General features: G+C 35.8%; 37 protein-coding genes, 2 pseudogenes and 1 riboswitch. Of the genes and pseudogenes, 14 read left to right on the forward strand and 25 right to left on the reverse strand.

Going from position 1 to position 50,355, the window contains the following annotated elements:
• The 5 genes and pseudogenes from AST99_RS08115 to AST99_RS18855 all read right to left on the reverse strand — a co-directional run.
• A partial coding sequence (locus AST99_RS08115; RefSeq protein WP_198151434.1) for an ATP-grasp domain-containing protein occupies positions 1-543 on the reverse strand: 543 nt, incomplete at its 3' end.
• Positions 524-1,669: an HTTM domain-containing protein gene (locus AST99_RS08120; RefSeq protein WP_057781304.1), complete on the reverse strand. Its 1,146-nt coding sequence runs from the start codon at positions 1,667-1,669 to the stop codon at positions 524-526. The genes AST99_RS08120 and AST99_RS08115, both read right to left, overlap by 20 nt.
• The gene (locus AST99_RS08125) at positions 1,648-1,992 is read right to left on the reverse strand and encodes a hypothetical protein (RefSeq protein ID WP_057781307.1); all 345 of its coding nucleotides are present in this window, start codon (positions 1,990-1,992) and stop codon (positions 1,648-1,650) included. Before AST99_RS08125 ends, AST99_RS08120 begins: the two co-directional genes overlap by 22 nt.
• 415 nt (positions 1,993-2,407) lie before the next feature.
• On the reverse strand, positions 2,408-2,779 hold the full coding sequence (locus AST99_RS18850) for a LexA family protein (protein ID WP_232301601.1): 372 nt from the start codon (positions 2,777-2,779) through the stop codon (positions 2,408-2,410).
• 39 nt (positions 2,780-2,818) lie between these two features.
• Positions 2,819-3,007, reverse strand: a pseudogene (locus tag AST99_RS18855) (helix-turn-helix transcriptional regulator); the annotation flags it as partial.
• Positions 3,008-3,166: 159 nt separating this feature from the next.
• On the opposite strand from AST99_RS18855, the gene AST99_RS08135 reads away from it, so the two are divergent.
• Together AST99_RS08135 and AST99_RS08140 are read left to right on the forward strand one after the other, a co-directional pair.
• The gene (locus AST99_RS08135; protein ID WP_057781310.1) at positions 3,167-4,429 is read left to right on the forward strand and encodes a putative DNA modification/repair radical SAM protein; all 1,263 of its coding nucleotides are present in this window, start codon (positions 3,167-3,169) and stop codon (positions 4,427-4,429) included.
• Between the two features lie 6 nt (positions 4,430-4,435).
• The gene (locus tag AST99_RS08140) at positions 4,436-5,200 is read left to right on the forward strand and encodes a TIGR03915 family putative DNA repair protein (protein ID WP_057781313.1); all 765 of its coding nucleotides are present in this window, start codon (positions 4,436-4,438) and stop codon (positions 5,198-5,200) included.
• A 395-nt stretch (positions 5,201-5,595) separates the two neighbouring features.
• Here AST99_RS08140 and AST99_RS08145 read toward each other — a convergent pair whose 3' ends face one another.
• A complete protein-coding gene (locus AST99_RS08145; RefSeq protein ID WP_057781316.1) occupies positions 5,596-6,195 on the reverse strand; it encodes a DUF6642 family protein in 600 nt (199 codons plus the stop codon).
• Between the two features lie 50 nt (positions 6,196-6,245).
• Entirely contained in the window at positions 6,246-6,824 is a 579-nt protein-coding gene (locus AST99_RS08150; RefSeq protein WP_083495639.1) for a tyrosine-protein phosphatase, read from the reverse strand.
• An 880-nt stretch (positions 6,825-7,704) separates the two neighbouring features.
• Here AST99_RS08150 and AST99_RS08155 point away from each other — a divergent pair.
• The 3 genes from AST99_RS08155 to AST99_RS08165 are packed head-to-tail and all read left to right on the forward strand — an operon-like array spanning position 7,705 to position 12,382.
• On the forward strand, positions 7,705-8,334 hold the full coding sequence (locus tag AST99_RS08155) for a DUF2064 domain-containing protein (RefSeq protein WP_057781322.1): 630 nt from the start codon (positions 7,705-7,707) through the stop codon (positions 8,332-8,334).
• Between the two features lie 55 nt (positions 8,335-8,389).
• Positions 8,390-11,410 (forward strand): TonB-dependent receptor, encoded by a 3,021-nt coding sequence (locus AST99_RS08160; protein WP_083495643.1) that lies wholly within the window; start codon positions 8,390-8,392, stop codon positions 11,408-11,410.
• Positions 11,411-11,443: 33 nt separating this feature from the next.
• Complete coding sequence (locus tag AST99_RS08165; protein WP_057781324.1) at positions 11,444-12,382, forward strand: nucleoside hydrolase; 939 nt, start codon at positions 11,444-11,446, stop codon at positions 12,380-12,382.
• An 8-nt stretch (positions 12,383-12,390) separates the two neighbouring features.
• Here AST99_RS08165 and AST99_RS18575 read toward each other — a convergent pair whose 3' ends face one another.
• The 4 genes from AST99_RS18575 to AST99_RS08180 form a co-directional block, all read right to left on the reverse strand.
• Positions 12,391-12,471 (reverse strand): GTP-binding protein, encoded by an 81-nt coding sequence (locus tag AST99_RS18575; protein WP_198151438.1) that lies wholly within the window; start codon positions 12,469-12,471, stop codon positions 12,391-12,393.
• A 56-nt stretch (positions 12,472-12,527) separates the two neighbouring features.
• Positions 12,528-13,430 carry a GTP-binding protein gene (locus tag AST99_RS08170; RefSeq protein WP_057781327.1) on the reverse strand — a complete coding sequence of 301 codons (903 nt, stop codon included), beginning with the start codon at positions 13,428-13,430 and terminating at the stop codon, positions 12,528-12,530.
• A gap of 160 nt (positions 13,431-13,590) precedes the next feature.
• Positions 13,591-14,256, reverse strand: coding sequence for a GTP cyclohydrolase I FolE (gene folE, locus AST99_RS08175; RefSeq protein WP_057781330.1), 666 nt, complete (start codon positions 14,254-14,256; stop codon positions 13,591-13,593).
• Positions 14,246-14,656: a MerC domain-containing protein gene (locus tag AST99_RS08180; protein ID WP_057781333.1), complete on the reverse strand. Its 411-nt coding sequence runs from the start codon at positions 14,654-14,656 to the stop codon at positions 14,246-14,248. The genes folE and AST99_RS08180 overlap by 11 nt, the downstream gene beginning before the upstream one ends.
• A 120-nt stretch (positions 14,657-14,776) precedes the next feature.
• On the opposite strand from AST99_RS08180, the gene AST99_RS08185 reads away from it, so the two are divergent.
• Entirely contained in the window at positions 14,777-15,190 is a 414-nt protein-coding gene (locus tag AST99_RS08185; protein ID WP_057781335.1) for a Fur family transcriptional regulator, read from the forward strand.
• Between the two features lie 189 nt (positions 15,191-15,379).
• Positions 15,380-17,731 (forward strand): TonB-dependent receptor, encoded by a 2,352-nt coding sequence (locus AST99_RS08190; RefSeq protein WP_057781339.1) that lies wholly within the window; start codon positions 15,380-15,382, stop codon positions 17,729-17,731.
• 138 nt (positions 17,732-17,869) lie between these two features.
• Here the strand turns inward: AST99_RS08190 and AST99_RS08195 are convergent, their stop codons facing one another.
• The 9 genes from AST99_RS08195 to AST99_RS08235 form a co-directional block, all read right to left on the reverse strand.
• Complete coding sequence (locus tag AST99_RS08195) at positions 17,870-19,360, reverse strand: acyl-CoA dehydrogenase family protein (protein ID WP_057781341.1); 1,491 nt, start codon at positions 19,358-19,360, stop codon at positions 17,870-17,872.
• Positions 19,361-20,124: 764 nt separating this feature from the next.
• Positions 20,125-21,810 (reverse strand): gamma-glutamyltransferase, encoded by a 1,686-nt coding sequence (gene ggt / locus AST99_RS08200; RefSeq protein WP_057781344.1) that lies wholly within the window; start codon positions 21,808-21,810, stop codon positions 20,125-20,127.
• Between the two features lie 27 nt (positions 21,811-21,837).
• Positions 21,838-23,154, reverse strand: coding sequence for a M14 family metallopeptidase (locus tag AST99_RS08205; protein ID WP_057781346.1), 1,317 nt, complete (start codon positions 23,152-23,154; stop codon positions 21,838-21,840).
• Complete coding sequence (locus AST99_RS08210) at positions 23,144-24,460, reverse strand: amidohydrolase family protein (RefSeq protein ID WP_069727825.1); 1,317 nt, start codon at positions 24,458-24,460, stop codon at positions 23,144-23,146. The genes AST99_RS08205 and AST99_RS08210 overlap by 11 nt, the downstream gene beginning before the upstream one ends.
• Before the next feature lie 16 nt (positions 24,461-24,476).
• Positions 24,477-27,488 carry an amidohydrolase family protein gene (locus AST99_RS08215; RefSeq protein WP_057781350.1) on the reverse strand — a complete coding sequence of 1,004 codons (3,012 nt, stop codon included), beginning with the start codon at positions 27,486-27,488 and terminating at the stop codon, positions 24,477-24,479.
• A gap of 144 nt (positions 27,489-27,632) precedes the next feature.
• Positions 27,633-28,607, reverse strand: coding sequence for an N-formylglutamate amidohydrolase (locus AST99_RS08220; protein WP_157486334.1), 975 nt, complete (start codon positions 28,605-28,607; stop codon positions 27,633-27,635).
• A 10-nt stretch (positions 28,608-28,617) separates the two neighbouring features.
• Positions 28,618-30,015 (reverse strand): SusD/RagB family nutrient-binding outer membrane lipoprotein, encoded by a 1,398-nt coding sequence (locus tag AST99_RS08225; RefSeq protein ID WP_057781354.1) that lies wholly within the window; start codon positions 30,013-30,015, stop codon positions 28,618-28,620.
• A gap of 12 nt (positions 30,016-30,027) precedes the next feature.
• On the reverse strand, positions 30,028-33,513 hold the full coding sequence (locus AST99_RS08230) for a SusC/RagA family TonB-linked outer membrane protein (protein ID WP_083495641.1): 3,486 nt from the start codon (positions 33,511-33,513) through the stop codon (positions 30,028-30,030).
• A gap of 91 nt (positions 33,514-33,604) precedes the next feature.
• Positions 33,605-34,726 (reverse strand): FecR family protein, encoded by a 1,122-nt coding sequence (locus tag AST99_RS08235; protein WP_198151436.1) that lies wholly within the window; start codon positions 34,724-34,726, stop codon positions 33,605-33,607.
• 154 nt (positions 34,727-34,880) lie between these two features.
• On the opposite strand from AST99_RS08235, the gene AST99_RS08240 reads away from it, so the two are divergent.
• Positions 34,881-35,480, forward strand: coding sequence for an RNA polymerase sigma factor (locus AST99_RS08240; RefSeq protein ID WP_057781360.1), 600 nt, complete (start codon positions 34,881-34,883; stop codon positions 35,478-35,480).
• An 874-nt stretch (positions 35,481-36,354) separates the two neighbouring features.
• The gene (locus AST99_RS08245; RefSeq protein WP_057781363.1) at positions 36,355-37,257 is read left to right on the forward strand and encodes an alpha/beta hydrolase; all 903 of its coding nucleotides are present in this window, start codon (positions 36,355-36,357) and stop codon (positions 37,255-37,257) included.
• Between the two features lie 297 nt (positions 37,258-37,554).
• On the opposite strand, the gene AST99_RS08250 is transcribed toward AST99_RS08245, so the two are convergent.
• The 3 genes from AST99_RS08250 to AST99_RS08260 form a co-directional block, all read right to left on the reverse strand.
• Positions 37,555-39,006, reverse strand: a complete 1,452-nt coding sequence (locus tag AST99_RS08250; RefSeq protein ID WP_057781365.1) for an aryl-sulfate sulfotransferase — start codon at positions 39,004-39,006, stop codon at positions 37,555-37,557.
• 213 nt (positions 39,007-39,219) lie between these two features.
• Entirely contained in the window at positions 39,220-40,461 is a 1,242-nt protein-coding gene (locus AST99_RS08255) for a DUF3999 family protein (RefSeq protein WP_057781367.1), read from the reverse strand.
• Positions 40,445-43,129, reverse strand: coding sequence for a DUF2339 domain-containing protein (locus tag AST99_RS08260; RefSeq protein WP_232301600.1), 2,685 nt, complete (start codon positions 43,127-43,129; stop codon positions 40,445-40,447). Before AST99_RS08260 ends, AST99_RS08255 begins: the two co-directional genes overlap by 17 nt.
• Before the next feature lie 195 nt (positions 43,130-43,324).
• On the opposite strand from AST99_RS08260, the gene AST99_RS08265 reads away from it, so the two are divergent.
• The gene (locus tag AST99_RS08265) at positions 43,325-43,792 is read left to right on the forward strand and encodes a TlpA family protein disulfide reductase (protein ID WP_057781370.1); all 468 of its coding nucleotides are present in this window, start codon (positions 43,325-43,327) and stop codon (positions 43,790-43,792) included.
• Here the strand turns inward: AST99_RS08265 and AST99_RS08270 are convergent.
• Positions 43,773-45,083, reverse strand: a complete 1,311-nt coding sequence (locus AST99_RS08270) for an MFS transporter (RefSeq protein ID WP_057781372.1) — start codon at positions 45,081-45,083, stop codon at positions 43,773-43,775. The genes AST99_RS08265 and AST99_RS08270 overlap by 20 nt on opposite strands.
• Before the next feature lie 246 nt (positions 45,084-45,329).
• Between AST99_RS08270 and AST99_RS08275 the strand changes: the two genes are divergently transcribed.
• From AST99_RS08275 to AST99_RS08285, 3 genes are all read left to right on the forward strand, one after another.
• Positions 45,330-45,767 carry a DUF6789 family protein gene (locus tag AST99_RS08275; protein WP_057781373.1) on the forward strand — a complete coding sequence of 146 codons (438 nt, stop codon included), beginning with the start codon at positions 45,330-45,332 and terminating at the stop codon, positions 45,765-45,767.
• An 83-nt stretch (positions 45,768-45,850) separates the two neighbouring features.
• A complete protein-coding gene (locus AST99_RS08280) occupies positions 45,851-46,585 on the forward strand; it encodes a flavodoxin family protein (protein ID WP_057781374.1) in 735 nt (244 codons plus the stop codon).
• A 213-nt stretch (positions 46,586-46,798) separates the two neighbouring features.
• Positions 46,799-46,896: riboswitch (SAM-I-IV-variant riboswitch) on the forward strand.
• Positions 46,897-46,941: 45 nt separating this feature from the next.
• The gene (locus AST99_RS08285; protein WP_057781375.1) at positions 46,942-48,252 is read left to right on the forward strand and encodes a Na+/H+ antiporter NhaC family protein; all 1,311 of its coding nucleotides are present in this window, start codon (positions 46,942-46,944) and stop codon (positions 48,250-48,252) included.
• A gap of 9 nt (positions 48,253-48,261) precedes the next feature.
• Here the strand turns inward: AST99_RS08285 and AST99_RS08290 are convergent, their stop codons facing one another.
• Complete coding sequence (locus AST99_RS08290; RefSeq protein WP_083495642.1) at positions 48,262-49,602, reverse strand: GAF domain-containing sensor histidine kinase; 1,341 nt, start codon at positions 49,600-49,602, stop codon at positions 48,262-48,264.
• Positions 49,603-49,759: 157 nt separating this feature from the next.
• Between AST99_RS08290 and AST99_RS08295 the strand changes: the two are divergent.
• A pseudogene (locus tag AST99_RS08295) lies at positions 49,760-50,355 on the forward strand (sugar phosphate isomerase/epimerase); the annotation flags it as partial.

The raw sequence follows: 50,355 nt of genomic DNA on the forward strand, positions 1-50,355 counted from the left end.
AAAAGCCGCCATATCTTTAAATATATGAATATGCTTACCGCCTCCAAATCCGACTGTGGGTTTACTTATTATAGGAAAATGTAAAGCCTTTACAGTATCTAATTCTGATAAATTAGAGACCAAACACGATTTAGGATGCGGAATATTAAACGCCTGTAAATGTTCCGACAATAAGGCTTTATTGTTAGCGGTATCAAAAGTTGAGAGGTCTGTAACCAACATTAATTTTTCAGATGCTTTTAATAGATGTTTGTTCGCGATAAGTTTGCGAATGCCAGGTTCTGAAACGGGCATTATAAAATCTATGTCGTAAGTATCTACCTCGCTATCAATAATAGTCATCCAAGCCTCTGCAGTTTTAGGTTTGGACACATATGAAAAGTGATGCACATGCCTAGAAAACCGTGTTGGCGTATATTCTAAAGTCGACATGACATAAATCTTGTACCGTTTTGTTGCTGCCAAGCAATTAATAACAGATAATGTTAAGAGGTTTTCTCCATCTGGAATTAATACTGATGTCTTACCCTGTGTATTCCTCATATTTTTTTCGTTTTAATAGGTTGCATAACAAGGGGATAAAAAACAACAGTCCCGCCCACGTTATCACAACCTGTGTGAATTGCATAATTTCATTATTAAAAAGTAGGCGCACGGTGTAACTGGTAAAAAAATCTAACCCAAACAGAAGAATGTAGAAGTTACTACTGTATTTTAAATATGTCCGAAGGCCGCTCCAATTGTATGTAACGGTTTCGGGCGTGCGTATTTCTAACCAATGCGTGTCTAATTTGGGGGTGATGGAGCTATAAATAATGTGTGTATTAAAATTGAGACGAACCATGAGTTTTTTTAAGCCTTTAAATCTGTGTTCATCTATAGCCACCAAAAGTTTGTCTTTCGGCCAATCTAAAAAGATGAGTAATCCTAAGACAATGTCTTCATAAAAATGTCCGAAACGATGAAGGGTTAGCGTATACAGTAACGTATGAAAAATAAGAATGGCCCATACAGCAATGCGTTGTGTACTCTTATTTAATATAAGAACGGCTATGGTTAATTCAATACACATAGAACTCCAAGATAAAAGCTTGGCAAACATAAAATCTGGCAGCCAAGAAGCTATGGTAATATAAGTCTGATTTTCCCGCGCATACCGTAACCAATTATCCATAAATTGTCCCGACCACCAATCTGCTTGAGGCGCTTTATTAATCACCGCACCAATATAAATTAGTGCAAATTGAATATAGAGTAACCAAGGATCGTGCTTGCTATCTGACAAGCCGGCTAAAAAGAAAAAACAGCCTAAAATAAACAGATGATTTCTAAATACAGGTTTAGAAGACAGTAAAACCAATATAACGGTTAGTCCCAACAGCAAAGCCATAGTTCTTACCCTTACATTAAATAATAACAAGATGCCAGCCGTAATAAATAGGTTTTGGGTTACGACTTTATACACTTTGGGAATGTGTTGAAAATGCTCGAATACTGTTAAGAATGGAATATACGGATCATCAATTTTACCCACGAAACCGTATAAGCAAAGCATGATAAAGCCAAGCTTACATAATAATAGAATATTAGGCAGCATGGCGGTATCTGTAACACGCAGAGGAAAATACACCGATGTTGTAAACGTATTTATTGTTTTGGAAAACTCCATATCTTTTCGTCATGACCATTAGTACGGTAAAGGACTTGTACTTTAGCATGCTCGTCTTTGCTATGGCTTGTCTCGTACTGTCGTATTACACTAAAAACATTATCTATTGCTCGCGGTTCCCACCCAACTGCTTGGTAGTGGTACCTTTGTTCTGTGTCTTTTTTAGATAGTAACTGACCATTGACTTTTACGGAAATATCATAATACGTATGCTCATCGTAAGGCGCCCAGCAAAAATAACGCTCGGGGATAAATCGGGCATATCCAATAGATCCTACTTGTAATAGTAGAAAGCCGATTCCAAGGGCATACTTAAATTTCATTCAGATGTAATTTTGGTCAGTAAGTATCTGAATTTAAGCAAATAAGAAAATAATGTTAGAGATTTGTTAAAATAATCGATGTAACGCGAATTTATTTCGTTAAAATATTGATTTTCAACACACAAATACTGTAAAAACCTTTCAAAGGGTATAGAAGAAGAAAATTGTGCTAAAGGTAAATCTCTAGATATAAAACACTTAAAAAAAATGTAAAATGAAGGAACTAAATTGAAGTTTGAAATATGAAGAAAGACTTCACATTAGCAATGACCAACTGATATTAAGTTATTTGATGACAACATTAAAATTCAATCTTTAAGATATAATCATGAATAAAATAAACTCTAGCCGATTAAAAGTATGAGCTAAGTTTAAGAAACAGATTGACTGTTTTAAAAACATCAAAAACGTTGATTTACAACTTAATCACATGCGCCACCACACCTTGTACTTTAAAGTCGGTTGTTAAAATAATAGGCTGATGTTTCGGATTTGTAGAATGCGGTTTTAAGACTATTGTACTGCCATTGCGTACAAATTCTTTTACCGTGGCATCATCATCTAATAAGGCTAAAACCAAATCGCCAGTTTCAGCAGTATACTGTCGTTTAATTAATAATAAATCGCCACTATCAATGCCTTTGGTATTCATGGAATCTCCAGCAGCTCGTAGTAAAAAATAGTCTGCAGCGTTTTTAACCAATTGTGTAGAAATTGGAATTTTAGCTTCTATATGGGCTTCTGCAAAAACAGGTAATCCACAGGCGACAGCACCTATTAAAGGAATTTCAACAGTATCACTTTCTCCGGTATTATTGTAAACGTCCTTATTAACATCTAATAAGTCTCGGGCTTCAACATTCAGAATATGAGCAATCTCGTACAACATCTCAATACTGGGTTGCCTCCTATTTTGCACATAAGCATTCACCATATTATAGCTTTTATTTAGCTTTTCTGCCAACCAAGTTTGTTTGATGCCTTTGTCTTCTAAAACGGCTTTAATACGATTCATATTTAATCTATTGATATTCAACTACAAATATAATGAATTCATAATAGTATATCATATTATGAGATACTTTTTATTACTATTTTGAGCTTTTTTATTAACATCACCCCTTTTTTATAAGATTAGATTGTATCTTTACGGCTTAAACTTAAACACTTAAGAATGTCTTTTGAACGGGTACAGGAAAAACTAAATATTCTTGCAGATGCTGCTAAATACGATGTGTCTTGCTCTTCTAGCGGAAGTAATAGAACCAATACGAATAAGGGATTAGGTAATGCTTCAAATTCTGGAATTTGCCATACCTATACCGAGGATGGCCGATGTGTATCCTTATTAAAAATACTGCTTACTAACCATTGTATATTCGACTGTGCGTATTGTGTCACTCGTAAAAGTAACGACATTAAACGGGCCGCATTTCAGGTACAAGAGGTCGTAGATTTAACTATAAACTTCTACAGACGAAATTATATTGAAGGCCTATTCCTGAGTTCTGGTATCTTTAAGAGTGCCGATTATACCATGGAACGCTTGGTATCTGTGGCCAAAAAGTTAAGACTAGAAGAAAACTTTAATGGGTATATTCATTTAAAATCTATTCCAGGTGCTAGTGACGAACTGATGCGTGAAGCGGGATTATATGCAGACCGATTGAGTGTAAATATTGAAATTCCGACAAAAGAAGGTTTAAAATTATTGGCTCCGGAGAAAAATAGAGCCGATTTTATTAAACCTATGGAAAAGGTGAAAAATGAAATCATTCAATATAAAAGTGAAAAAAAACTGATTAAAAGCACTCCCAAATATGCGCCTGGCGGACAAAGCACACAGATGATTGTGGGCGCTAGTGGCGAAAACGACATGCAAATCATGTACACCTCCAATTACTTTTATAAGAATTTTAATTTAAAACGGGTGTATTATTCAGGCTACGTCCCTATTAGTTACGATACGCGATTACCACAAATCGGTACACCAGTGCCCATGTTACGCGAAAATAGATTATATCAGACCGATTGGTTATTGCGATTTTATGGTTTTAATATTGAAGAAATATTAAATGTAGATCATCAGCATTTAGATTTAGATATTGATCCAAAATTAGGTTGGGCGCTACGGAATTTACATGAGTTCCCGGTAGATGTGAATAAAGCCGATAAACGTATGTTGGCCAGAATTCCGGGCTTAGGAATGAAATCGGTGTTTAAAATATTAAATGCCAGACGCTATAGACAACTCAATTGGGAACATTTAAAAGCGATTGGTGTGTCCTTAAATCGGGCAAAATACTTTATGATTTGTGCATCTAACCAATTTGAAAGTCGAGATTTAACGGCTGAAAAAATTAAAGGGTTAATTCTGCAAAACTCCAAAAGTAAATATACCGACATGTTGAGTAACCAACTAAACCTGTTTGGATAACACCTTATGGAAACTACACTGATTTACGATGGCACATTTGATGGTTTTTTAACGGCTGTTTTTACGGCATACGAGATGAAACTGAAAGCAGTTGTTATTGTCAACCAACAACAGTTTCAGCAGCCTTTATTTGGTACAACTGAAACCGTGTACACCGATCAGGAGAAGGCAAATCGGGTGTGGAAGGGCTTAAAAACCAAAATGTCGTCTAATGAATTACGCCGTTTGTATTATGCGTTTCTAAGTGAAAAACCGAGCGTAGAACACACTTTATATCAGGCTATTTTATATGTGTTTGCATCTAAAACCAATGTGGCTTCAGATTATACCAATCCACATATCCTTGAAGTCTCTAAACTCACAAAAAATGTAGGACGCGAAAAACACCGGATGGAAGCCTTTGTGCGCTTTAAACTCACCAAAGACGGGATTTACTTTGCCAATATAGAACCTGATTTTAATGTGTTACCACTTATAAAAAATCATTTCGAAAGGCGCTATGCCGACCAAAAATGGCTGATTTACGATTTAAAACGGAAGTACGGCATCTATTACGATTTAGAAAACGTGGAGTTAATTACGCTAGATTTTGGAGACGACTTCGATCCCTCTAAAACAGATCCAAACCTATTTGCAGCGATAGAATTAGAATTTCAGCAATTATGGAACGACTACTTTAAAAGTACAAACATCAAGTCTAGAAAAAATATGAAACTGCATATACAACACGTGCCTAAACGTTATTGGAAATATTTAAGCGAAAAACAGTAGTAGTATGTTTTACAGGGTGTTCGAGCGGAGTCGAGAACTAGGATTATACTACAATAGCATTTAGTATGTTTAAGTACGATGTTTATTAAAACCTTATAAACTTGTTGGTAATAAATTATAATTTAAACTTCTCGACTCCGCTCGAAGACCATACTACTAACATCTTGAGCTTAACAAGGGTGTTCGAGCGAAGTCGAGAACTAGAATTACTACAATAGATTTTATTATGTTTAAGTGTGATGTTTATTAAAACCTTATAAACTTACTAGTAATAAATCAAAATTTAAACTTCTCGACTCTACTTCGACTCCACTCAGCACAAGCTTCTCGAAAACCATAACTAATAACATGTTGATCTAGGTGTTCGAGCGAAGTCGAGAACAATAAAAACATCATTAATAATACAATCTAAAATCAAGTAATTTACAAAGCGCATAATGTTTTTGATGTAACTCCTCTACAACCTCTAGCATATCATCGTCTTCATTAAATAAATTGAAGAACACTTGATCCAAGTTTAAGCTATCTATGCCATTATAAAAATTACCATAACCAGAAACACCTCTTGCTCCTGTGATATCTAAAAAATATTGTGCGTCTTCTTCATCTAAATCAAGAATTTTAGCGTTAGAAAAATGTAAAATTTTGCCTTGTAAACGCCCTTCAAAAATTTCGGCTACTTCTTGTAGACTATAATGGTAATCGTTTAAACAAATCGTGTTATTTGCTCCCGACATTACCAAGTAGATGATTTCATAATCCGTAAAATGATGATCGTCTAAAACCAAACTATTTAAGCTCTCCTCTAGCCCTTCTATGGTATCGCAGGTTTTATAGATACTTGCTATGCCAAATTTTTGAACCAAATGTTCTAAGCTCTCTTGCGCTTTGGTAACGGTATCAGTATCTATATCGGGAACCCCTTCTAAGCAGTAAATGAAATACTCTGAATCGGTTACTGTGTTTGGAGAATGTTTCGGCTGTTGTTCTAACACATTATTGAATTTATCTAAGCTAAATGAAATACAAAATTATAACAAGACTTTTAATCTTTGACGTTTTTGGCTAACTTTTCTTTAAGCAATTCAATATCTAAAGATTCTAATAACGGAATTAAATTAGGATACATCTTTTTATGATATCCAAAACGTGAATCTGTAAACTCGGCTATAGCTTGTTCTTTACTCCAATCTTCAAAAACCATGCGAGACGCCGCAACTACAGCTCCTGTACGATCTGATCCATGCCAACAATGAACGAGTACAGGCTTTTCTGCTTCTTGAATCGTTTGTAGTGCATTAAAAATATCATCGACATCTAATGTCCCTGCTTTTAACGGTAGATTATACAAATCTAAATCCAGGTCTTTAAGTTTGTTTTCATCTGTATGTTTTCGTCTGAGATTTACAACCGATTTAATTCTCATCGCTTGCAGATCTTGCATTCCTTTTTTAGAAGGCTGTTCCGAACGGTATAAATTAGGATTAAGCTTGTATAAATTATGAAAATTCGAAGCTTCTATTTGCTTAAAAGATAACGCTTGCGCTTGCAAATGAGTTGAGCATAAAACAAAACATAGGAATGAAAAAAAGTGTAATAAAGGGTGTTTTAAGGATGTTTGCATAGGAGTATATGTGTAGCTTTTGCAAAGATAAAAAAATCAAAGGTGTTCGAGCATTAGTGAGGAAGAATAGTAAGATTCTATCGAAACTAGCAAACGAAGTTTGTCGAGAACAAGTATTATACTACAATAGCATTTTAGTATGTTTAAGTTCGATGTTTATTAAAACCTTATAAACTTATTAGTAATAAATTATAATTTAAACTTCTCGACTCCGCTCGAAGACCATACTAATAAAACCTTTAGCTTTTCAAGGTGTTCGAGCATTAGTGAGGAAGAATAGTAAGATTCTATCGAAACTAGCAAACGAAGTTTGTCGAGAACGAGATTACTCATTATTAGTATGATTTATTTTGAAGTGATATATTAGCTTCTCGACTCCGCTCGAAGACCATACTAATAGAACCTTGAGTTTTACAGGGTGTTCGAGCGGAGTCGAGAACAAGAATACGTTGAATATATTTTTAGAATGTTTTCAGCATGACAACTATTTAAACATTAAGAACTTATTAATTATTGAACTCTTTTGAATGCTTCTCGACTCTACTTCGGCTCAGCACAAGCGCTTCGAAGACCATATAAATAACGTCTTATGAGTTCAAGAAATATTCCAACACCATTTAAAATTCTTAATAGACAAATAATTATGGTCACTTCCCTCCTAGTATAAATTCTTTAAAATCAACACACTAATAATAAACGTGTTCATTAAACTGAAAAAGAAATCATATCATCAACTTAATTTTTTAAGATTTAATGTTGTGATTTATATATTTTTACGACGAACCGTGTATTAAAATCAGAAATCATTATAAACCATAGCACTACCGCCGTACTTGTATTTGCGCTTTCTCCAGAAGAGGACAGAAAGCACAAGCGGTTTATGGATTCTGATCAGCTTTCTAAACAGCTCACGACAAGCAGTCTTAAAAAAGCAAAATCTACAGGTTTAGATTGTATCTTATTTACTGAACACCAACAGCAAGGGAATACTTTTGGTGAGCGATTTACACATGCCATCGCAACAGTGTTTAATATGGGATACCATCATGTCATAACCATTGGAAACGATACGCCTCAATTAACCTCTAAGCATATTACAGAGGCTCATCAAAGATTGCAACAGCATCAAATTACCATCGGACCAAGTATAGATGGCGGATTTTATCTATTGGCCTTGTCTAAACACCAATTTGACGTCAATTCATTTAAGGCAGTCGACTGGCAAACTAATAAAGTTTTCAGACAAGTTCATTGTTTTCTTTCAACGGCTCAGACAGCATCCAAAAACACACACGGCATACATTGTCTGCCGGCATTTTACGATTTAGATCAACACTCTGCTATTACAAAGATACTTGCCCAATTGGGAACGGCTTATAAAAGTATCTTGGTGTGTTTGCAAGCGCTTTTAATTAGTGAAAAGCCTACATTGCAATATTTGCAAATTGGTACATTAAAAGCCTCCACTACAATATTTTACAACAAAGGATCTCCTGTTACAATGCTTTAAACTTTGTTTTAATGTAATGTATCAATAGCATCTTCGGATGCGTTCAACAACACTTATGAAAAAATTTTTAGGAATAGCATGTATGCTATGCTTTACTGTGCTGTATGCACAAGAAGATGTGGTGGTATCTGTAATAGATTTTAACACTAATCGGCCACTTACAAATATCACCGTAAGCTTAGTCAATACCAATATGGCTTACGAGGTCCATAAAACAACCAATACTTCTGGGACAGTATTCTTCAATTCTATCCCGGTAGTGAATGGCTATCAAGTTGTTTTTGATGGAAATGACATGTATGCTCCACAAGTGTCAGAGGGTTTAGATGTACGTTCTAACCAAGAACTCAGTGTGCAATTGTTTTTAGTTCCGGCAGCTTCGGTGACTGAAAACTTAGATGAAATCGTTATCTCTTCAGTGTCTGGCGCACGTATTAATACCAAGTCGGCAGAGGTCTCTTTTGAACTCAAAGAAGCAGAACTTAAAGCTTTACCAGTTGAAGGTCGCGATATCACGCGAGCGTTATTTAGATTGCCCAATGTTTCACAAGCGACAGGCTTTTTTCCAGAATCACCTAACGTGAGTATTAATGGTGGAAATGGATTATATACCTCCTATCTTATTGATGGGTTAGATAATAACGAACGCTTTTTAGGTGGACAAAAATTCGCGATTCCTGTTGGGTTTACTAAAGATATTACGGTACTCACCAACAACTATTCTGCAGAGTTTGGCCTATCGAATAACGGAGTAATTAACGTCACCACCAAATCTGGTGGAAATACGATTGAAGGCGAAGTCTTTTTTGTTACACGTCCAGGTGCAGTGATTGATGCGAGTTCTGCTTTTGCACAACGGGATTTATCCGGAAATCAAGTGCAAGATGGCTTTCAACGGTACCAACAAGGGTTTGCCATTGGCGGTCCTATAGTTAAAGATAAAACCTTCTTTTTTGTAAATGCAGAGTATACTCGAGACTTAAAGGATAACCTTCTTAATTCGGAGCAATTAAATGTAAATGAAACCGTTAGAGGAAATAATAATTTCACCTACCTCTCTGCAAAAATAGACCAGAACTGGTCTAAACGCTTTAGAAGTTCGCTACGTGCTAATATTGGATTAGTTACTATTGAACGACAAGGTGGCGGATTAGAAGGTGGTGTGCTTTTTCCTTCTGCAGGAAATTTTCAAGATCGCAACTCGCTAAACCTAGCGTTTAAAAATGATTTTATAGGAGATACTTACAGTTTACAAAGTAACGTGCAATATTCACGTTTTAGATGGGATTATAGCCGACCGATAGATTCTGATAGTCCACGTGTTACCCTATTAGATCCAGCCTCGTCAGCCATTGCAATTATTGGTCGGCCTGGTTTCGATTTCGATGAATTAGAAAACACGTTTCAGTTTCAACAAAAAGGAAAATTCTACATGGGGCCACATACTCTTAAAGCAGGTTTAGGTCTGATTTCAGGAAAACATAGACTTACAGGCGGAGGAAATCCTAACGGCAATTATACCGTACGGTTAACTCAAGACCAATTAAACGACTTAAGCAATGCGAATTTGGGGAGCAATATAAGTATTACTGATATTCCGTCGGATGCTACTGTAACCTCTTATGATGTCGAACTTCGGCCGCAATCGTTCGGAGCGACACAAAATATTTATTCGTTGTATTTAGAAGATGAATGGAGCGCTACAGATAAACTTAAAATCATCTACGGTTTGCGCTACGATTACGATAACTTGTCTAAAGGCGGTAATACTAAAGGTGATGTTAATAATATTGCTCCACGATTTAATTTTAATTATAAATTAGGCGATCATGCGAGTATTCGCGGAGGTTATGGCGTATTTTATGATAAAATAAATTATGCATTATATAGCGATGCCTTGCAACAGAATACAGATGGCGCCGACTATAAATTGCAAATTCAAGAGTTTATAGATTTAGGAATTCTGCCATCAGACACTAATATTGATCGGGTAACCTTTCAAGGCAATTTATCGGCTTCTTTTGTGGAAGATGATAACATAACATATTTAAATGGGCCCTCTGGAGAAAGTTTACAAGACCAAAGGGAAAGTGTATTTAGTAACGAGCGCCGTATTCTAAATCCTAATGGGTATAAAAATCCGTATACCCATCAGTTTTCTTTGGGATATCAATTACAAATCAATCAAAGCAGCTTATTTTATGTCGATCTGGTGCATAATGAAGGTCGAGATCTATTCAGACTCCGTAATTTAAATGCTGCAGCAGAGTTTCCTATAGCTGAAGATTTTACACAAAATGATGTGCGTACAGCAGCCGAAGCAGATTTGTCCAGACCCATTCCTATAGACAATAGCGGTGCCACGATTAATGGACATCGGGTTACGGGAATCGCACGTAGCGTGATTATAACAGAAAGTGAAGGACGTTCGCGTTATACAGCTTTAAGTTTTAATTACCAACAAGATCGTGGCGACGGCATCTTTGGGTATCGCCTAAATTATACGTTATCCTCGTCTAAAAACGATACAGAAGGGATTAATTTTAGAGCGATGGATGCTAATAATTACGATCAAGAATTTGGGCCGTCAATAAACGATCGTACACATCTTATCAATGCGATTGGAAATCTATATCCTGCTAAAGGATTGGCAATTACTCTTGCAGGGTTATTGCAAAGCGGACAACCCATTAATAGAATTCCAAATACCAGTATTGTATCAAGTGAGTTTGAACAATTTCTAACCCGAGATTTAAATGGAGACGGCACAGGGTTTGGAGAAAACTATAGCGGGAACAGTGACCGCTCGCCAGGAGAAAGCCGAAATAGTGACCGATTGCCTTGGTCCTACACTTTCGATTTTGCGATTCAGTACCAATTTAAATTGACTGAAGGACATCACATAGAATTACGCGCAGATGTGTTTAATGTATTTAATACCGTAAACCTAAGTGGGTTTAGTAATAATGCCACGCAAAGTAATCAAATTCAAGAAGGTCCTGCAGGAAGTGGCATTGTAGCAAGAAATGCAGCGCCACCAAGACAGTTTCAGTTTGGAGCTAGATATTTATTTTAAGACGACGTTAATCACGTTAAAAAAAGAAATCAGATGTTTATAAAACTATTAAAATTCAGTGTACTGTGTGTTATTATATTAACACTTCAGATTAGTAAAGCACAATCAGATATTCAAAAAATCCCTATCATTATTGATGCGGATACCGCCAATGAAGTAGACGATTTATTTGCTATTGTGCGTGCTGTTGGCGAACCTAAATTTAATCTGCTCGGGATTACCTCGGCTCAGTTTCATACTTCTCCTTATGCTACAGATAGCACAGTTGTAGAAAGTCAGCATATTAATGAACGGCTTATGACGTTAATGAATAGAACAGATATACCATTACCCTTAGGAAGTAACGACGCCTTAAAGGCTCCAGATCAGCCTCAGGATTCTGAAGCAGCGCGTTTTATCATTAAAAAAGCCCATCAACTTAAGGCAGGACAAACCTTACAGCTCGTTATTTTAGGGTCGTGCACGAATGTGGCATCTGCGATACTTTTAGATGAAACCATCATTCCTAAAATTCAAGTGAACTATTTAGGGTTTTGGCACAATCCAAAAGCTAATACCTATGATAAAAAAGAGTTCAATTCAGGAAATGATACCCTTGCCGTTAATGTCCTTTTAAACCATCCTAAACTAAACTTAAGAGTTATGACGGCGACCACGAGTCAGCATTTGGTATTTAAGAAAACTACGGTCGATACACAACTAAAAGGTAAAGGTAATATGCCTGATTATTTGGTGAACCGTTGGGAAACATATACCCGCTGGTGGACCAAAAAAGATCCTGAAAAAACCACTTGGATTATGTGGGATGTAGCCATTATAGAGGCTCTAATCTATCCGGAATGGACTACATTAGAAACCTTTAAAACACCGAAAGAAAATACGCAACGGGATATTAACATCTATACAAAAATTGATGTCGTTAATATGAAACGTGATTTTTGGAGGCATATTAATACACTGTTACAGAAATAAAGCTGCCCCTAATACCTAGCAGAAGTAAATAGTGTGGTTTTACCAGCACCTAAAAAACCACTTAACACGGTTACAGGTAATTTTTTCATGTATGCTATCTATTTTATAATTGGGAAATAACTGTACTAATGTTTAGTATGAAAATTTAATCTTTTAAAAGCATTGCTGTAATGAGTTGCTCTAAAGCAGAAGGATCACTCCCTGGTCCAATAGTGAGCAATTTAGAACCCGTTATAGGTACGCCGTTAAAGGGCCTAATGTGAACTTCTCCACTTGGAGTCCGTTCAAAATAAGTGTAATTCGTATCGTCGCCAAGTACGGTACAGCCTTTTACTCTTAACAGATGTTTTGGCAAGGCGTTACATAAGGTATGAATGTAAGTCGCGTTCGGTAAATTTGGTAAATCGACTGAGCAGGATGCCCAATGTGCCTTTATATGGTCTAACTGTTGCACTGCATTCTTAGAAGGCATTAATTCTGGAAGTAATAATACGTCCAAATCATCCATAGGTATAATCTTAGCTGTAGCGTTTAGGTGTTGTAATTGTGAAATGACTTCTCTTTTTCTAGTATCAATAACCTTATCAAGATGTGTTAAAACCAATAGAGAAGATACTTGAATCTGATTGGCTTCAAGCTCATTATGTTCGCCACGTTGTTGCCAATGTTCAACATCGACCACAGAAATTTGTATGGGTGGTAAAAAGCGAGAATCGAGCCCAACACCTAAAAATTCCATTAACGCACAAGCATCAGATGTTCCGTTAGCTTCAATTAAAGTAATCCCATGTTTGCGTTCAGGTATATTATTTACTGTATTTCTAAGTTCCATAATACCACTACAACAAATGCAACTGCCGCTTAAAGGCTTAATGCATTGTGGCGACATTTGATCCATGAATTGTTGGGCATCCATATTGGCATTCTCATAATCGTTAAGTATGACAAATGGATTCCAACCTTTAGCGACATAACTGTTAATTAAGGACTTTAACAAGGTGGTTTTACCAGCGCCTAAAAAACCGACTACAGTAATAATGGCTTCCATAAATTAGGATATAAGTGTTTTAATTATTAAAATTCAATTTTATTCAGGAAATTCATTTTCTCAATAAAATCTCCCGTGATACTTTCCCCGCATCTTTACCGATTGTATGTCATGATATCTTATATTTAATACGATATATAAAAATAAGTTATAAAAGGTCTTATAATTTTTGTTCGCCCACAATATTTAAAAATTCATTTCGGGTTGCTCGTTTAGAAAAACATCCTCCATACTCTAAAGTTGTGGTATAACTATTCTGGTCTTTTATCCCTCGAGAGGATACACATAAATGTTTTGCATTTATAATTATAATCACATCTTTGGTTTCTAAGACATCTTGTAAATCGTTTAAAATTTGGACTGCTAGACGTTCTTGTACCTGCGGACGATGAGCATAATAATCGACTAAACGATTAATTTTTGAAAGTCCAATCACTTTTTTGGTGGGTATATATCCTATATGTGCATGTCCTACAATAGGTAAAAAATGATGCTCGCAAGACGAATCGATATTAATATGCTGTTCTACAAGCATTTTCTTATAACCATACGTATTATCAAACGTTGATAGTTTTGGTTTATTCGCAGGATTTAGTCCGTAAAACAATTCTTTAATATACATTTTTGCAAAACGATACGGCGTGCCTGACAAACTATCGTCTGTGACATCTAATCCCATCTCCTGCATTATCATTTTAAAATGATGCTGTATATTTTCTATCTTTTCATCATCAGACTTTTCAAAAGCATCAGCTCGTAATGGCGTTTTTATATTTGCAGAAAAGTGATGATCTCCTACGGCTTCGATATGTTCTTTATCCTTCATAAGCACAACATTTAACTTGGTTACAGGTACAGTATTTTCTATTATATAAATGCAACGCAATGAGTGATAATGCGGGAACATAAATATAATTTTCATTTAAATAAAACCAAGTGTTTTTTTCATTTAATATCACAAAAAGTAACATTAAAAAACTTAACCAAAAGGCTGGTTTAATCCAATATAAAGTAGTAGTTTTTGTAGAGCGATAAATGGAAAAGAACGCGATCACTAAAAACACATAATCTATAAATCCCCACCAAGTTGGCACCGCATCTGCTTGACATCCATCCAAAGCACAACTTTGTACCATAAATAAAACTGGGGTTGCAATACAATGTATAAGGCAAAGCGTACTAGCTATAGCTCCTACACTATCTGGTTTTTCTTTTAATAATATCATATAATATCTTAATACAACTTAGTTGCAAATATATAACTATTAATTGTTAACGCAACTAAGTTGCGTTTATTTTAATAAGGTATTTTTGTTTATACAACTCAGTAGCGTTATCTTTGTATTATGGGTGTATTAAGAAAAACAAAATCGGTAGACATAGTACTCACCGCCTTTAATCAGGATACCACAGCAATTTCAGTAATTGCTTTAGTAGAACAGTTGCATTCAGAAATGAATAAAACAACTGTATATCGTATCTTGAATAAATTGGAAGATGATGGTATTTTACATTCATTTTTAGGTAAAAACGGACACAAATGGTATGCGAAATGTCATAATTGTTCATCCAGTGTACATCAAGATATTCATCCTCATTTTCAATGTATAAATTGCGGAAAAGTAGAATGCTTAGATATTAATGTTCAAATTCCTAATATCCCCAATCGTAAAGTAGAGGTTTCTCAAATCTTGCTTCAAGGGAAATGTGAAGATTGCTACAACTCACAAAAACCTGAACACAACGTAAATGCTAAATGATGGTGATTCACTTTTGTTTTACATCATAAAATTTCATTTTTCACTTCATTTTTAAAGCTGCATATAATTCATCTATCACTTGTATAGACAAGCATAATTTAATGTGATAACCAGGCCTCTCAAATAATTCTGTTATTTTTATTTATTCTAAATAAAGTTTTTAGTTTTGCAGCAAAATTTTAAATTAGAATGAAAATCCTCCTCAAAAAATGTAGTGTGTATTCCCTCCTATTATTATGTACTATAATTCAGGCTCAGAATACAGAGACCGTATTATCAGGTAATGTCACAGACACCCAAAACAATCCCATTGAATTTGCACATTTAGAATTAGTAGGTTCTAAAGCCAAAACCATTTCAGATGAAAATGGGTTTTACAAATTTGTAAATCCTACAGCTGGAACCTTTCTATTAAGAGTGTCTTATATGGGAAAAGATACGTTTACTAAACGTGTACAAATTATTAAAGACTCTGCTAATCAATTAGATATTGAATTAATAAATAAAGAAGAAAATTTAGATGAAATAGTCATCACCGGCGATAAAATGCCCGCTATTGCAAAAGCGAATTCAGAATATGTAGCAAGATTACCCATTTCTAACATCGAGAATCCGCAAGTCTATATTACTGTATCACAAGACCTCATGGAAGCCCAAAGTGTAACAGATTTAGATGGCGCTTTAAAAAATGTGGTTGGTGCGGGTGTGCCTGTGCGATTCGATCAAAACAGAATCACGTTCTTATCTAGAGGATTTCAAGTAGAACCTAAAATACGTAATGGATTAACCACTTTTAATCAAAATGCATTAGATCCTGTAAATTTAGAGCGTATTGAAGTACTAAAAGGCCCATCGGCTACCTTATTTGGAAGTTCTGAAGTGTCTTATGGTGGCTTATTAAATAGAGTAACTAAAAAACCACATGATAATTTTGGTGGTGCCGTAGCTTATAATGGTGGAAGCTGGAATTTAAACCGACTAACTTTTGATGTAAATACGCCGGTTAACTCGTCTAAATCTTTATTGTTTAGAGTAAATGGTGCCGTACACGGCGAAAAGAGTTTTCAGGATGCTGGATTTTTCAACAACACCGCTTTTACACCGTCACTAACCTATACGCTTAGTGCCAATACCACTTTACATTTCGATTTGGAGTATACTAAGTCTAAAGGAACTTCTCCTGTTAGACATAATCCAGATACTGGAGATCTTTCTGAACGCAGTGCTGAAGATTTTCTAGCATATTATAATACGTCTTATACTTCTAACGACATCTTTTACGAAACAGAAAACATTGATATTTTTGGTGAAATCAGACATAAACTCTCCGATACTTGGACATCGTCTACCAGTTTTGCCAGAACAAGTGTCTTTCATGATGGCTATACCTCTCGTATTGATGGCCGCTCAGAAAACACTTTTAGAGCACGTGTAAACTCTGGATATTATGGGTATAATTCTACTAATATTCAGCAAAACTTTACTGGTGAATTTAATTTAGGTTCACTAAAAAACAGAATGGTTGTTGGGGTTAATTATTATAATTACCACCAAGATCGTGATATATCATATATCAATACGTCAGAATTTGAATACGGTAGCGCCGACTATTATAACGAATTTAATAAAGCTTATATAGATGCAGAAATGAGCAATGGTACCAGAACGCTTAGAAATCAAACAACCAATACATATAGTGCTTATGTCTCTGACGTTATTAATATTTCAGACCGTTTATTAGCCATGTTAAGTCTGCGTTTTGATCGTTTTAATGATGAAGGCACAAATAACATGCTTACAGGTGAAAGTGATGGTACATATAATCAGAATGCGCTATCTCCTAAATTAGGATTGGTATATGAAGTGATTCCTGATCAAGTATCGGCTTTCGGAAATTATATGAACGGTTTTACCAATCAGAATGGCACTGGGGCAGATGGCAATAGTTTTGATCCTGAACATGCGAATCAGTTTGAGGGTGGACTTAAATTTAATGTATTAAAACATAAAATTTCAGGGTCTATTAGTTATTACAATATCGACGTGAAGAATATTGTACGTGAAGATCCGGATGATAGTGATTTTGATATTCAGGATGGCGGACAAACTAGTAAGGGAATAGAAGTAGAATTTATTGCCAATCCCCTACCTCAATTAAACCTAATTTTTGGATATGCTTATAATAAAAGTGAATTACAAAATACGGAAGATGGTGCCGAAGATGGTTTAAGACCAGCAAGTGCAGGTCCGAAATCTTTAGTGAATTGGTGGTTAGATTATACAGTACCATTAAAACATAAAAACAACTTAGTTTTTGGTTTAGGAGGTAATTACGGAAGTTCGTCTTTTCAAACCAATACTGTTGATGCTACGGTAACCATTCCATCTTATACCGTTTTAGATTTTGGTGTAACGTACCACGTGAACCGCTTTTCGTTAGGTGTAAAACTAAATAACCTTACAGACGAAACTTATTGGTCTTACCGCTTAGCACCACAAAAGCCACGACATCTAGTAGCAAATTTAGGATTCAAATTTTAAATACATAGCTGACCGGCTATATAAAATGATGGCCAAAAAACAACACGGTATATAAGACAATAGATGTTTTATATACCGTGTTTATATTAAAAGCCTTAAGTTACTGCTAGCGTGCACGCTTAAGAACTGAGAAACAGATTAAATGAAATTATACCACTGACTGTTTTCATTATAATCTTCAATTTGAATCACCGTATTTTTTGAATGAAAGGAGTTAATTAAATTTGAAACATCTAGTTTTAATAGCTCTACACAATTTGTAATTAAGTCTGTTCTAAACCCTTTATCCTGCATATCTAACACAAAATTGATGGAAATGATTCTAGAAAACACTTTTCCTAAATCAATCATTTTTCGTTGTTTCATATCTATATCTACACTAAAATCGATATAATCTTTAAAATAAGCATACGATTGTGTAGTCAGATTAAATTCTTTTAAGAAGCGGTAAATATTAAACTCTTTTTTGCGTTTCATGAGTTTAAAAATCATTTCTGTTATTTGAGTATAAAGCATTTCATTAGAGCCTTCAAAAATCTGAAATGCTCTACTATCCATAATACCTCGACCTCCAATATTTTCCATTTTAAAACCTTTAGAACCTGATAATTGGGTTAAGGTTTGTGCCGCATCTTGCATAAGATCTGTTACAAAAGCCTTCATGGTGTTGGCTTCTATTCCGCTATTCGCTAAATCATGATCAATCCCACTATGTGTACTACTTCTATAACACATCGCAGAGGCAATAGTATAAGAACTTTGAATGGTTGAAATTTGATATTTTACCTGATCTAATTCTATTAGTTTCTTTTGACCCACAACACGTTCTGTACAGTATTTAATAGACTCGTCTAACATGCGTTTTATAAAACCTAAAGCCATACCAGGAAACTGCATTCTGCTTCGGTGTAACACGTCTAACATCATTTTAACCCCAGAACTGTGCGGTTCTAATTTATAATTTTCAGGTACCTGTACATCGACTTTATTTTTCCCGTAAGGAATCATATACAATCCTAAGTTGTCGTAATACTCCTCGACTGTTATTTGTTGATTTGGCTGACTAACATCACAGATAAAAAAGTCGATATCTCTATTTAAATTTCCATTTGCACTTTTACCACGTGAAGTGATAAGCCAATAATCGGCCATTCCGGTTAAACCTTGCCAGTGCTTAGTTCCTTTAATAGTATAGCCATCTTCTACTTTTTCGTTATAGGTTTGCATCCCAAGCGCATCACTACCAAAATCGGGTTCGGTAATCATTAAACCACCCATGTTTTGCTTTTCTAGAAAGCGTTTAAAAATGGTGCCCTTTACACTTTCATTCGCATATTTTGCTACGGGTTCTAGAAATAAAGCGATATTAATCCCAAATGTTAAGGATAACGGTAAAGATTCGTAAGAGGCAGCAGATAGCATTCGCAGGCATTCATTTACTTTAACACCTCGCCCTCCATAATTCTCAGGAATAGCAACAGATAAAGGCGCCTTTGCCATAATATCTCTTAAAACAACAACTGGAAGTCCGCGTTCTTTACTAAATTGATGTATATCATATCGCTGATGAAAAACATCTTTTAGTGTATTTTCAAAGTCTTTAATATATTCAGAAAAATCTTTTAGCATTTTTATATGTATTTGATGATACTTATTATTTTAAATATTGAGCTAACACAAGAACCATATTTCTCGTAAAAATAATTAGAATTATTCTAAATAGTTGAGATATTCTAATTTCTTTCTCAATAATAATATAGTTAAAACACATGCATACTAGACCTATAGGATATATACTGATACAATTGTTTGAGGTTTTAGTGTCATTTTTTTCTGTATTTTATAAAGTTAACACCACTAATTTTTCAAAACTGTTAGGCAAAAAACCGTGTCATTCCAAGTAACCCTATCATTCCGAGGCACGAGGAATCTCATGATTAAGACTCCAAAATAATCCTAACTAACAATCAAAAGATTCATCACTGCGTTTTGAATGACAGTAATCAATAAATCCTGTAATTACAAGTAATATTGTCATTCCGAGGCATCGAGGAATCTCATCATCAGAACTCCAATCCAAAATCCAACTAACATTCATAAGATTCTTCACTGCGTTCTGAATGACAATAATCAATAAATCCTGCCATTACAAATATTCAGTGACATTCCGAGGACGAGGAATCTCATCATCAGAACTCCAAACATAATCCCAACCAACATTCATAAGATTCTTCACTGCGTTCTGAATGACAATAACCAATAAACCCTATCAGTCCAAGTAACCTTGTCATTCCGAGGCGTCGAGGAATCTCATGATTAAGACTCCAAAAATAATCCTAACTAACAATCAAAAGATTCATCACTGTGTTCTGAATGACAGTGAGCAATATACCTTAAAACCCAACAGCTGTATCATCTCCACGTTTATCTGCGCCTCCTTCTAAAGCACCATCTGTAAGCACTTTAATAGCATCGACTTTACCAATAATTGGTGTGCGTTCTTCATTAATTAAATACCCTTTAGTTTTTAGTGTATCTATTAAACCACTAGAAAACCCGTTAGGCTCAAATATAATCTGATCAGGCAACCATTGGTGATGAAATCGCGGTGCATTTACAGCATCTTGCATGCTTAAATTAAACTCATAAACATTAATAATGGTTTGTGCTACAGCCGTAATTATGGTAGACCCTCCAGGCGTTCCAACAACCATAAATAATTTACCATCTTTCTCAACTATGGTAGGCGTCATACTGCTTAACATACGTTTTTCAGGCGCAATACTATTTGCTTCGGCTCCAATTAATCCAAACATATTGGGTACACCTGGTTTAGAACTAAAATCGTCCATTTCATTATTCATAAAGAACCCTAAGTCGTCTATATATAGTTTAGATCCATAACCCCCATTTAAAGTGGTTGTTGCAGAAACTGCATTTCCATCCTGATCGACTATAGAATAATGAGTCGTCTCCATGCTTTCATAAATCGCGACATCACCATGACTAACATCTGAAGATAATGTTGCTTTTTCAAAAGAAAAATCAGACATTCTTTCTTTTAAATAAGTATCATTTAAAAGCATATCGTACGGAATATCTACAAAATCAGGATCGCCTAAATAATAATTTCTATCAGCATAAGCACGTCGAGATGCTTCTGTAAAAACTTGAACTGTTTGTGCTGAATTATGACCATATTCGGCAAGATTATAAGGTTCCATCATTTTAAAAATCTGGTTAATAGTCATCCCGCCACTACTTGGTGGACTCATAGAAATAATTTTTAATGCTTTATAATCAAACACTATTGGATCCCTCCATTTCGCATCATATTTAGCCAGATCTTCTACGGTTATTAATCCACCGCGCTCTTGAATAAAAGCGGCTAAGGTTTCTGCCACTAGCCCTTTGTAAAAGCCATCTTTTCCTTCGGCCATAATAATCTCTAAAGTATGGGCTAGCTCTGGATATGTAATGGTATCTCCCGCTTTAAAGACTTGCGCAAATTTTGTAGTTTCCCCATTAACTTTTATAAATTGTTTTCTAGTGCGTTCTAATCGTTCTGCTTGCTTATTGGTTACAACAACGCCGTGTTTTGCCAAAGCAATAATTGGTGCCATAATTTCACTTAACGGTAAACTTCCAAATTTTTCATGAACAGCCATAACACCAGCCACTGTACCTGGAACTCCGGATGCTGTGGCTCCAGAAGTACTCATTTTAGGAATAACCTGACCCAAAGAGTCTAAATACATATCTTTATGTGAAGCTAAGGGTGCTTTTTCACGGTAATCCAAAGCGCCTACTTCGCCTCTAGCCGTTCTATACACCATAAATCCGCCACCACCAAGGTTACCAGCAAAGGGATAAGCAACGGCTAATGAAAGCTCTGTAGCCACCATGGCATCAAAAGCATTTCCTCCTTTTTTCATGATTTCTACACCAATCTTAGAGGCTTCCTCGCGTGCAGAAACGACCATGGCTTGTTCTGAAACCAAACCTGTTGGTGTAACGGGTTGTTCTTTACAATTTAAGACTAAGAGTATAAAGGGTATTATATATATAAATCTTCTCATTAGGTTTTCGTTTTGGGTTCTAAAATATTAATTAATTGTTTTAATGTTTTCAAGCATTAGTTTCATAAGCGCATTGGCTCCCATAATGGCTTTGGTTTTAAGAAAGTCTCTAGAGGTATTGTCGCCCACTTCAAAAACTAAAGCTTCTGCACCATGTTTAACAAAGAAATAATTTCGAGACACTGCTGTAGGGATTAAGTTATCATTCGGACTAATATTCGGGTCGTAACCTGGAATTTTTTCTTTTAATTGCTCTAACCAATCGGTGACTAAATTAGGCATATTTCCTTTTAGTTTCGGATCGACCGTATAATAAATATCATCCCAGGTGGAATGGAAATCGATACCGAAATAAAACTTGCCTTGATGTTTTGCGACCACACCTTCCATGAAATCTTTTACTGCACGTGTTTCTGGCTGATTGAAGTTAGCCCAATCTCTATTTAAATCTATACCACCTGCATTATGCCTCCAAAATCCACCATCTACTCCATCAGGATTCATTAAAGGGACCACAAAAGTGGTGAAGGTTTTTCTGAACTTTTTCGCTAATTTAGAATCTGAAGAAAGAGTCTCTACAAAAGCTTTCATAGCCAGATAACCTGTAACTTCTGGCGGATGCTGTCTAGAAATAATCATAATCATGTTTTTAGGTGTTTTTTTCCCTACACGAATCATGTTTAATGGCCTGCCTTCCGTACTACTCCCAATGGTATTTTTGGTAATGTATGAGCGTTGTGTTAAACTATCCATCCAACTATTTACAAGATGTGAATTTTGCAACTCCTGCCCTGCGACCCATAAAGTATCTGGACTAATATCTAATTGTAATTTAACAGATTTTGGTAAAGCGCGACTGCCAAAGGTTTCATCGCCTTTATCAATAGCCTCATACCGTAAAGAATCTAAGGTTGTCCAATGTTTACCATCATAACTCAGTTTAGGATAATACCGATGTTTAATAGATTCTTGATAGGTTAATACTAAATTTATAGTTTGTTTTGAGTTTCCCCAAACTTTAAAAGCGTACCACGGACTCATATTTACGGGCGTATTTTCTGAAGTAATCAAAGCCGTATATGTACTATCATTATTTTGAATAATTCCGTTTAATCGAGCACCATCAAAGGTGTTAGAAAAGGTGATGCCATGATCAGGAAAATTATAGTCGCCTTTCCACTGTTTCTGGACGGGTTTAGACGTTGTAGGTACAATCTTAATCGGAGGTTGCCCTTTAAATTTTTCTTTTTGTCCAAAACTTATGGCTATTGTAAACAGAAAAACAAATAGTAAGCCTTGATTCTTAATGCTATACATACTGAAGTAAATGGTCTTATTTTTCATGATTAAATTTGTCTGAATACATTTTAAAATTCTCCTGATGCGGGCCCTCAAGTATTAATTGTTTACCACGAATAAAGGCTAGAGATAAGATATTAGACTGAATATCTAATGCATCACCAGCAGAGACAAATAAACTGGCATCTTTACCTACTGCAATGCTCCCTATACGATCATCAATACCTAATATTTTAGCAGGATTTAAGGTAATAGTTTGTAATGCGGTTGCTTTGTCTAAACCAAAGGCAGCTGCTGTTCCTGCATAAAACGGTAAATTCATAGCGTTCGATAAGGATCCTGAATGATTTAAAGCGACAACAATCCCTGCTTTTATAAGTGTATTAGGTAGACTGTAATACATATCGTAATCCATGTCTGGAGATCGTGGTAAATTATAAGTTGGTGGAAGTATCACGGGAATGTCATGTGCTTTTAAAAAAGAGGTGATTTCTAATACAGAAGCTGAAGCTTCTAACGCTATACGTTTAACTCCAAATTGTTCAGCAAACAGTATGCCTTCAATAATTTCTTTAGATTCCTTGGCATGAATGATGAGTGTTTTATCGCCTAAATATAAACCTTCCAAAGCTTCTAGCTTTAAGTTCATCCGCCTCGTTTTAGTATTGTGATAGGTTTTAGATGAAGTAAATAAATGATCTAGGGCTTTAAGATGTATGTTATATGACGGATTAGTATTCATTTGCAACGTATTGGTTGCTTCATCTGTTACTGTTTTTAATGAAGACGGCCAATGTAAATGAATCGCGGCTTCTTTTTTAAATACAGCATCTTGCCAATTCCAACCATCTAATTCCATTACCGCAGAGGTACCAGAAATAATGCCTCTTGGACGGATTGACTCTACATATAAAATCCCATTAAAACGCAATGTTGGGATGTAACTCGATCCGGTATCGAATGCATAAACGGTATTTAGATTGGGATTAAAATCGCCTTCTTCCAAAACATCGTTAGAGTGTGGAACAGCACTTATTTCCTGAATGCCGATAGTCGAATTTAAAAGAATAAAACCTGGATAAACTTGTTGTCCAGAAATATCCATAATGGTATACATTTTTTTTTCTTCGCCTAGTGCATCCTCAGGACCTAAATAAGTAATTTTTCCTTCAGTAAAACCAACGGCTGTATCTTCTAAAACACGTCCGTCTCCGGTGTGTACAGTTCCGCCGACCAACAACACTGGAGCTGTTTGGGACTGTGGCGCAAGTGGTAACTGCCCGTACATGTTGCTTGAAAATAAAACGGACACCATGACTAGCAAAAGGGTTATGTATGTATAAACTTTCATAATTTAAATGTTTTTGTTAATTGGCCATTTGAATGTATTCACAATCAAACTCAGGTTTTTCACGAGATATTTTAGCAGGAATAGCGCTGTTGTCTAATCCATCCATTTTACTTAAAATCCGAGCACGTTCGTCTTGTATAAGAGTTCTAAGCGCTCGGTCTTGTTCTATATCAAAATATATAGCGCCTTCAATTATGGTTTTTTCTGCTTTAGAATATACAGATAACGGAGGTCCTGACCATAAAACCACATCTGCAGATTTCCCAACCTTTATGCTCCCCATGCTATCATCCAAGTGTAATAATTTAGCAGGATTTAGAGTCACCATTTTTAAAGCATCTTCTGCAGAGGTTTGCCCGTATTTTATAGCCTTAGAGGCTTCGTGATTTAAATGTCTAATTGTTTCTCCACTATCCGAATTAATAGCTGTAACCACACCTTCATTATTCATAATAGTAGCATTATAAGGAATCGCATTTCGGGTTTCCCATTTAAAATTCCATCGGTCAGAAAAGGTACTACCTCCTACACCATGTTCTCGCATTTTATCGGCAATTCTATAGCCTTCCAAAGCATGTGTAAAGGTATTTATGGTAAATCCAAAACGGTCGGCCACATCCATAAGCATGAGCATCTCTTTTTGTTGATAGGAATGTGACGAAATAAACCTCTCCCCTTTTATAACCTCTAACATGGCTACATGGACTAAATTTTTCCGAGGCATAATAGCTTTTGCTTTCTTTTTCTTTGATAATTGATTGTAGGCATTCCAACTTTTTTCATATGCTAAAGCTTCTACAAAAGCATCGGTATAAAATTGTTCCATTCCCATTAAACTTCTAGGGAAGCGAATAGATGGTGCACTTTTAGAACGTTTCGGATTCTCACCCAATGCGAATTTTATAAAATGGTCTGCCCCTTTTATTTTAAGGTCTTCAGGTGATGCGCCCCATTTTAATTTAATTAAAGCAGACTGACCGCCAATTGGATCTGAAGAACCATGCAGTAACTGTGCAGCAACAACTCCACCCGCCAAGGCTCTGTAAATCCCTGGATCTTCAGAATCTATAACATCATTCATACGTACCATACTCGAATTTGGGGCGACTTCATTAATACCATTTAAGGCGATATGCGAATGTTCGTCTATAATTCCAGGCGTTACATGTTTGCCTTGTCCATCTATAAGCCTCGCATCGTTTACAACTAAATCTTTTCCAATTTTTGCTACTTTACCATTTTCTAAAAGTAGATCTGTATGTTCAAGAATCCCAGCAGCTTCATTGGTCCAAATGGTGACATTAGTAATTAATAACTTTTCAGATGTCACTTTATCTGGACGTCCATAAGCGACAAAAGGATAATATACAGCTCCTAGTTCGTCTTGGTGTTTAACGGATTGTGTTTTATCTGCTATTGCAGGAGTGCTTATTTTTTCTGCAGTCCATTGTACAGAATCATGAAAATTAACAACTCCAGTGCCTTTAAAAGAAAGACTGTCGCCTACAACACGCTTCCACCCTTTTAAGTTGAATTGATTGCCTTGCGATGTAAATTGTAACACAGGAAGTTCGCCATCCATTTTAAAATCGGCTTTACTTTTTTGTCCGTCTGCTGTAATAACTTCAGCCTCAAATTTTCCTTTCTTGTACGCCACTTGCAATGTAATACTCTCAGTTCCTGCTTTCAAAGCATACATCCCTATAAGATCATGGTCTATAGTGTTTTGTACTGGGTAAGCTGTACCTTTAATCCAATTCTCTAATAGTAAAGTTTCGGCTTCAAATAGGTCGCCATCAGCAATAATAAAATTGGCAAGTGTCCCCTGTTTTAATGTTCCAACCAAGTCCTCTACCTTTAATAATTTAGCAGGTGTTGTGGTTAAACTTGCTAGGGCTTCTGTTTTAGATAATCCATAACTTACGGCTGTTCTTAAATGTTCTAAGAAATCTGAAGGTTGTTCTTGCGGATATGTTGTAAGTGCAAACGGAATATCATGCTGCTCTAGTCTAGATGGATTTGTAGGGGCTAATTCCCAATGCTTTAAATCGGTTAAAGTAATCTTGTTGGTAATTACAGGATCGGATACATTATATGCCGACGGAAAATTTATAGGGATAATTAAAGGCGAATTTAGTTCTTTAATCTCTGCGATACGTTGATACTCATTTCCTCCTCCTTTTATAATAAAGTCGATATTAAATTCTTCTCCAATATTACGGACCTGAATATCTGTTAACCAATCTTTAGCCTCAAATATTTGTGGCAAGTTTTTATTGGCTTCAATAGCTTCTAAACCTAAGTCTGTAAACGAACGATCTGGATTTGCAGTATACCATTTGGCATCGTAAAAGGTTTGTCTTAATAATGCAATAGACCCCATAGGTGAAATTGGATAATCTTGTGTAGATGTGCCCTTATTAAACGAATAATGACTGGCTACATTATTTTTTAACACCATAGTATTTTCATTGCCATCACCAAGGGCTACAAATGTTGCCGTACCACGAGCTATACCATCTGGCCGCATACTGGCTACAGTACCGAAACCTTGGGCTCTTAAGGTGATTGCGCGTTTATGATCTACACCAAAATGCGCTATACTGCTATAATCCGATTTAATAGCTTCATTCCCATTATAAGGTCCGGGAATACTAGACTGTATTTGTTCTCTTTTAATAAACGGATTTTCTCTTTTAGGGAGTTTAACTTCTGGTTGACCGTACGTGCTAAACATATCTATAAATGAGGGATATATGTATTTTCCTTTCAGATCTATTGTTGTGTATCCGTTGGGTATCGTTTTACCTGTTGTCACAGACACAATTACACCATCTTTTATGAGTAAGGTGGCCTGATCTAAACGGGTTAACGGATCTATAAAGATAGTCGCATCTGTAAAAGCGATGCGTTGCGGTCGGGAATCGGTAACGTCATTTTTTGGAAAGGTCTCCTGACTGTACATTTGTGCTCCTGAGGCACAAAAACTGAGTACCAAAAGATATTTATAAACGGTTGTATACTTCATTTTTGAGGGTTTAAAATTACTGTAATAATTAGAGACAGTGATAAACACCTGCTTTTAAGAAGACAAAAAGCAAGAGTAAATTGGCGGTAATAAAATTCTGAGAGGCTAAAATAACCTCCCAGAACTGACTATTAAATAAAAAAATTAATGAATGAGTTGTTCTAAAGCTTCTAAATATTGTGTAACAGATTTAGAAAAGGCTTTAGAAAATGCTATCCGATTGTCCTCAGAATCACGAACCCCCTTATAATTAGCTTCTATTTGTAACCCAAATACTTTAGGATACTTTAAAGATGTATAGCGTCTGGTATTATATCCTCCCGTAAAATAAGGCTCATCTGCCTTTGGAAAAGGGTCTTGTAAACTTGGAACCGCAGGAAAACCATTGGTTTCAAAGAATGTTCCTAAAGCATGTTCTCCAATTAATAAATCTTTAGTCGATTGGTCTTTTGTCATATCCACTAAGTTTTGAATAGACGATTTAGAATCTATAACTAAGTCACTAGTACTAGTCTGCTCTAAATCTGTTTTAGATAAAGCGTAACCTAATTCTAAGCGTTTAATAGGATGACTCTGACCATGTAAATCGATATAAAGTGCATAGCCATATTCTGCGATGGCCTTAGACAGAGCTGCTTCAATATAGGTGTGGTATTGCTTCCAAGTAGTATACATATCTGCATTTCCACAAGTTGCTTCTTCCATATCGCGATTCAAATCTATTTTAGTCCGTGCAATTTGTGCTACAATTAAATAAGGTTCTTGTCCTTGCGCTTTAAATGCGTCCCTAATATTGTAAGCTAACAAAGCTGTATTATCGTCTGCAACACGAGCACCACAGGTCCGGTCTGCTATAGTTGTGGGTTTTATACCTCCACCATGTGGCACACTAATCACCACAGGAATGTTCCCTTGAGTTGCTTCTAACCAAGATGCATCATAAATTTCAGCTATCTCAACAGGACTACTAGTTTGTGTTACCGTTTTTTTGCTGCTACACTGCAATTGTAAAAATGCAGTGGTAACTAACAAACATAAAAGGCTGTTATTTTTATTAAAAACGGATGTAAACACGCCTTTTACATACAATGTATTATCTGATACTTTATATATCTTCATAACTGTTTTATTATTGATTAACTGCTGTTGCTTCATATAAACCAGGCTCTGAAGGCGCATTGGTATTCGATAACATTTCATCTTCAGGATATAACATACGTTCTACATTTTCTGTACTTGTAGCTACATTTAAAGGAAAAGGTACAGCAATATCAGAATCTGATTTCTGCAACCTTCGTGTATCATCAAAGGCCATAAACGTGGTGAAACCAGACACATAACGTTCTTCAATAATTTCTCTTAATAAAGCACGATCGGTATCAATACTATCAGTATTTTCTATCCCGCCAGCTGCAAAATCATCTGTAGTATAGGCCTCATAAGTATAAGGTTCTGAAGCAAAATTATCGTTAAGAAAATTTCCTGTACTTAAATACGCTCTTAAGGTATTTAAATGCTCTAGTCCTGTAGAAAATCCACTACTTCTAAGCCCTGATTCTGCCAAAATTAGAAGATTCTCTTGATACGTAATCATAGGCTGAGATTCTAATTCTTGTGCGATTCCGAGATTAGAATCTCCACTGGTTTGATCTATAAAATAGTATTGCGATCTTGCAGTTTCGTCTGTTTTCGCATTATTACGCGATGCACTATTGCTAGCATCTAATAAGGTTTCAAGATAACTGCCAGTTGTTCCCATATATGGTCCCGCTTCTAATAAAACGTAAAGCTTATTTTTAGTACTATTTTCTCCGGTGATGTCTAACGGATTAAACATCATATTATTTTCACTAGACGAAATACCATTTATAGCGGCACTATATGCTAAACTATACGCTTTGGTGTGAGTGTAATAACGGGCTTTAAGTGTCCACGCAGATTCTAACCATTTTTCACTATCACCATCAAAAATATAATCTTCAAGCACACCATAATCACCTGCATTTTCAAGGTTAACTATAGCTTCATCTAAAAGCAATTGCAATTGTTCAAATACAACAGCTTGATCATCAAAAGCTGGGTTTTCAATATCTGTTAAAGCTTCTGAATACGGAATATCACCAAATAACGAGGCGTACGTCCCTACCAAATGTGCTTCTACGACTTGAGAGATCCCTAATAATAGGGTGTTTTCTGTAGTTCTATCTTGTATCTCACGTAAGGGTGTTAATACACTTTGGTAACCATCCCAGTCAAATGTACTACTCGTAACATTGTACTGATAGCGTTCTAATTCTGTTTGTTCATAGCCAACAAGTTGTCCAGACCAATACGCAGACATTCTGCTGTAAGATCCTAATTGAATGGCGATATTTGAGAGTTCTGCACCATTTAAAAACAGCCCAGCATCTATATCATCTAAAGTTAATTGATTCGGATTTTCATTTAAATCGTCGACTAAGTTTTCACAACCAAAAGAAATAAAGGCCGTGAAAATCAATAAATATATTTTATATGTGGATTTCATATGCATTGGATTTTAAAAATTAGCTTGAATGTTAAACAAAAAAGATCGTGTCCCTGGGTTGTTAAAGTAATTCATACCGAAAGCATTACTCACCCCGTAGTTATTGGTCTCTGGATCGACATCTAAAATGTCTGTCCATAAAATTAAATCTCGTCCAGTAACCGAAACTCGTAAAGATTCTAAAGCTAGTTTTTTACTCAACTTCAGGTTTGTTAAAGTATACCCTACCGTCACATTTCTAAGTTTGGTCCATGTCGCATCTTCAATATAAAGATCATTAGTCTTATTAAATCCTAAGCCACCGCCTATACCGCGATACCAAGATTCATCTAGTAATACATTTCCATTCCCAAAATCTCTTATATTTCCACGAACTGTAGTTCCTGCAGCAAACACATCGCCATTTACATTAACTAACTCTTCCGATAAGGTGATTTCTTTGGCCACATTGGCATGGTTTCCAAAACCGTAAAGCACAATATTGGTACGGTTTATATAATCTCCTCCATGAGAGTGTTCAAATAAGAAATTAAAATCGAAGTCTTTATATTCAAAACTCATCCCTAAGCCACCACGCCAATCTGGGTTTGGATCGCCTAATACACGACTTTCGGTATCTAATTGCGGAAACCCGTTAGCGTCTAAGTCTAAACTATTATCAGCATTTCTTAAAGTTCCTGGTAAATAAAAAGAACTCATTGGATAACCTTTAACGGCTTTGGAAGTCCCTCCAATATCTACTGTTTCTGCGCCAGCAATATCAACAACTTTATTTCTATTGTTGTTATAGTTAGCATTTAAAGACAATCTTAAATCTTCTGTTTGCATCAACTTACTTGTAAAATCTATTTCAAGTCCTTTGTTTTCGATAACTGCTGCATTTTTATAATTGGTACTGAAACCTGAACTCGGATTTGCTTTTACAGCAAATAAAATGTCTTTGGTTTCATTACTATAGTATGTAACTCCTAAACTAATCCAATCTTTAAAGAATCGTAAATCTGTACCAACTTCCCATTCTGTTTTAATTTCTGGTCTTAAATTAGAGTTCCCTTTTTCTGAATCGACCATAAATGCACCACCAAAAGATGAAAATCCTGTAGTCGCCAAAGTTTCAAATTTATAAGGTTCGGGTTGTATCCCTACTTTACCCCATGTGGCTCTAAACTTTCCAAAGCTCATTACTTCTGTTGGTAAGATATCTGTAAATTGCCAAGCCAATTCAACTGAAGGATAGAAAAAACTACCTTTAATGGTTGATGCAGCTTCCATAGCTCCAGATAAATTGATAAATAATTGTTCGTAAAGGTTAATACCTAAAATACCGTAACCACGATTAGATCGTATTTTTGTTAGTGTTCTATCCCAAGAGGTTGCAGACTGATCAGGATTTAAATCGGGAGTGGTTAAATCTGAATCTACTGCAAACGGGCTAATCGTATTATAATTTACTACACGGTCTCTATCATTATAGTTAAATCCTAAAGTTGCAGAAACTTCTATGTTTTCATTAAAATCGTGATTAGCGATAGCAATTCCATCAAAATTAAGTTCTTTATTTACAATATCTGTTTGGCTCCAGTAACCACCACTACGTGTACTACTAGCCGATCCTATGGGGTAAAACTCACTTCTGGTATCGTTATAATAATCCATACCTCCACGTAAAATAATTTTTAACCAATGTACAGGATCTACAGTTAATTCCGGATTGATAATAAATCTGTTTACATCACTCGGTGCTTTTTGTTCATTTAGTGTCCAAAGCGGGTTGTTATAAATCGGGTTTTCTGCTTCTCCTAAATGTCTTCTGTAAGAACGTTGGCGGTTGGTATAAATATCTCCGCTTGCTGTAGTATAAGTCCCTTTATAATCTGTGATATCAAAATCTGGCGAACCTCTTAACAAACCTAATAATACGCCATTAGTTGTTTCTCCGGCTTGTACAATTCGGTTAGATGTTGTATTGGTGTAAGACACTCTGTTGTTCCATGTTAACCAATCGGTGACTTGAAATTTAGTGTTCAGTCTAATGTTTTGGCGGTTGTAATCGTAGTTTTGTATAATCCCTTCTTGAGCTAGATTTTCGTAACTAAAAAAGTAAGAGGCTTTTTCTCCACCTCCATTCACAGAAATATTGTGTTGGTCGTAACTTCCTGTTCTAAATACTTTATCGTAATTGCTGTCTCTATACGTTGCTGTAGAGTTTTTATCAATCACATTGTAATAGCGTTCACCTGTGGTGTTCGATACAAAAAAAGCACCATCCGTATCTACAACATCGGCTTCTCCTGAACGATCTGCTATTTTATCTCCCCAAGATTCACCATAAGATACATTGTAAACACCATCTCGTCCTTGTCCGTAAGCGTTTTGTAAACGGGTTTTAACACTAATATCATCATAAGATTTTGAGAACGAATATTGTACCGTAGGTTTCTTATTTAGCTGACCACTTTTTGTAGTAATCATTATCACCCCGTTTGCAGCACGAGATCCCCAAAGCGCTGCTGCCGATGCACCTTTTAATATTTGTACCGAAGCAATATCTTTTGGGTTAATATCATCTAATCGGGATTGCTGGCTTACAGTGACACTCCCAATATTATCATTACTTACTGGTATACCATCTAAAATGATTAAAGGCTGACTGGCACCTTCAATTGTATTGGCACCACGAATTTGAATGGAAGATCCAGCTCCAGGATCTCCGTTAGACTTTCCAATACGTACTCCAGAAGCTTTTCCAGCCATAGAGTTAATTAACCCTGTTTCTCCAGAGCGTTCAATATTATCAGATTTAATAGAAGAACTGGTCGCTCCAGATTTATCTTTTAATTGTGTAGTTCCAATCGCTGTAATAATAACTTCATCTAAGTTATTTAATCCAGGTGTCATAGCCACATCTATGGTTTGTTCTACACCAACAATGCGTTCTGTGGTCTCATAGCCTACGTAAGAGAATACCAAAGTTTTACCTTGATCAACATCCAAGGCGTAATTTCCATCAAAATCTGTAGAAACCCCAATATTACTTCCTTTAACTATAACACTCACTCCGGGTAGTGGTAAATTGTTCTCGTCTGTTACATTTCCTGTTATACGAATAACATCTTCGGAGCTTTGTAAAGCCTTGTTTGGTATAGTATCTTTTGCAATCAATACAATTAGCTTTCTCCTAATTTCAAAAGACACATTGCATTCTTCTAACACGAGTCCCATTAGGGTTCCTATTTCTACATCATGGACGTCTACCGACACTTTTCTATTTAAATCAAGCGTGGCATCTTTATAAAGAATGTTATAATCTGTGTTACGTTCAATTTCATTAAAAATGGTACTTAAAGTGGCATTCTCCATTTTCATTGAAATGAATTGCAGAGCATGAGAGGGTTTAGCGCTAACCTGAAACAAGACTGCAAATAAAAATAAGGTCAGCATTTTTATTTTCAGCTTTATTTTTGCTCTAAAATAATCTCTGTATAGTGCGTTTTTCATATATTAATGTGGTTTAATGGTTAATTTTTAGCTATTAAATATTTGGTAGCTCTGTTGGTTTAATGCAGAGGCTTCACAATGTTAATTGGGTTTATGGCATAGGCTTTTTGGTGTTATGAGTTAATATAATATGATCGTCTTTTAAAACGTATTCAAAGGTTTTAAGTCTTTGAAAACCTTGTAGTACTTCTTCTATACTTTCGGTTTTAAAGCGTCCTGTAAATTTTTCTGATTTTAAACTGTCATTTTCAATATCAATTTTAACAGAATAGTGTCGTTCTAATTTTTTTGCAATGTGAGAGAATGTTTCATTTCTAAAATAAAGTATTCCTGAGATCCAAGCGGTATAGCGGCTTACATCTACATCGGTCACTTCTATATCATCTTGATTCGGACTATAAGTGGCCATTTGATTGGGTTTTAAAAACACTTCAGCTGAAGCAAGGTTTTCTTGTTGAGACACAGCCACACGCCCTTCAACCAGAACCACATGTGCAACATCATCGTCCGGATAACTTGAAAAGTTAAACTCTGTTCCTAAAACACGCGTCTCTAATAGTTTAGATTGTACCATAAAAGGTCTTAACGAATCTGAAGTCACCGAGAAATAGGCTTCTCCGATCAATTCCACATGTCGTTCTCCAGTGGTATAGAAAGCAGTCGGGTAAGTAAAAGTAGTTCCTGAATTTAAGTGGACTTCTGTACCGTCAGACAAAACCACCTGAAAAGTTTTTCCATAAGGTACATGTACGGTATTGTAAACGAGCGGCTGATGTTCATCTATGGTATTGACTTCATCTACATTGTATATAAGTTTTGTTCCTTCCTGTTTCGCTACAACGGCATTGGCGTTAGAGATAACATGAAAAGCTTTAGTATTCAATATATCTTGTTTTCCATTTCCAAATGTAATAGTTACTTCTTGTTGGACTTTAACAGCCGTTCCAGATTGCTTTAAAAACAAATAGCTTGTGCCAGCTAAAGCCACAATTAATATAGCAGCATACTTTAACCACACTTGTGCACGCTTCTGTTTTTTAAACATACTATTAAATTTAAACAGTAAGTCTTTTTTAAAATGTTCGGCTTCGCCATTGTTTTTATCGCGCGTAATTAAATAGTGCAGTTCTACATAATCCTTATAAGCCTCAGGGTTTCTCTTGATCCAAGCCGTTAAAACTTGAATTTCTTCTGGACTCGCTGTATTATTCAAAAATTTGTTAATGATTATCGAAATATTGTTGTTTTTCTTCATCGTTCGTTGAGAATTGTCGAATTGTTATTAGTGTAACGATTGGTTTTTACAAAACCCTTGGTTATTTTCAATATTTATTAATAATATTGAAGTGTTTAAAAGAAAACACTGTATGAATCCTAACGAATTACTTAATAAAGATGATATTATCGCAATGCAAAACAGCGATAAAAAAGTCTTTGTTAGAGTAATCGATTTGTACTATAACGATATGTATGTTTATTCCAAAAGCCTCTGCAGAGACGAGCTTTTAGCAAAAGATTTAGTCCAAGACATCTTCTTTAAATTATGGGAAAAACGGGACACCTTAAATGAGAATACCTTTATTAAAGGATGGCTGTATAAAAGTATTAAACACAAATACCTAGACCATATAAAAAAATACAGTCGAGAGACATATTTTCTTGAAAAAACCTTTTCGGATACCTTAACCACGGTAATTCAACAGGAATATGATGAAAACCTAAATAGAAAATTAGCTTTGCTAGAACAGGAAATTGAAGTCCTTCCAAAAAAATGCAAACAGGTTTTAATCATGAGTAAAAAAGAAGGTTTGACTAATATAGAAATTGCTGATTACTTAGGTATTTCTATTAAAACTGTAGAAGGCCATCTTACTAAAGCCTTCAAAATTCTAAAAGATAATTTAAACGGTAAATACCAATTACTATTCACTTTTATGTGCCTTGATAGCAACGAGCTTAATGAATAGTATTGTCATTTAAAGAACCCTGTCGTACCAAAAACCATGTCATTCCGAGGTATCGAGGAATCTCATCATCAGAACTCCAAACAAATCCCAACCAACAATCAAAAGATTCTTCACTCCGTTCTTAATGACAGTAACCAATAAACTCTATCAGTCGAAGTAACCTTGTCATTCTGAGGCATCGAGGAATCTCATCATCAAAACTCCAAACAAATTCCAACCAACAATCAAAAGATTCTTCACTCCGTTCTGAATGACAGTGAGCAATAAATCCTGTAATTACAAGTAATATTGTCATTCCGAGGCACGAGGAATCTCATGATTAAGACTCCAAAAACAATCCTAACTAACAATCATAAAATTCTTCACTGCGTTCTGAATGACAATAATCAATAAACTCTATCATTCCATATAACCGTGCCATTCCGAGGCATCGAGGAATCTCATCATCATAACTCCAAGTAAATTCCAATTAGCATTCAAAAGATTCTTCACTCCGTTTTGAATGACAATAATCAATAAACCCTATCTGTCCAAATAACCGTGTCATTCCGAGGCATCGAGGAATCTCATCATCAAAACTCCAAACAAATTCCAACCAACAATCAAAAGATTCTTCACTGCGTTCTGAATGACAGTGAGCAATAAACCCTGCCATTACTAATATTCAGTGTCATTCCGAGGTATCGAGGAATCTCACGATCAAAACTCCAATCTAATTCCAACCAACATTCAAAAGATTCTTCACTCCGTTCTGAATGACAGTAACCACAACCATATGTTAATGTATCTTCATATACTGTTAAAATTAGCCCTCCGTCAGCCAATGTTTTCGGCAATTAGCTTATATTATTTGCTGTAAAAATAATACATCAAAATGCCTTATAAGTTATTACTAGTGCTATTATGTTTTAATGGTTTATATAGCCATGCGCAAACCCGATATGTAGATCGCGTGTTTCCCACGTTTACCACAAAAACACTAACCTATTCCATTAGAGCTAAAGACACTCTAAAACTAGATATTTACCAACCCGAAAACGATTCGCTTAAAAAACGCCCCTTATTTGTTATGGTACATGGTGGCGGATTTATCTCTGGAGCAAGAAACGATAATTCCAATGTTTCCTTGGCACAAGGGATTGCCAAACGTGGTTATGTGGTCGCTTCTATAGATTACCGATTGGCAACAGATAAAAAGATATTCAGTTGTCAATCCCCGCTACTGGGAGCCATGCAGACCTTTAATAATGCCGAAGAAGATATTCGCGATGCCTTAATATATCTCACACGATATAAAGACAGTTTTGGTATAGACGCTTCTAAAATTATACTGTTTGGAAGTAGCGCTGGTGCAGAAATCGTACTAAACATTGCCTATAACAAAACAGTTTTCGCACAAAAGGCAGACGACTATAAAAAAATTAAAATTGCAGGTGTTGTCTCTGTTGCAGGCGCCATTCTTAATAGCGAATCTATAGACAAATCTAATGCGCTACCTACAGTTTTGTTTCATGGGATGGACGATAAAGTAATTCCTTACGACCATGGTGCACACCACAACTGCTATAAAACAGCTCCTGGCTATTTTGCCATGGACGGCTCAAAAAAAATAGCAGAAAAATTGGATCAACTCAATACCAGTTATATGTTGTATAGTTTTAAAAATAGAGCCCACGATATTTTTAACCTCCCGGAAGAAGACAGTCAAGAGGCCTTTAGTTTTATCAATAAAGTCGTCTTTAATAAGATGTTCCACCAAACCAAAATCATGAAGTAAGTTAATCTGATACTGTCATTCCGAGGCTCGAGGAATATCTTGATAAATGTTATGTTGATGTTGTAATTCTGAGGTAAGAGGAATCTGTTGAGGTTTACTCTAAAATTCTATTTATATAGAATCAAACCCCACTTAAACCCAATGCCATACCTACTCCATACCAAAGCCATAGATACTCCATAGATAGTCCATGGAAACCTTATGGATAGAAATGCAAAAAGCGCCATGAAATTCACGGCGCTTTTTATATATAGGCGATATAACATCGCCTAATTGAGAGTCTGGTATCATTTACATTTACTCACACGTATAATCTGAACCAGATTCTATCGTGCCTTGATTACTTAAGGCATAGTTTTCTAGTCCAACATAATCTGTAGCATATTTAGAAACTCTAAATACAGAATTACTGCTAGCCACAGCATACTGATCGACTATACCACTTTCTGAAACAGGATTCACATATTCCCAAACGGTTTCTCCTGCATAATTCACTTCTGTAAACGTTCCTGAAGACCCGACTCCAATTAATGTGTTACCGTTAGATAAACGGCGTGCACCAGATATATAAGGAGAGAACATATTACTCGGTGTTTCATCAGTATACGTCCATTGGAACGCTGAAGGGGTGTATGCACCATCTTCTAAAGTATACGATCCGTCGGCACTCACTTCAGTATCGATGACATTAACCGAAGAATAACTCGATCCGGTTGCGCTTCCTGCCTGATTATTAAACACCATAATCATACCGCCATCAATATAATCAGTATCAATCCAATTCGCATCATGCTGATTGAATAATTGCTGATCGCTAGAACTTCCTTGATCGTAGGTTTGCGGATTCCCCCAACGGTATAAGAAATCGCCTCCTTGGCCATGTGTTCCGCCTTCGTGAGTTGCGGCTTCAGCTGTAGTTGTAGAGTGATCTATAATATAAAATTCACTATAACTTCTGCTGCTAACTACAATTTGGTCTAAAGTCTCGTTATAATCGATAGCATTAAAATGTAACCAATCGGCTTCTTCATCACTTTCGTAATCGTAATTAATATTTAATAATCCAGGATTATCGGCAACCACACCGTAATTATCGGCAGTGGCATCTTCATCTTGTACAATATGATCCCAAGCATGCCATTCCCAAATCACTTCTCCTGTACCAGCAGTTAAATCGGGTTGAATTTCAATAATCTTTTCAGACCATAATTCTGAAATGTAATCGGTACGTCCTGCTGTTGCCACTTCTGTAGCTGTCTTTTTTTCCCAAGCAATCACGAGTATATTACCATTATCCATATATTCCACATCGTGGTGTTGTAATTCGGTGGTAGAGGCTACATCATAGTCCCAAACAACAGTACCTTCTGCATCTAGCAATTCTATAATTCCACCTTGTCCGCCAGCCACAAAACTGGTGCTACCCACATCGCCAGGACGTAATAAATAGCCATTTTCTAAAAGGTAAAAAGAGTGAGCTGGTAAATAATCAGACGCCCAAGTATACATTAAATCACCACAATTATCAATAAGATATGTATTCATGCTGCGTAATGGAGAAAATAAGGTGTAAGCATCTTCAGCTTCCGATGTATTGAGTTTTAAACCCACGGTATAATCAGAATTAGATGTTGTACCATCAGTAGTTGTATCGTCTGTGGTATCTGTTTCTGTGTAACTGTCGTCGTCACTACAATTGGTGAGCGTTAATGCTAAAAAGAATAAGGATAATAAAGGGATATATTTCATAAGTCTTAAGATATTTAATACTTACAAATGTCAATATTATACCGCTAAAACAGTAACCATATTACATGTATTCTGTGAAACCCATTCCCTACTCTGCATGTGATATTTTTCACTCTGTAGGTCCTTAAATAAAATAGCAGATTAGCCGATTTTAGGTCTTAAAATTGTTGTTTTACTAGGCTGAAATCTACGAAAAGTCAATAAAAAAAATGATTAACCTGCTTTGGTATTTAAATCTTTAATTAAATGAAACGCATAATACAATATGATAGCTGCTGATATCCCGATACAACACCACATAAACCAGGGTTGTTGCCATAAAGATATTGGCTCTGTCTGTGGCTTTTCTGGAGTTACAGTGGTTAAACTACGCATACGGACTACAGGTAAAGCGCGTGTTTGGGTTTGGGCTACTTCTGAGAGATCGTACTCTGGAGCTTGTAATTCGGGATCGCCTGCCGAAAACGTATAAGCTTGCTTGGCATTTAAATGTGCAACCACATACTTTGGAGTCTGTAACAGTTGAATTTGAGGAATAACTAATTTAGGATTGTCCTTATTTTCAATCTCTATATACAATTCTTTTGTTTTTAGCATCGGAATATCAAAAACCAAAGGCGCATCGGAACGGATCTCAAAACTAGTAATCACATTAGTATATGTTTCCATAACATGATTCACTTCGCGTTCACGTAAAGTATATACTTTAGCTTGTCGGCTATACAACTCAGGTGATGTAATGGCCATGGAAATCTGATTGACAACTTCTGGCTCTGCAAAACGGATTTGAATTTGTGTGCTTTTATCTTGCTCTGTATAAGATATAGATCCTAGTGGAAGCACCTCTTTATCTACAGGAACCAAATTTACCATTTCGGCTGATGCTGTTCCGATATTTATCAGATTTATGGGTAAAGACTGTGCATCATCAAACACCAATTTTAAATACGGATAGTCACATTTAGGAAACTGAATGACTTTATATACACTGGTTGCATCAGCATGATTTAAATCCTGAAGCAAACCATTATTAACGAGTCCGTACCATTGCTTAGTATCATAACTTCCAGCTAATTGATACCCTTTATTGCCCTGATAATTGGCTATAGAAAGTACAGCTTCGGTGAGAGTTGCTTTAGGGTTTTTAAAGATATAAACAGAACTGCTATCGCCTACTCGTGTATTAGATAGAATATCGAAAGCGCTAAAATTAGACACCGTAGTCCGGCTATATGCACGAGTTGGGTGTATAAAATACGGCACCTGTTGCCCTGTCGCATCCCAAATCCTAAAGTCATTTAAATTAGATTGCGCATAAGATAACACTGAATGTGATATGGGAATAAGATATAACCCATCAGCAGGTACAGTGTCTAAATTACCAGTGATAGTGGGACGCTGACCAAAGGCAGAAACCACACTAAGTAGCACACACAATTTAATCCATAGTTTCATGTTCTGTTGTATTGTCTTCATCGGTGACTAAAACTTTGATTTTTTGATATATAAATGAAATAACTAAGATAAGTACTCCTAATAATATAAAGGCGATAATCTTTCCGGTTTCAGACACATTACTGATGTCGTACACAAACAGCTTAACAATAGTCAGTCCTAAAAGTGATAACGCAATAATACGTAAGTGTTTCAGCTGTTTTTTGATACCCCATAATAACAAGCCAAAAGCAAGTACACCCCATAATATTGGAAGTCCCGTTTTTATAATCTTATACTTAGCGGCGTAAAACTGCTCATAAGCACTTGTAAATTCATCTGAAATTGTTGAGAAATCCATCATATACAACCCTTGTAAAATCACTTCGTTACTCGCAATGAGCACCAAAATAAATACAGCAAACCACAATGCTAATTTATGATTAAAGATCTGAAACACCTTTTTAGGCGTATTGGTTTTGTAAATCAGTATCCAGAAATACACCATACACACTAAAGACACCAAATGCAGATAATATGCCAAAGTAGAATCTAAACCATAAGCAACATTATCCTCTAATTCTGCAAGCGGAAGCTGAATAAACAATACGGCAAAAGCGAAAATATTTAAGACCGCCAAGATATTAATAAGTCTAATGGCTTTAACTGATGCATTTCTATACAATACCGCACAAAATACAGTGGTAAAGACCACATGATAAAACACAGAAATGGCTATGGTATTTTCAAAATCGTAATACGCTAAAGATTGGTAAACAACTTCTGCTAAACCAACAATATATGCAAAGATTACAGCAAGCCTACCACTTAGTTGTCTATAAGTAACCGGTTTAAAATGTAAGCCGAATTTAGATATGATTTCTGTGTCTTTACGCAATAATACGTTTACGCCTACAAAAGACGCTACGACTAAAAGTCCAGCTATAAATATAGGATTCAGAATTAAGGCTAAGTCGGAAGCATTAAAATACACTTCCCAATCCATAATCAAACTTCCAACCATTAAAGTTTGTACAATAACAGTCGCAAAACTATAGCTTTTTATTTGTGATTTTTGAGACAACCAAAGCAACATGACCGCTTCTACAGCCCAAAATATCGTTATGCTATGTCCTGAGAACTGCACCGGAATAGCCAACGTTATAAAGGTTAAACTGAGGCCTATTAACAAGTAAATACCTCTTTTATCTAAACCAAACTTCTTATACAACAATACAGAATACCCCATGTTTAATAGGGCTAAAAGCGCTGTAAAAGCACCTGTATATTCAGGTTTAAATGCCGTTAACACATACATACCTATACCATAAAACACAAAATTGTTAATGGTTAGCATGCTTAATTGTATAGTAGTAAAGCGGCCTTTATCGCGTAAATTATTAATGATGTTGGTAATGATAAAAATGATATAGAATGCAAAACCAAATACTAAAGCACCGAAGTGATGTGGTGCATCTGTTAGTTGATCTTTTAATACCCAACCGCCAAACAATACCATAGTAAATATAAACGCCAGTATGTGTAATAGTTGCCATTTTTTAAAATAGGCTAAAGTCAGTATTCCAATATCTAAAATAGCGATATATGTAAACAGTACCAGGTAGTTGCCACTGCCAGTACTAATCATAAAAGGTACAGCAAAACCACCAATAAGTGAGAGTATAGCGAGTTCCATGCGGTTATACGACAAGGAAATTAAACAACTAAAGGCAGTAATTACAACCATAATGGCAAAGGCGACTTCTTGTCCGAAGAGGCCGTATTCATGAAACGCAATGGCTATGGTAAAGTAAAAAATAGCAATGGCTCCAGCTACCAACACCGAACTAAATGGTGCATATTTTTTTCGGAGTTTATGCGCTATAAATAACACTAAACTTCCCGCTAAAATACCAATCCCTACACGTGCAGGTTCGTTAATCCAGTTTTTATCAATCGCAAATTTCACAAAATAACTAATCCCTAACACCAGAATTAGAATACCTATTTTATTAATTAGATTCTCCCCAATAAATTTCTCTAAATCAGGGTTCTTTTGTTTAAAACGTTCCCAAAGTGAAAGTGTTGGCGCCTCAGATTCTGAAGGTTCTGGCATGGTATAAAGCTCTGGCTCTGCCGCCTCAACTTGTGGTGTTGGTGATGCTTCCTCTGTTTTTGTTTCTGTAGCTGCAGACTCATCTAACGGCTGTGCTTGATAATAATCATAATCGGCGATTATAGTACGTATAAATGTCATATCAGATTGCGATGGCATATCATCTAACCCTAAAACGTCTATAATTTTCGCTCGTAATGGTGCAAGTTGTGTATAATCTGTAGTAGCTTCTGCTGTTTCAAAAAGAGATCTAATCACCTTCATATCCTTAACAGATAAGGCTGCAGCTTTTTTATACGTTGGTATATAAGGCGTTTCTATAGGTTCTGAATACACACTTTCTTCTGCGTATGAAAAGTCTACAGGAACCTCGACATGCTCCGTTTCAACAGGCTTAACCGTTTCTTTTTCAACAGTTTTAGAAGATGTATCTGACGATAATGCATCTGACAACCGATTTATCTTATCGTTTAAACGCGCTATATCGTCCTGTAGTAAAGTCCGATCTTTATGAGAGCGAGACCTTTGAAGGATTAATAAAAGTATAATAATACAAGACAGAAAATATTCCATAAACTCAGTAATTAAGATTCTCCTACAGAGATAATACGCAATGTAGTATTTATTTTAAGATTATGACTTATGATGTAACGGAAGCTTGATTGTAGTAAATTTTAATAATTAAGTTCCATAATACAGATTAAAAAAGGGGAAAATCACAGCAATTAAATCCTTAAATTTGTACTCATCTTAATATAAAAATGTGCAATGCAGACTCCCATAACATCCATACCCGTTTTAGACTTAGAAGATGTTCCTGTAAATCTAATGTCTGCTTATAAAAACAAAGTGTTGTTAGTTATTATATACAACAACGATTGTTTAGGATGTACGGGACGCGCTATTCCTTTGGCTTACGAGTTTCAGCAGACATTTCCCAACATACAAGTGATAGGTATTCATGCCGATTTTGTAAACAGAGAAGGCACAAAAGACAATATAAAACAAGTCTTTACAAGTGGTGAAGTACCGTTTCCAATATACATAGATAAACAACATCAGGTGTTCGATCAGTTTCATGCAGAAGGGACACCACAATGGTTACTAATTGCTGAAGATGGCACATTATTTCGGTCTATTTTCGGCTCTCAAGATAACGCCCAAAACCGCTTGCATTATGCCTTAGAGAGTCTAGCAGGAAATACAAGCCATGAGGCTACTGCTGAGGATTCTTAACTACTACCGATCCTAATATTAAAAATAGTAAAAACGCCAAAGCAATATATCCGATATAGGCATAAGAGCCTAACGTGGTAAAACAATAACTGAACAGACTTGGAGCAATGGCACTTCCAATCACTAAAAAACTCATCACCTTTCCGCTAATGGCTCCTAAATGTAGTCGTCCATAATAACGCGGCCATGTTACAGCATTAATCACTGCAAATAGCCCACTCATAATTCCCAAACCAGCTACTAATCCGTAAATACCTAACGGATGAGATAATCCAATTAAACCGCTTGCCGCCAAAACTCCTGCGGTTAACATGATATACAAATATATTTTATGACTGATGTAATCACTTAAAATATTACAACATGTAGAGACTGATAGCGCAATGATGGATATGGGAATAAAAATAGCAATGGCATGAGACTTATCATAGCCTTGCGTTGCAAAAATAGACACCACATGAAAGGTGAATCCCGTAGCAAAGAAGCTATTAAATGCCAATATTAAACCAAACATCCAAAAGCCACGGGTGCGTTTTGCTTCAGTTAAAGTAAAATCCTTCACTATTTGTTTTGGAGTATCTGCCACTTTCTTAATATGTTTTCGGACACCATCGGGAACCAGATTAAAATCTTCAGGTTTATTACGATACAATTGAAGAATACAAAAACTAAAAAGGAACAAACCTACAGCAAGAATTTGCCAGCTGCGTTCCCATCCGTGGTTATCTATCAAATAATTCATTACTAAAGGTGAACTCGAAAACCCTAAAGAAACGGTCACGCTACTTACGGCATTAACTTTCCCCCTATTTTTATCGAACCACAACATAATCATGTTTCTAGATGCCATAGTCAGCACACCTTGTCCGCTAAATCGAATTAAAAAAAACAACACACACATGATACCAAATGGAACTGTCCATGAATGAATATCCAAAAAGGATTGCATATGTTCACTCATTTGAACAGATACTGCACACAACATTAATGAAAACCCTAGAAGAATAGTTGCACCAAAAGCCACATATCGCGCTCCAAAACGATCGAATAATAATCCGGCTTTAGACACAAAGAATGCACTCAACAACGTACCGATCATATAGGCATTGCTAAACTGATTCCGACTTAAACCTAAAGCATCTTTTACCGGATCTGTAAACACAGACACTCCTACAGTTTGTCCAGGAATACTAGCCAAAACACCTAAGCTTCCTATAACAAGCACAACATAACCGTAAAAAAAAGGGACTTTATTGGGATTGACGAAGGAGTAAGAATTGGGCGTAGACATGATTGATTTTAAAGCCCTTAAAAGTAAGCCATTTAATTGATTGTTCTTTAGTAATAGGTCCGTTTTTTAACACTAAAATTAATCCGTTTTTAACTTGGTTTAGATCTTTAATAAATCCCACGTGACATGAATAACGGCAATAGTATATTCGAATGCATCAATGTAAACCTCTTATCCTTTCTAACTTGAAAAAAAAGTCATCGGATTTTAAATACATCCGATTGAATACGTAAATATAAAAGTTATATGATCAATTTAATGCCAAAATATGCCGCTGCAGGAATCTTAGGAACTGTAGCAATGACCATGTTTTTGATAATCGCACCTGTTATAGGAATGCCAAAGATGGCACCTTGGGAATTATTATCAGATATCTTAGGTGTGTCTTTGGTGTTAGGCTGGGTATTACATTTTGCGATCGGGATACTTTTTGGAATGGGATATGGATTTATTTTTGCACCCAAAATACACATGCACAATATCTGTTTAAAAGGAACTACGTATGGTATACTTTCTCTAATTATAGCACAAACAAGTATCTTCATTTTAAATATGTTATTTCAAATATCACTAGTACATGATATTGTGCTTTGGCAATTAATAGTAATGCTTGTCGGACACATTGTGTTTGGTATAGTAACCGCCATGTTAATAGAAGAAAACAATGTACTTCATGCCTTTTAATATCATAATTAGCGTCCATATAATTAAATACACCACATATAAATCAAGAATTTAAAAGCAATATTAATTTTATACAACAACTTATGAAAGACATAGATTTCAGTAATTTAAAAGCCGTATTTGTTAACTGTACTTTAAAGCAATCACCTGCTGAAAGTCACACCCGTAACCTTATGGATGTTTCTATAAATATTATGAAATCTGAAGGCGTTTCTGTGGAAGTTATTCGCCTTGCAGATTACAATATTCCTCCGGGAGTACAACCAGATATGACAGAAGAAGGTTATGACAAAGATGAATGGCCAAGCCTTTACGAAAAAATTAAAGCTGCCGATATTTTAGTTATCGGGACACCCATTTGGTTAGGAGAACGCTCTTCGGTTGCGTCTAAATTAATTGAACGCTTATACGCCATGAGTGGCTATCAAAACGATAAAGGCCAATATGTATATTATGGTAAAGCTGGTGGCTGTATTATTACAGGAAATGAAGATGGTGTAAAACATTGTGCTATGGGCATGCTATATGCTTTACAACATTTAGGATATAGTATTCCGCCACAAGCAGATGCGGGTTGGATTGGACCGGTCGGACCTGGACCTAGTTATGGCGATACCGAATGGAAAGGCGAAACTATAGATCCGCCAGTGGGCTACGACTCCGAATTCACCAATAGAAATACAACCTTTATGAGTTATAACTTAATGCATCTTGCCAAAATGCTAAAAGCACAAAAGGGTTATCCGGCATATGGAAATTCAAGGGAAGCTTGGGATGATGGTACACGTTGGAATTTCTCCAATCCAGAATATAGATAAACACACTTAAAAAGCTTTAATCTTGTTAATTACAACAGCATTAAAGCTTTTTTTTGTTTAATTTATAAGTTTATATATAGTTATATATAAATACCATAAAGAATGTCTACAAAAAACAAGAACAGCTAATACACTTCACAAAAACACAGCCTATTAAAATTAACATTTTTTAAAGGTATTGTATTATTTAATATAGTATTTTCGCCGGCTTAAAATAATTATCAAGAATCTCAAACAAGGAGATAGCAACCTGCAATAACAAGCAAGGTGCTAAAGAGATAAGCCAATTAATTGGAACAAATGTTAATCCAAATGTCTTATTATTTGCGACTCATCTTCTTGTAAAAGCATCTCATATGGACCATACTATACCCAATACTCCAAAGTTTACCGCTTTAATTCCATTACTCGTTTTTGTACTTACGTTTTTAGGCGTAGGGATTTATCAAGACGATTTTTATGCCTTACCCTCACCTATTGCTGTTATTGGTGGTATTATCGTAGCATTTATTATGTTTAAACAGTCTATCAATTCAAAAATTGAAACACTATTGAAAGGCTGCGGGGACACCAAAATTTTAACCATGTGTTTAATTTATTTACTCGCGGGTGCCTTTGCAGCCATAGCAAATGAAACGGGTAGTGTTGATGCTATTGTTAATCTGGGCTTAGATTATATTGCCATTCAATATATTTATGTGGGGATATTCATTATTGCTGGGTTTTTATCAGTATCGACTGGAACATCTGTTGGAGCCATAGTCGCTTTAGCACCTATAGTCGTGAGTTTTGCAGATAAAAGTAGTGCAGATTTAGCCATACTTTGTGGTGCATTATTAGGCGGAAGTATGTTTGGTGATAATTTATCAGTCATCTCGGATACGACCATTGCAGCAACCCAATCTTTAGGCGTTAAAATGAGCGACAAGTTTAAGCAGAATGTCAAAATAGCCATACCTGCTGCCCTATTCACTGTTGTATTATTAATATTTCAGGGCTTAGGACTTAAATCTGAAGCTACAGAAACAGTGGTGTACAGCTATTCCATTATAAAAATACTACCTTATATTCTAGTTATTATATTATCAATAGTTGGTGTAAATGTATTCGTGACTTTACTTTTAGGGACACTAACTGCTGGACTTTTAGGGATTATTTATGGGGATTTCTCTTTATTAGAAGCCACTAAAATTACTTATGATGGTTTTACAAACATGACGGAAATATTCCTATTATCCTTACTCACTGGTGGTTTAGCTGCCTTAGTAGAACGCAATGGTGGAATTGCTTACATCTTAACGCATATAAGAAAACGTATTAGCAGCACCAAGACCGCAGAACTAGGTATTGCAACCTTGGTAAGTACTATAAATATGGCCATTGCAAACAATACGGTTTCAATTATAATTGCAGGACCAATTAGTAAAACTATTAATGACGAATATGGTTTAGACAACAAAAAAACAGCTTCAATTCTAGATATTTTCTCTTGTATTTCTCAAGGCTTATTACCCTATGGTGCACAAGTTTTAATGATTTTGAGTTTCTCTAAAGGTCAAATAGATTATCTGGATTTAGTGAGTAATACGTGGTATTTACTCTTATTATTTCTATATACTATTGCATTTATCACCTTAAAACCGTTAGCATTTTTAAAACGCCAATAAACTTTAGATTTAAAGTTTTGGAAGGGTAAAATAAAACGTACTGCCTGCTCCTTCTGTACTCTCTAGCCAAATTTCACCATGGTAATGAGATATGATTTTCTTGACAATAGAAAGTCCAATCCCAGAAGATGAGCCTGTACTTTCTAATTTGGTAAAGACTTTAAAAATCTTATCAAAGTAATTGGAGTGAATGCCCATACCATTATCTCGGATAGAAAACATTAAATCGTCTGCCGTTTCGGTACAACCAATACTAATTTCACCCGTCGGTTTATCGTTGTATTTGATGCCATTTTGAATTAAGTTCTGAAAAACTTGCTTAAAACGCCACGTATTTCCACGATATTTAGGTAAGTGATCTTGCACCTGAATCTGAATATGGCTAGGTACTAAAAGCGTTTGCAATACATCTGTTATTATCACATTAAAATCTATGGTGGTATCGTCTGATTCTAAACGTTCAATTGTAGAATAATCTAAAATCCCGCGGATTAAGAAATCCATTTTCTCTACATTAAACAAGACCTGTTCTAATGGTTTTAATTGTTGCGCACTTAAGGTGTCTTGATGATCTTCCATATACCAGCCAATTAGCGTATGTATGTTAATTAGCGGGGCTTTCAAGTCGTGAGACACCACATGAGCATATTCATTTAAAGCTTCATTCTGTAAAGATAAATGTTGTAATAACTCCTCTTTTTTTCGTTCTTGTGCTTGAATCCGTAATTCTGTTTCCTTCCGTTGCCTGACATTTACCAACATATTGGCATACACAAAGAGAATTTCTTTTTCGTTATCGTCGTACTTATTTATATGCTGTACCGAATCAAAACCTATAAAACCTATCAATTCGTTATTTTCAAACTTAGGTATGGTAATCAAACTTTTAATGCCTTGAGGTTCTAAAACCGCTTTTAAACCCAATTCACCATCATCGGGTAATAAACTTACATCTTCCACATAAAACGGTACCCCTTGCTTGTGCGCTTCAACCCAATCCGGAATGTAATCCATTGGCACGTTTTGTAAATGCTCTATTTCAGGCGCAATACCTTCAGCACACCATTCATAGGTGTTAGAGGCCGTATTATTTACAAAATCATATGAAAAGATATAACTCCTATCCGAAGCTACGAATTCTCCTATTTGGTGTAAAGAGGTATTAATAAGCGCATCTATATCAGATAAATCGGAATTAATATAAGTGGTAGAAATACTGATAAGTAATTGCTGAAAACGCAGCTGGCGTTCTATAATCGCATCTTTTTCAGATTGATTTAAAGCTGCTGGTGGCTGACTCTCAAAATGCCCAGATAGTTTTTGGATGTCGTTGGTAGGTTTGTCTTGCATGTTCTAGGTTTAGTAGTGTATCTAAAATTTAACGGCACTTTTAAAGATACAATTATCCGAACTAATATAAAAATTTAAACAATAAAAGACCTTCTAACAGCAACCGTAATACGCTAAAAAAGAAGTACCTTAATGGGTTCAAACTAACCTTTTAATTATGAGTACAAAACACACCACCTATTCCAGAAGAACCTTTTCAAAACTATCGGCATTGGGTTTAGTCGGCCTGCCATTATTATCGTTTCAAGAAGCCTTAGATCCCATTGAATGTTCTGCTCCAGAATCTTTACAAGTACATTTGTTTTCTAAACATTTGCAGTTCTTAGATTATAATGCAATGGCAGCAGCAACAGTTGCAATGGGGTTTGATGGTGTAGATTTAACAGTACGACCAAAAGGACATGTGTTACCAGAACGCGTGACAGACGAATTACCAAAAGCGGTTGAAGCGATGACAAAACACGGACTATCGCCTCAATTAATGTCCACTAACGTTTGGGATATTACAGACCCTATACAACATACCGTTTTAAAAACAGCCAGTCAGTTGGGCTTTACCCATTACCGTACGGCTTGGTTAAAGTATCCAGAAGATCGTTCAATTACAGAGAGTCAGCTACTATACGCCCAACAAGCAAAAGTTCTAGAAAGGGTCAATTCAGAATTAGGATTGGTTGGTGGTTATCAGAACAATTCGGGCATGAATGTGGGCGCCCCAGTTTGGGATTTAATACCCATTTTAGAAGCTACTAA

This window comes from Formosa algae (assembly GCF_001439665.1).
GTDB classification, from domain to species: domain Bacteria; phylum Bacteroidota; class Bacteroidia; order Flavobacteriales; family Flavobacteriaceae; genus Formosa; species Formosa algae.

Coding starts and splice junctions, on each gene's coding strand:
- AST99_RS08255 (WP_057781367.1), bottom strand. CDS start 40,461: ATGAAACTATGGATTAAATTGTGTGTGCTACTTAGTGTGGTTTCTGCC.
- AST99_RS08140 (WP_057781313.1), top strand. CDS start 4,436: ATGGAAACTACACTGATTTACGATGGCACATTTGATGGTTTTTTAACG.
- AST99_RS08280 (WP_057781374.1), top strand. CDS start 45,851: ATGAAAGACATAGATTTCAGTAATTTAAAAGCCGTATTTGTTAACTGT.
- AST99_RS08120 (WP_057781304.1), bottom strand. CDS start 1,669: ATGGAGTTTTCCAAAACAATAAATACGTTTACAACATCGGTGTATTTT.
- ggt (WP_057781344.1), bottom strand. CDS start 21,810: ATGAGAAGATTTATATATATAATACCCTTTATACTCTTAGTCTTAAAT.
- AST99_RS08210 (WP_069727825.1), bottom strand. CDS start 24,460: ATGAAAGTTTATACATACATAACCCTTTTGCTAGTCATGGTGTCCGTT.
- AST99_RS08125 (WP_057781307.1), bottom strand. CDS start 1,992: ATGAAATTTAAGTATGCCCTTGGAATCGGCTTTCTACTATTACAAGTA.
- AST99_RS08245 (WP_057781363.1), top strand. CDS start 36,355: ATGCCTTATAAGTTATTACTAGTGCTATTATGTTTTAATGGTTTATAT.
- AST99_RS08150 (WP_083495639.1), bottom strand. CDS start 6,824: ATGCAAACATCCTTAAAACACCCTTTATTACACTTTTTTTCATTCCTA.
- AST99_RS18575 (WP_198151438.1), bottom strand. CDS start 12,471: ATGAAAAAATTACCTGTAACCGTGTTAAGTGGTTTTTTAGGTGCTGGT.
- AST99_RS08290 (WP_083495642.1), bottom strand. CDS start 49,602: ATGCAAGACAAACCTACCAACGACATCCAAAAACTATCTGGGCATTTT.
- AST99_RS08220 (WP_157486334.1), bottom strand. CDS start 28,607: ATGAAGATATATAAAGTATCAGATAATACATTGTATGTAAAAGGCGTG.
- AST99_RS08215 (WP_057781350.1), bottom strand. CDS start 27,488: ATGAAGTATACAACCGTTTATAAATATCTTTTGGTACTCAGTTTTTGT.
- AST99_RS08135 (WP_057781310.1), top strand. CDS start 3,167: ATGTCTTTTGAACGGGTACAGGAAAAACTAAATATTCTTGCAGATGCT.
- AST99_RS08190 (WP_057781339.1), top strand. CDS start 15,380: ATGAAAATCCTCCTCAAAAAATGTAGTGTGTATTCCCTCCTATTATTA.
- AST99_RS08170 (WP_057781327.1), bottom strand. CDS start 13,430: ATGGAAGCCATTATTACTGTAGTCGGTTTTTTAGGCGCTGGTAAAACC.
- folE (WP_057781330.1), bottom strand. CDS start 14,256: ATGAAGGATAAAGAACATATCGAAGCCGTAGGAGATCATCACTTTTCT.
- AST99_RS08195 (WP_057781341.1), bottom strand. CDS start 19,360: ATGCTAAAAGATTTTTCTGAATATATTAAAGACTTTGAAAATACACTA.
- AST99_RS08160 (WP_083495643.1), top strand. CDS start 8,390: ATGAAAAAATTTTTAGGAATAGCATGTATGCTATGCTTTACTGTGCTG.
- AST99_RS08225 (WP_057781354.1), bottom strand. CDS start 30,015: ATGAAATCCACATATAAAATATATTTATTGATTTTCACGGCCTTTATT.
- AST99_RS08285 (WP_057781375.1), top strand. CDS start 46,942: ATGGACCATACTATACCCAATACTCCAAAGTTTACCGCTTTAATTCCA.
- AST99_RS08230 (WP_083495641.1), bottom strand. CDS start 33,513: ATGAAAAACGCACTATACAGAGATTATTTTAGAGCAAAAATAAAGCTG.
- AST99_RS08165 (WP_057781324.1), top strand. CDS start 11,444: ATGTTTATAAAACTATTAAAATTCAGTGTACTGTGTGTTATTATATTA.
- AST99_RS08265 (WP_057781370.1), top strand. CDS start 43,325: ATGCAGACTCCCATAACATCCATACCCGTTTTAGACTTAGAAGATGTT.
- AST99_RS08240 (WP_057781360.1), top strand. CDS start 34,881: ATGAATCCTAACGAATTACTTAATAAAGATGATATTATCGCAATGCAA.
- AST99_RS08155 (WP_057781322.1), top strand. CDS start 7,705: ATGGATTCTGATCAGCTTTCTAAACAGCTCACGACAAGCAGTCTTAAA.
- AST99_RS08185 (WP_057781335.1), top strand. CDS start 14,777: ATGGGTGTATTAAGAAAAACAAAATCGGTAGACATAGTACTCACCGCC.
- AST99_RS08205 (WP_057781346.1), bottom strand. CDS start 23,154: ATGAAAAATAAGACCATTTACTTCAGTATGTATAGCATTAAGAATCAA.
- AST99_RS08270 (WP_057781372.1), bottom strand. CDS start 45,083: ATGTCTACGCCCAATTCTTACTCCTTCGTCAATCCCAATAAAGTCCCT.
- AST99_RS08180 (WP_057781333.1), bottom strand. CDS start 14,656: ATGATATTATTAAAAGAAAAACCAGATAGTGTAGGAGCTATAGCTAGT.
- AST99_RS08250 (WP_057781365.1), bottom strand. CDS start 39,006: ATGAAATATATCCCTTTATTATCCTTATTCTTTTTAGCATTAACGCTC.
- AST99_RS08275 (WP_057781373.1), top strand. CDS start 45,330: ATGATCAATTTAATGCCAAAATATGCCGCTGCAGGAATCTTAGGAACT.
- AST99_RS08260 (WP_232301600.1), bottom strand. CDS start 43,129: ATGGAATATTTTCTGTCTTGTATTATTATACTTTTATTAATCCTTCAA.